This is a genomic window from Sulfitobacter sp. PR48, from assembly GCF_028807335.1.
In the GTDB taxonomy this organism is placed as follows: domain Bacteria; phylum Pseudomonadota; class Alphaproteobacteria; order Rhodobacterales; family Rhodobacteraceae; genus Sulfitobacter.
In genome coordinates this window covers 393,834-447,910 of record NZ_JARAMM010000001.1, presented here as the reverse complement: position 1 = coordinate 447,910, position 54,077 = coordinate 393,834, and the positions used below count along the sequence as shown (strand labels likewise).

General features: G+C 60.4%; 60 protein-coding genes (2 of these 60 cut by a window edge). 37 read left to right on the top strand and 23 right to left on the bottom strand.

Going from position 1 to position 54,077, the window contains the following annotated elements:
* Window positions 1-503, bottom strand: the 5' portion of a protein-coding gene (locus PVW51_RS02180) for an asparaginase (RefSeq protein WP_274573416.1). Its footprint begins 478 nt before the window's first position; only the first 503 of its 981 coding nucleotides appear in the window; the start codon lies at window positions 501-503; its stop codon lies beyond the left edge, outside the window.
* 176 nt (window positions 504-679) lie between these two features.
* On the opposite strand from PVW51_RS02180, the gene PVW51_RS02175 reads away from it, so the two are divergent.
* Window positions 680-1,210, top strand: coding sequence for an invasion associated locus B family protein (locus tag PVW51_RS02175; RefSeq protein ID WP_269366798.1), 531 nt, complete (start codon window positions 680-682; stop codon window positions 1,208-1,210).
* A 19-nt stretch (window positions 1,211-1,229) separates the two neighbouring features.
* On the opposite strand, the gene PVW51_RS02170 is transcribed toward PVW51_RS02175, so the two are convergent.
* Window positions 1,230-1,565, bottom strand: a complete 336-nt coding sequence (locus PVW51_RS02170; RefSeq protein ID WP_269366799.1) for an EamA family transporter — start codon at window positions 1,563-1,565, stop codon at window positions 1,230-1,232.
* Between the two features lie 211 nt (window positions 1,566-1,776).
* Here PVW51_RS02170 and rlmN point away from each other — a divergent pair, with 211 nt between their 5' ends.
* On the top strand, window positions 1,777-2,955 hold the full coding sequence (rlmN, locus tag PVW51_RS02165) for a 23S rRNA (adenine(2503)-C(2))-methyltransferase RlmN (protein WP_274573415.1): 1,179 nt from the start codon (window positions 1,777-1,779) through the stop codon (window positions 2,953-2,955).
* A 359-nt stretch (window positions 2,956-3,314) separates the two neighbouring features.
* Window positions 3,315-3,527, top strand: a complete 213-nt coding sequence (locus tag PVW51_RS02160; RefSeq protein WP_114274130.1) for a hypothetical protein — start codon at window positions 3,315-3,317, stop codon at window positions 3,525-3,527.
* Between the two features lie 85 nt (window positions 3,528-3,612).
* Here PVW51_RS02160 and PVW51_RS02155 read toward each other — a convergent pair whose 3' ends face one another.
* The gene (locus tag PVW51_RS02155; RefSeq protein WP_274573414.1) at window positions 3,613-4,458 is read right to left on the bottom strand and encodes a TIGR00730 family Rossman fold protein; all 846 of its coding nucleotides are present in this window, start codon (window positions 4,456-4,458) and stop codon (window positions 3,613-3,615) included.
* 170 nt (window positions 4,459-4,628) lie between these two features.
* Here PVW51_RS02155 and dapD point away from each other — a divergent pair, with 170 nt between their 5' ends.
* The 3 genes from dapD to PVW51_RS02140 all read left to right on the top strand — a co-directional run bounded on the left by dapD (window position 4,629) and on the right by PVW51_RS02140 (window position 6,167).
* Window positions 4,629-5,456: a 2,3,4,5-tetrahydropyridine-2,6-dicarboxylate N-succinyltransferase gene (dapD, locus tag PVW51_RS02150; protein ID WP_269366803.1), complete on the top strand. Its 828-nt coding sequence runs from the start codon at window positions 4,629-4,631 to the stop codon at window positions 5,454-5,456.
* 60 nt (window positions 5,457-5,516) lie between these two features.
* On the top strand, window positions 5,517-5,771 hold the full coding sequence (locus PVW51_RS02145; RefSeq protein ID WP_274573413.1) for a GlsB/YeaQ/YmgE family stress response membrane protein: 255 nt from the start codon (window positions 5,517-5,519) through the stop codon (window positions 5,769-5,771).
* Window positions 5,772-5,840: 69 nt separating this feature from the next.
* On the top strand, window positions 5,841-6,167 hold the full coding sequence (locus PVW51_RS02140; RefSeq protein ID WP_114274447.1) for a hypothetical protein: 327 nt from the start codon (window positions 5,841-5,843) through the stop codon (window positions 6,165-6,167).
* 45 nt (window positions 6,168-6,212) lie between these two features.
* Here the strand turns inward: PVW51_RS02140 and PVW51_RS02135 are convergent, their stop codons facing one another.
* Both PVW51_RS02135 and PVW51_RS02130 read right to left on the bottom strand, forming a co-directional pair.
* Window positions 6,213-7,304 carry a Hint domain-containing protein gene (locus PVW51_RS02135; RefSeq protein WP_274573412.1) on the bottom strand — a complete coding sequence of 364 codons (1,092 nt, stop codon included), beginning with the start codon at window positions 7,302-7,304 and terminating at the stop codon, window positions 6,213-6,215.
* A 1-nt stretch (window position 7,305) separates the two neighbouring features.
* A complete protein-coding gene (locus PVW51_RS02130; protein ID WP_443287335.1) occupies window positions 7,306-8,886 on the bottom strand; it encodes a Hint domain-containing protein in 1,581 nt (526 codons plus the stop codon).
* A gap of 278 nt (window positions 8,887-9,164) precedes the next feature.
* Between PVW51_RS02130 and dapE the strand changes: the two genes are divergently transcribed.
* From dapE to rnr, 4 genes are read left to right on the top strand one after another with little or no spacing between them, the layout of a single operon-like run.
* Window positions 9,165-10,310: a succinyl-diaminopimelate desuccinylase gene (gene dapE, locus PVW51_RS02125; RefSeq protein WP_274573411.1), complete on the top strand. Its 1,146-nt coding sequence runs from the start codon at window positions 9,165-9,167 to the stop codon at window positions 10,308-10,310.
* Window positions 10,307-10,723 (top strand): GNAT family N-acetyltransferase, encoded by a 417-nt coding sequence (locus PVW51_RS02120; protein ID WP_274573410.1) that lies wholly within the window; start codon window positions 10,307-10,309, stop codon window positions 10,721-10,723. The genes dapE and PVW51_RS02120 overlap by 4 nt, the downstream gene beginning before the upstream one ends.
* Window positions 10,720-11,319 (top strand): TIGR04282 family arsenosugar biosynthesis glycosyltransferase, encoded by a 600-nt coding sequence (locus PVW51_RS02115; protein WP_274573409.1) that lies wholly within the window; start codon window positions 10,720-10,722, stop codon window positions 11,317-11,319. The genes PVW51_RS02120 and PVW51_RS02115 overlap by 4 nt, the downstream gene beginning before the upstream one ends.
* A 5-nt stretch (window positions 11,320-11,324) precedes the next feature.
* Window positions 11,325-13,586, top strand: a complete 2,262-nt coding sequence (gene rnr, locus PVW51_RS02110; protein ID WP_274573408.1) for a ribonuclease R — start codon at window positions 11,325-11,327, stop codon at window positions 13,584-13,586.
* Here the strand turns inward: rnr and PVW51_RS02105 are convergent.
* Window positions 13,549-14,295: a glutathione S-transferase family protein gene (locus PVW51_RS02105; RefSeq protein WP_274573407.1), complete on the bottom strand. Its 747-nt coding sequence runs from the start codon at window positions 14,293-14,295 to the stop codon at window positions 13,549-13,551. The two genes, rnr and PVW51_RS02105, sit on opposite strands and share 38 nt — an antisense overlap.
* Before the next feature lie 76 nt (window positions 14,296-14,371).
* Between PVW51_RS02105 and PVW51_RS02100 the strand changes: the two genes are divergently transcribed.
* Both PVW51_RS02100 and PVW51_RS02095 read left to right on the top strand, forming a co-directional pair.
* Complete coding sequence (locus PVW51_RS02100) at window positions 14,372-15,082, top strand: helix-turn-helix transcriptional regulator (RefSeq protein WP_269366819.1); 711 nt, start codon at window positions 14,372-14,374, stop codon at window positions 15,080-15,082.
* 78 nt (window positions 15,083-15,160) lie between these two features.
* Window positions 15,161-16,417: a lytic murein transglycosylase gene (locus PVW51_RS02095; protein WP_443287331.1), complete on the top strand. Its 1,257-nt coding sequence runs from the start codon at window positions 15,161-15,163 to the stop codon at window positions 16,415-16,417.
* Window positions 16,418-16,474: 57 nt separating this feature from the next.
* Here the strand turns inward: PVW51_RS02095 and PVW51_RS02090 are convergent, their stop codons facing one another.
* Both PVW51_RS02090 and PVW51_RS02085 read right to left on the bottom strand, forming a co-directional pair.
* Complete coding sequence (locus PVW51_RS02090) at window positions 16,475-17,872, bottom strand: aspartate aminotransferase family protein (protein ID WP_274573405.1); 1,398 nt, start codon at window positions 17,870-17,872, stop codon at window positions 16,475-16,477.
* Window positions 17,873-17,956: 84 nt separating this feature from the next.
* A complete protein-coding gene (locus PVW51_RS02085) occupies window positions 17,957-18,646 on the bottom strand; it encodes a GntR family transcriptional regulator (RefSeq protein WP_269366825.1) in 690 nt (229 codons plus the stop codon).
* A 144-nt stretch (window positions 18,647-18,790) separates the two neighbouring features.
* Between PVW51_RS02085 and PVW51_RS02080 the strand changes: the two genes are divergently transcribed.
* The 5 genes from PVW51_RS02080 to PVW51_RS02060 all read left to right on the top strand — a co-directional run bounded on the left by PVW51_RS02080 (window position 18,791) and on the right by PVW51_RS02060 (window position 24,097).
* Window positions 18,791-19,876: a polyamine ABC transporter substrate-binding protein gene (locus PVW51_RS02080; protein ID WP_274573404.1), complete on the top strand. Its 1,086-nt coding sequence runs from the start codon at window positions 18,791-18,793 to the stop codon at window positions 19,874-19,876.
* 72 nt (window positions 19,877-19,948) lie between these two features.
* Window positions 19,949-21,076, top strand: a complete 1,128-nt coding sequence (locus PVW51_RS02075) for an ABC transporter ATP-binding protein (protein ID WP_269366829.1) — start codon at window positions 19,949-19,951, stop codon at window positions 21,074-21,076.
* A gap of 2 nt (window positions 21,077-21,078) precedes the next feature.
* The gene (locus PVW51_RS02070; protein WP_274573403.1) at window positions 21,079-21,954 is read left to right on the top strand and encodes an ABC transporter permease subunit; all 876 of its coding nucleotides are present in this window, start codon (window positions 21,079-21,081) and stop codon (window positions 21,952-21,954) included.
* On the top strand, window positions 21,951-22,772 hold the full coding sequence (locus PVW51_RS02065; RefSeq protein ID WP_274573402.1) for an ABC transporter permease: 822 nt from the start codon (window positions 21,951-21,953) through the stop codon (window positions 22,770-22,772). Before PVW51_RS02070 ends, PVW51_RS02065 begins: the two co-directional genes overlap by 4 nt.
* Complete coding sequence (locus tag PVW51_RS02060; RefSeq protein WP_274573401.1) at window positions 22,769-24,097, top strand: NAD(P)/FAD-dependent oxidoreductase; 1,329 nt, start codon at window positions 22,769-22,771, stop codon at window positions 24,095-24,097. The genes PVW51_RS02065 and PVW51_RS02060 overlap by 4 nt, the downstream gene beginning before the upstream one ends.
* Here PVW51_RS02060 and PVW51_RS02055 read toward each other — a convergent pair.
* A complete protein-coding gene (locus tag PVW51_RS02055; RefSeq protein WP_274573400.1) occupies window positions 24,078-24,812 on the bottom strand; it encodes a flagellar hook capping FlgD N-terminal domain-containing protein in 735 nt (244 codons plus the stop codon). The two genes, PVW51_RS02060 and PVW51_RS02055, sit on opposite strands and share 20 nt — an antisense overlap.
* A gap of 13 nt (window positions 24,813-24,825) precedes the next feature.
* A complete protein-coding gene (locus tag PVW51_RS02050; protein WP_274573399.1) occupies window positions 24,826-27,138 on the bottom strand; it encodes a flagellar hook-length control protein FliK in 2,313 nt (770 codons plus the stop codon).
* A gap of 116 nt (window positions 27,139-27,254) precedes the next feature.
* Here PVW51_RS02050 and PVW51_RS02045 point away from each other — a divergent pair, with 116 nt between their 5' ends.
* From PVW51_RS02045 to PVW51_RS02020, 6 genes are all read left to right on the top strand, one after another.
* Window positions 27,255-27,533 carry a rod-binding protein gene (locus tag PVW51_RS02045; RefSeq protein WP_114274150.1) on the top strand — a complete coding sequence of 93 codons (279 nt, stop codon included), beginning with the start codon at window positions 27,255-27,257 and terminating at the stop codon, window positions 27,531-27,533.
* Window positions 27,523-27,882: a flagellar biosynthesis protein FlgN gene (locus tag PVW51_RS02040; protein WP_274573398.1), complete on the top strand. Its 360-nt coding sequence runs from the start codon at window positions 27,523-27,525 to the stop codon at window positions 27,880-27,882. The genes PVW51_RS02045 and PVW51_RS02040 overlap by 11 nt, the downstream gene beginning before the upstream one ends.
* Window positions 27,883-28,115: 233 nt before the next feature.
* On the top strand, window positions 28,116-28,961 hold the full coding sequence (locus PVW51_RS02035) for a flagellin N-terminal helical domain-containing protein (protein WP_274573397.1): 846 nt from the start codon (window positions 28,116-28,118) through the stop codon (window positions 28,959-28,961).
* Window positions 28,962-29,036: 75 nt separating this feature from the next.
* The gene (flaF, locus tag PVW51_RS02030; protein ID WP_274573396.1) at window positions 29,037-29,408 is read left to right on the top strand and encodes a flagellar biosynthesis regulator FlaF; all 372 of its coding nucleotides are present in this window, start codon (window positions 29,037-29,039) and stop codon (window positions 29,406-29,408) included.
* Window positions 29,405-29,809 carry a flagellar biosynthesis repressor FlbT gene (gene flbT, locus PVW51_RS02025; protein ID WP_274573395.1) on the top strand — a complete coding sequence of 135 codons (405 nt, stop codon included), beginning with the start codon at window positions 29,405-29,407 and terminating at the stop codon, window positions 29,807-29,809. Before flaF ends, flbT begins: the two co-directional genes overlap by 4 nt.
* Window positions 29,809-30,597, top strand: a complete 789-nt coding sequence (locus PVW51_RS02020) for a DUF1217 domain-containing protein (RefSeq protein ID WP_274573394.1) — start codon at window positions 29,809-29,811, stop codon at window positions 30,595-30,597. Before flbT ends, PVW51_RS02020 begins: the two co-directional genes overlap by 1 nt.
* 36 nt (window positions 30,598-30,633) lie before the next feature.
* Here PVW51_RS02020 and PVW51_RS02015 read toward each other — a convergent pair whose 3' ends face one another.
* The gene (locus PVW51_RS02015) at window positions 30,634-31,983 is read right to left on the bottom strand and encodes a FliI/YscN family ATPase (protein ID WP_274573393.1); all 1,350 of its coding nucleotides are present in this window, start codon (window positions 31,981-31,983) and stop codon (window positions 30,634-30,636) included.
* An 81-nt stretch (window positions 31,984-32,064) separates the two neighbouring features.
* Between PVW51_RS02015 and PVW51_RS02010 the strand changes: the two genes are divergently transcribed.
* From PVW51_RS02010 to PVW51_RS01970, 9 genes are read left to right on the top strand one after another with little or no spacing between them, the layout of a single operon-like run.
* Window positions 32,065-32,451: a FlgB family protein gene (locus PVW51_RS02010; RefSeq protein ID WP_274573392.1), complete on the top strand. Its 387-nt coding sequence runs from the start codon at window positions 32,065-32,067 to the stop codon at window positions 32,449-32,451.
* 10 nt (window positions 32,452-32,461) lie between these two features.
* Window positions 32,462-32,854 (top strand): flagellar basal body rod protein FlgC, encoded by a 393-nt coding sequence (gene flgC / locus PVW51_RS02005; protein ID WP_114274207.1) that lies wholly within the window; start codon window positions 32,462-32,464, stop codon window positions 32,852-32,854.
* 39 nt (window positions 32,855-32,893) lie between these two features.
* Window positions 32,894-33,181: a flagellar hook-basal body complex protein FliE gene (gene fliE, locus PVW51_RS02000; RefSeq protein ID WP_274573391.1), complete on the top strand. Its 288-nt coding sequence runs from the start codon at window positions 32,894-32,896 to the stop codon at window positions 33,179-33,181.
* The gene (locus PVW51_RS01995) at window positions 33,181-33,450 is read left to right on the top strand and encodes a flagellar biosynthetic protein FliQ (protein ID WP_114274209.1); all 270 of its coding nucleotides are present in this window, start codon (window positions 33,181-33,183) and stop codon (window positions 33,448-33,450) included. The genes fliE and PVW51_RS01995 overlap by 1 nt, the downstream gene beginning before the upstream one ends.
* A gap of 1 nt (window position 33,451) precedes the next feature.
* Window positions 33,452-34,162: a flagellar hook-basal body complex protein gene (locus tag PVW51_RS01990; RefSeq protein ID WP_274573390.1), complete on the top strand. Its 711-nt coding sequence runs from the start codon at window positions 33,452-33,454 to the stop codon at window positions 34,160-34,162.
* 21 nt (window positions 34,163-34,183) lie between these two features.
* Window positions 34,184-34,969 carry a flagellar basal-body rod protein FlgG gene (gene flgG, locus PVW51_RS01985; RefSeq protein WP_114274211.1) on the top strand — a complete coding sequence of 262 codons (786 nt, stop codon included), beginning with the start codon at window positions 34,184-34,186 and terminating at the stop codon, window positions 34,967-34,969.
* Entirely contained in the window at window positions 34,969-35,385 is a 417-nt protein-coding gene (flgA, locus tag PVW51_RS01980) for a flagellar basal body P-ring formation chaperone FlgA (protein WP_274573389.1), read from the top strand. Before flgG ends, flgA begins: the two co-directional genes overlap by 1 nt.
* A gap of 10 nt (window positions 35,386-35,395) precedes the next feature.
* On the top strand, window positions 35,396-36,124 hold the full coding sequence (gene flgH / locus PVW51_RS01975) for a flagellar basal body L-ring protein FlgH (protein WP_274573388.1): 729 nt from the start codon (window positions 35,396-35,398) through the stop codon (window positions 36,122-36,124).
* A 9-nt stretch (window positions 36,125-36,133) separates the two neighbouring features.
* A complete protein-coding gene (locus tag PVW51_RS01970) occupies window positions 36,134-36,631 on the top strand; it encodes a flagellar basal body-associated protein FliL (protein ID WP_274573387.1) in 498 nt (165 codons plus the stop codon).
* A gap of 3 nt (window positions 36,632-36,634) precedes the next feature.
* Here PVW51_RS01970 and PVW51_RS01965 read toward each other — a convergent pair whose 3' ends face one another.
* The 9 genes from PVW51_RS01965 to PVW51_RS01925 form a co-directional block, all read right to left on the bottom strand.
* A complete protein-coding gene (locus tag PVW51_RS01965; RefSeq protein ID WP_274573386.1) occupies window positions 36,635-37,015 on the bottom strand; it encodes a hypothetical protein in 381 nt (126 codons plus the stop codon).
* An 11-nt stretch (window positions 37,016-37,026) separates the two neighbouring features.
* Window positions 37,027-38,112, bottom strand: a complete 1,086-nt coding sequence (gene flhB / locus PVW51_RS01960) for a flagellar type III secretion system protein FlhB (protein WP_274573385.1) — start codon at window positions 38,110-38,112, stop codon at window positions 37,027-37,029.
* Window positions 38,109-38,879 (bottom strand): flagellar biosynthetic protein FliR, encoded by a 771-nt coding sequence (locus PVW51_RS01955; protein ID WP_274573384.1) that lies wholly within the window; start codon window positions 38,877-38,879, stop codon window positions 38,109-38,111. Before PVW51_RS01955 ends, flhB begins: the two co-directional genes overlap by 4 nt.
* Window positions 38,879-40,963: a flagellar biosynthesis protein FlhA gene (gene flhA, locus PVW51_RS01950; protein WP_274573383.1), complete on the bottom strand. Its 2,085-nt coding sequence runs from the start codon at window positions 40,961-40,963 to the stop codon at window positions 38,879-38,881. The genes PVW51_RS01955 and flhA overlap by 1 nt, the downstream gene beginning before the upstream one ends.
* Window positions 40,964-41,117: 154 nt before the next feature.
* Window positions 41,118-43,406, bottom strand: coding sequence for a tetratricopeptide repeat protein (locus PVW51_RS01945; RefSeq protein ID WP_274573382.1), 2,289 nt, complete (start codon window positions 43,404-43,406; stop codon window positions 41,118-41,120).
* Window positions 43,407-43,408: 2 nt separating this feature from the next.
* Window positions 43,409-44,278 carry a flagellar motor stator protein MotA gene (gene motA / locus PVW51_RS01940; protein ID WP_274573381.1) on the bottom strand — a complete coding sequence of 290 codons (870 nt, stop codon included), beginning with the start codon at window positions 44,276-44,278 and terminating at the stop codon, window positions 43,409-43,411.
* Window positions 44,279-44,359: 81 nt separating this feature from the next.
* Window positions 44,360-44,980 (bottom strand): MotE family protein, encoded by a 621-nt coding sequence (locus tag PVW51_RS01935; protein ID WP_274573380.1) that lies wholly within the window; start codon window positions 44,978-44,980, stop codon window positions 44,360-44,362.
* Window positions 44,977-45,372 carry a hypothetical protein gene (locus PVW51_RS01930; protein ID WP_274573379.1) on the bottom strand — a complete coding sequence of 132 codons (396 nt, stop codon included), beginning with the start codon at window positions 45,370-45,372 and terminating at the stop codon, window positions 44,977-44,979. The genes PVW51_RS01935 and PVW51_RS01930 overlap by 4 nt, the downstream gene beginning before the upstream one ends.
* 10 nt (window positions 45,373-45,382) lie before the next feature.
* Window positions 45,383-45,868, bottom strand: a complete 486-nt coding sequence (locus tag PVW51_RS01925; protein ID WP_274573378.1) for a flagellar basal body-associated FliL family protein — start codon at window positions 45,866-45,868, stop codon at window positions 45,383-45,385.
* Window positions 45,869-45,966: 98 nt separating this feature from the next.
* Here PVW51_RS01925 and fliF point away from each other — a divergent pair, with 98 nt between their 5' ends.
* The 5 genes from fliF (at window position 45,967) to PVW51_RS01900 (ending at window position 50,584) form a co-directional block, all read left to right on the top strand.
* Window positions 45,967-47,622, top strand: coding sequence for a flagellar basal-body MS-ring/collar protein FliF (fliF, locus tag PVW51_RS01920; RefSeq protein WP_443287318.1), 1,656 nt, complete (start codon window positions 45,967-45,969; stop codon window positions 47,620-47,622).
* Window positions 47,622-48,224, top strand: a complete 603-nt coding sequence (locus tag PVW51_RS01915; RefSeq protein WP_274573376.1) for a hypothetical protein — start codon at window positions 47,622-47,624, stop codon at window positions 48,222-48,224. The genes fliF and PVW51_RS01915 overlap by 1 nt, the downstream gene beginning before the upstream one ends.
* A complete protein-coding gene (locus PVW51_RS01910) occupies window positions 48,217-48,504 on the top strand; it encodes a FliM/FliN family flagellar motor C-terminal domain-containing protein (protein ID WP_274573375.1) in 288 nt (95 codons plus the stop codon). Before PVW51_RS01915 ends, PVW51_RS01910 begins: the two co-directional genes overlap by 8 nt.
* A gap of 35 nt (window positions 48,505-48,539) precedes the next feature.
* Entirely contained in the window at window positions 48,540-49,238 is a 699-nt protein-coding gene (fliP, locus tag PVW51_RS01905; protein ID WP_274573520.1) for a flagellar type III secretion system pore protein FliP, read from the top strand.
* Between the two features lie 161 nt (window positions 49,239-49,399).
* Complete coding sequence (locus PVW51_RS01900) at window positions 49,400-50,584, top strand: hypothetical protein (RefSeq protein ID WP_274573374.1); 1,185 nt, start codon at window positions 49,400-49,402, stop codon at window positions 50,582-50,584.
* Here the strand turns inward: PVW51_RS01900 and PVW51_RS01895 are convergent.
* The 3 genes in view from PVW51_RS01895 to flgK are tightly spaced (at most 5 nt apart) and all read right to left on the bottom strand, a layout consistent with a single transcriptional unit that may run on beyond the window.
* Window positions 50,581-51,681: a flagellar basal body P-ring protein FlgI gene (locus PVW51_RS01895; RefSeq protein ID WP_443287315.1), complete on the bottom strand. Its 1,101-nt coding sequence runs from the start codon at window positions 51,679-51,681 to the stop codon at window positions 50,581-50,583. The two genes, PVW51_RS01900 and PVW51_RS01895, sit on opposite strands and share 4 nt — an antisense overlap.
* Complete coding sequence (locus PVW51_RS01890; protein WP_274573372.1) at window positions 51,681-52,685, bottom strand: flagellin; 1,005 nt, start codon at window positions 52,683-52,685, stop codon at window positions 51,681-51,683. Before PVW51_RS01890 ends, PVW51_RS01895 begins: the two co-directional genes overlap by 1 nt.
* Window positions 52,686-52,690: 5 nt before the next feature.
* Window positions 52,691-54,077, bottom strand: the 3' portion of a protein-coding gene (gene flgK, locus PVW51_RS01885) for a flagellar hook-associated protein FlgK (protein WP_274573371.1). It continues 68 nt past the right edge of the window; 1,387 of the gene's 1,455 nt are visible here — the last part of the coding sequence; the start codon falls outside the window, past its right edge; its stop codon occupies window positions 52,691-52,693.

The following is a 54,077-nucleotide window of genomic DNA, read 5'->3' as shown; positions in this document are numbered from 1 at the left end:
TCCAGGCAGGCCATTTGCACCGGATGTGCCGGATCGACATATTCCGAATTGCCGCCAAGATGCCTGTTCAGTGTCAGGAAACCCGCGTGTTTGCCCGAGCAGTTGTTGTGGACCTGGCAGGGGGCTTCATCTGCCCGGATCAGGTGGTTGCGGGCATCGCGGTCATCGGGTTCCTGCGGACCGCAGCGCAATGCGGCATCGTCCAGACCAAGGGTATCGAGCCATGAGTTGACCCTGTCGGTATGGATCGCCGCGCCATTGTGCGAGGCGCAGGCCAGCGCAAGCTGTTCGGTGGAAAGCCTCATCCTGTCGGCGGCGCCGGAGGTGACCAGCGGCAGGGCCTGGATCATCTTGGACGACGAACGGGGGAGGATCACGGCACTCGGATCACCCCATGATTGCGCGATCTGGCCGGTGTCGTCGCAGACCACAGCATGGCCTGAATGGACGCTTTCCAGAATGGGACCACGCCAGATTTCGGCAAAGGGGCTTGGCTGGGTCATGAATTCCTCCGATTCGTGCGCGAAAACCTGCCAATCAGGGTTTCGTCTGTCGCCTGTTTCGCGTTATTATGCTTGTTGTCGAAAAGATAACAGGCACTTGCAGGAGAGCGGCCAAACAACGCCGCCATCAAGGCTTGCGATTGAGTTGAGGTCAAGGACAGCTGGAGGCTGGACAGATGCGAATTATTAAGAATTTAGGGGTTGTGGCAGGGTTGGCCGCTTTTGCGGCGTCAGGCGCTGCCGCACAGGATCAGAGCACGAACCGCGTCGCTGCCAAGACGGACTGGAGTGTCTTCGTCGAGGACAATCCGACCGAATGCTGGGGTGTGTCCACACCAAAGGAAACCGTGAATTCGCGCGATGGCCGGGTTGTCGCGGTGAACCGCGGTCAGACCTTGTTGATGGTGTTCTACCGGCCCTCTGCCGGCGCCAAGGGGCAGGTTGCCTTTACCGGTGGCTACCCCTTCAAGTCGGGGTCGACCGTAAACATGGATATTTCCGGCAATACGTTTGAGCTGTTCACCGAGGGTGAATGGGCGTGGCCGGCAACCACCGAAGATGATGCCAAGATCATCACAGCGATGAAACGCGGTGCCGATGCGGTGCTCAGCGGTCAGTCAGGCCGGGGGACGAACACCAAGGACACGTTCTCCTTGCTGGGATTCACGGCAGCGGTGGAAGACGCGGCCAAGCGCTGCGGTGGCTGAACATTGGTGCGTGGTGCGTTCAGACGATGCGCACCATTAATACCATCGCCGCCAGAGCGCAGCCGATTCCGGCGAATTCCCTGAATTCCAGGGTTTCGCCGAACCGCAGCACACCCAGGGCGCAGAGCGCGATCAGCGTGATCATGGAAAACCCGACTCCGGCTTGCGAAAGTGTGATGTGCTGCAGGGCAAAGTACCAAAGCAGGGCCGAGCCCGCGTAAAGCGCGCAGCCGATGATGACCAGTGGCGATCCGGCTGACTGGCCCTCGACAACGGCGGTTTTGATCAGGTAGTCGCCGAAGATGACAATCAGGGCCGTACCGGATGTCAGGGCGAGGCCGTAGAATATCGACATACATCTATCCTTCAGAAAAAATGGTTCATGCCCCTGCAGGGTGGCTTGAAATGAAGCCAGGGGTGCGAAAGTCTGAATGGATTGAGGTTGGGCCGGATGCAAAGACCGCGCAAGTGGGGATAACCTTACCCCGGAGCCTGCGGTTCAAGACCCTTTTGCAATTCGCGGCACATTCTATATAGAGACGCATCCACCCAAGGAGAGTCGCCCCATGACCGCCACCGCGCCAATTACCCAGGACGTCCATACCATTCCGCGCAAGATGCCGGAGGGTCCTGTGAACCTTGTCGGGATGACCCGCGACAAGATGCGGGAGGTTCTGATTGCCAACGGCACGCCGGAAAAGCAGGCTAAGATGCGGGTCGGCCAGATCTGGCAGTGGATCTACCAGTGGGGCGTGCGTGATTTCGATGCGATGACCAATCTGGCCAAGGCCTACCGGGCCGAGCTGGCTGAGAAATTCGTGATCGAGGTGCCGGAGGTCGTGACCAGGCAGGTCAGCAGCGACGGCACGCGCAAGTATCTTGTCCGCATTGCCGGCGGTCATGAGGTCGAGGTGGTTTATATCCCGGAAGAGGGGCGCGGCACGCTTTGCGTATCGTCACAGGTAGGGTGCACGCTGACCTGTTCGTTCTGCCACACAGGCACACAAAAGCTGGTGCGCAACCTGACGGCGGCAGAGATCATCGGCCAGGTCATGGTGGCGCGGGACGATCTGGGCGAATGGCCGGTCCCGGGCGCGGTCAAGGATGAGACGCGGCTTTTGTCGAACATCGTGCTGATGGGCATGGGTGAACCGCTGTATAATTTCGAGAACGTGCGCGACGCGATGAAAATCGCGATGGACGCCGAAGGCATCCAGCTGTCGCGCCGTCGGATCACGCTGTCCACATCGGGCGTGGTGCCGGAGATCTGGCGCACCGCGCAGGAGATTGGCTGCCAGCTTGCGGTATCCTTCCATGCCACCACGGATGAGGTGCGTGACAAGCTGGTGCCGATCAACAAGCGCTGGAACATCGAGGAGTTGCTGGACGCCCTGCGCAGCTATCCCAAGGTCAGCAATTCAGAGCGGATCACCTTCGAATATGTCATGCTGCACGGCGTCAACGACAGCGACGAAGACGCGCGGCGGCTGGTCAAGCTGATTGACGGCATTCCGGCCAAGATCAACCTGATCCCGTTCAACGAATGGCCCGGTGCGCCATACAAGCGGTCCAGCAACAACCGCATCCGCGCCTTTGCCGATATCATCTATAAGGCCGGCTATGCCTCTCCGATCCGCACCCCGCGGGGCGAGGATATCATGGCGGCCTGCGGGCAGCTGAAATCGGCCACGGAACGCGCGCGCAAGTCGCGCAGGCAGATCGAGGCGGACGCGGGGATCAGTTGATCTGCCATCCGGCAAAGAGGTGCTGATGCTGCTCCCGAGGCAATGGAATCAGGCGGTTTGAGATCAATTTTGGTCCGGGGGTCAGGCGGCCTCCGGGGTTTATCTATCTGAATTAAAGCAATAAAGCGTTTCGGGATATACCTGAATCACTTGTTCGCTGCCTCTCCCTCCGGTCGAACGCGAAAAGTGACGCGGGATGTTTCAAGTTTATCCCGAAACGCTGTAAATCACAGATTTATGACATCACGGGTCGTTCGGTGCGACCTGAAATGACCTTTGTTCCGACGCATTCCCGAGCAATTGTTGCCATGGGCGACGTCAAGATTGTTTCCTGTAGAAACCCAATCAGGAGACAGAAAATGTCTGTCATGATCAACAAGGACCCCTTTATCACCGCTCAGGTCATGGACCTCGTGCTGCGGGAACGCGCCGTGGCGCTTTCCAGTCGCGAATGGAAACACCGGCTGGCCGGATATGGCTATGCGATCAAGTCGACGGATCACGGTGAAATCGTGGAAACGCTGCCACATCATGTGGAAGTTGGTGTGCTGCCCGACCAGGCGCGCGCCTGACCGGACCGATTGCGCCGACGGGCGAGGCCTTCGGCTGTTGATGTCCGGACGATCAACCAGGCGCAGAACGATCAACAGCAGGTGCTTACCGGCCGGGAATTTCCTTGCGCGCAGGTGACACTTTCCAGTTTTCGATCAGGTCCATCGCTTCGGCTGCTGTTTCGACAAATCGGAACAGGTCCAGGTCTTCGACCGAGATGGTGCCGGCATCTGCCAGCGCGTCCCAGTTGATGATCATTTCCCAGAATGCCCGCCCAAACAGCAGAAACGGAACCGGCTCCATCCGGCCCGTCTGGATCAGGGTCAGCGCCTCGAACATTTCGTCCATGGTGCCAAAGCCACCGGGAAAGACGCAGATCGCCTTGGCCCGCATCAGGAAGTGCATCTTGCGGATGGCGAAGTAGTGAAAATTAAAGCATAATTCCGGTGTGACATAGGCATTGGGTGCCTGCTCGAACGGCAACACGATGTTCAACCCGACAGAGCGCCCGCCGGCGTCCATCGCGCCGCGGTTGCCAGCCTCCATCACGCCCGGCCCGCCGCCGGTGACGATCACACCCTCGCGTCCGTTGCTCTGCATGGATTTCAGGGTCATCAGGCGGGCAAATTCGCGGGTTTCATCGTAAAAGCGGGACAGATCCGCCAGGGTCTCGGTCCGGGCGGTGTGTTTTTCCGCCGGTTCCGGAATGCGTGCGCCGCCAAAAAGGACGATGGTGCTTTCCACCCCTTCGGCATCCAGCATCAACTGGGGTTTCAGCAGTTCCAGTTGCAGCCGCACAGGGCGAAGTTCGTCGCGACACATGAAATCATCGTCGGAAAACGCCAGACGATACGCCGGGGCCCGCGTTTGTGCCGTGTCGGGTGCGGATTCCGCCGCCCTGCGATCGCTGGATGCATGGCGCAGGGGGTGGCGGCGGTCATCGTCTTTCATCAGTCTCTCCGGATTAGATGGCAGGTCAGGGTGGCGTGGTTGGGCCGAACTTGCAATGGGGTATCGGTCATGCAGGAACCGCCCTGCGGCCGACATCTTTACGGAAGTTGCGTGACATCCGGTCCGCAGGTATAGCGCGTCAAAGACTTTCTTCAGCAGGAGTGCGCCCAATGTCCAATTCCCAACTTGAAACCGCGATCGAAAAAGCGTGGGACACCCGTGATCAAATCAATTCATCGACCACAGGCGAAACCCGTGACGCGATCGAGGAGACGCTGAATGCATTGGATTCAGGCAAGCTGCGGGTTGCGGAAAAGCAGGAAGACGGCAATTGGCATGTGAACCAATGGGCCAAGAAGGCCGTGCTGCTGGGCTTCCGGATCAAGGATATGGAATATCACGATGGCGGCCCGCAGGGCGCCGGGTGGTGGGACAAGGTCGACAGCAAGTTCAAGGGCTGGGGCGACGCGGAATGGAAAGAGGCCGGTTTCCGTGCCGTGCCCAACTGCGTGGTGCGCCGCTCTGCCTATATCGCGCCGGGCGCGGTGCTGATGCCGTCTTTCGTGAACATCGGTGCCTATGTGGACAGCGGCGCAATGGTGGACACTTGGGTTACCGTCGGTTCCTGCGCGCAGATCGGCAAGAACGTGCACCTGTCCGGCGGCGTTGGCATCGGCGGCGTGTTGGAACCGATGCAGGCGGGCCCGACCATCATCGAGGACAATTGCTTTATCGGGGCGCGTTCGGAAGTGGTCGAAGGCTGCATCGTGCGGGAAGGTTCCGTTCTGGGCATGGGCGTTTTCATCGGCCAGTCGACCAAGATCGTGGACCGCGAAACCGGCGAGATCATGTATGGCGAAGTGCCCGCGGGGTCGGTCGTTGTGGCAGGCACGATGCCGTCCAAGAACAACGTCAGCCTGTATTGCGCTGTCATCGTGAAACGCGTGGACGAACGGACGCGGTCGAAAACCTCGATCAACGAGCTTCTTCGCTCCTGACCGGGAACCATTTCCCGACCTGCGGGTTTCTGTCCGATATCTCAGGGAAGGACGGATACCATGACAGGTTTGGGCTGGATCGCGGCAATTATCGTTGGCGGCATCGCCGGATGGCTGGCGGAAAAATTCATGAAGGGTGATCACGGGCTGTTGCTCAACATCTTCATGGGAATCGTCGGGGCGATGCTGCTCAACGCGATTCTGTTGTTCATATTCGGTTTCACCCTTGGCGGATGGATCGGCCAGCTTGTTGTCGGCTTTATCGGTGCGTGCCTGTTGATCGCGGCCATCCGCGCAATGCGGGGTCGCGGCTGATCTGGAGCCTGGCGCCGGGGGAGGCCGCAGCGGCTTGACAAACCCCCTGCCGCGCCGCCAATACCGCGCATGGCGAAAAAAGGTCCAAGCAGACAGCAAGTTTACACCCTTTTGGTCGAGATTGGCCGCAAGGAGGGTGACGGCCTGCCCGAAAAGGCGACTGGCGCCGCGCTGATGTGCTTTGCTTCCGGCATCGACGAGGCTGAGGCCGTGCGCGAAACTGTTGCGATTCTCAAGCAGGCGGATACCAATCCGCTTGATGTCACAGGCTACGGCACATTGGCCGAGCGCGAGGCCGAAGGCCACGAGATCGACGAGGAGGAGCGCGCGCTGATGGCCCGCGCGCTGGAAGAAAACGCGGTCATCGTCGCGCAGATGACGCCCTTCTTTGATTGACCCTCTGAGCGGCCATCGGGCCTGCGGGATGTCAGCTTTCTGACTTCAGGCCGCGCGCTGGCGGGCCAGGTGAATCGCATCGTACCATTGCAAGACGTGATGCGCAGGCTTGCCGTGTTCCGGCAGGCTGTTGCGATCAAGCCCGTGCAGCAGGCTGCCGTGCAGATGCTGCCCGTTCCGGCGAATACGTCCGATATAGAGACTTTCGAGCGCTGTGCCGGCAGCAAGAAGCGTTTCGTGGCTGGGCAAGAGCAATTGGGTATAGCAGATGGTCGGGCCGCAGGGCTCTGCCATCGCCGCAAAGCCGTTGACCAGATGCCGCGCGGGCACGAGGACGGCCTCTTGGCCGAACAGGTATTCCACTTCCGGGCCGTCGATGATCAGCCGCTGGTCCGGTGACACGACGATGTCCTGCTGCAATCCGAAATAGGGCGCGCGCAGGCGCACGGGATGATAGCTGCCCCGCGCGGGAACGGTCCGGCTGATGGTTTGCAGGACAGGGACCACCCCGGCGCGGGTCATCACCGTGTCGCCCCGCTGCAAGGTCTCGGCGGGTCTGTAGCCCCATGGCGTGGCCAGCGGTGTCCCCGGCAGAAGACTGGGCATCGGTCCGATCGGTTCGATCTGATCGGACAGGGCGGCAAAAATCATGTCCGGTGCAAAGGTGTGGTCGCCGCTGCCCAGCATCAGCTGACGCACGTCTTCCAGGGCCAGGGGGTGAGGATTTTCGACATAGACGCTGGTCAGCGTCGTGACTTCGGGTTGTTCCAGCGTCATCCGGCCCCATTTGGCGCAGCTGTCCCAGGAATAGGTGATCCGGACCACATCCGTCCGGCCCGCATCCTTGCGCTGGATCGCGGCGTGGTTGATGGATTTGCCCTGTACCTGCACCATGGCGATGCCGCCGCCCGGTATCGCCTGAAACGTCAGGCTGCGCTGCCAGGGAAAGGTTGTCTTGTACCCGAACAGCAGTTGCGGACGCCCATCCGCGGAAAGCCGGGTTTCAAACATGATCGAACCACGTGTCAACAGCGTGCGCGGATCGTCCTCGACCTGTGGCTGGTCATTCTTGTCGCTGCCCAGGCCCCGGACAGAGAGCCGCCGCCCATCGTGATCGCAAAGCGCCAGCCAGGTCACGTCACGCTGCCTTTGCGGCGCGCAGCAGGCCCGCTTCAAACCGTTTCAGGGTACGTCGTGCCGCGGGTGAATAGCCTGCACCGGTCTCCGGGTCGATTTCCGGGAACAGGGCGCAGATCTCGTTCACGATCTCCTGCTCAAAACTTTGCTTGGTCTGGGGCCCGGGCAGGAAGCTTTCGGTTTCCAGCCCTTCGGAAAAGACGACCTGATGGCGGTCGAAGAGCAGATGAACATAGGTGACATCGCCACCCGTGCGCCGGGTGACAGACCTGTCATTCACAAGGTCACGCGCCGCGATCAGCACTTCGGCCTCGCCGAAGAGCAGCTCTGCCAGATTGTCCCGGATCAGCACCCGGTGCAGCGGCGACACCAGCAGATCACGGTGCTTGCCAAAGGTGTTCGCACGGATGTGGATCGGGGCGAACTCTCCGGTGGCGGGAACGGTGCGGGTGCCGCTCCAGCGCAGTGGCTGCGGGCCGTCATCCTGGGTCAGCACCATGTCGCCGGGTTGCAGGTGCTCGGCCGGCCGTTCCCCATCGGGGGTCGCGATCAGGGTGCCAGCGACGAAACAGGGCACGCCCGTCGCGTTGACGAAGCCGACGTCGGTGTTGATGCCGTTGTCGATCGTATAGGTGAAGTTGAAGTTCTCGACGTCACCGTCACCCGTGACCGTAAATGTCCCGTTTGCATTCAGGCGCACCGTCTGGCCCGTCGGCAGCGTAATCGTGTCGCCCGCATTGACCGCCACGCCGTTGATATGCGTGATGGTCAGAGTGCCGCCGCCCTCGTTGATGTCATTGCCAAGGACGTCGATTTCACGTTCGCCGTCCGGAAACAGATCCACGTTGTCGGACATGGCGATGAGGTCGGTCTGAACCGAATTGCCGGCGATCAGCAGATTGGAATCGTAATTGCTGTCCGAGACGTCCGCGATGGCGATGCGCAGCGAATTCACGACACCGGGGTTCACGAACATGGTCAGGGTCAATGTGATCGTGAACCCGTCCATTTCCGTGTTGAACTGGTCGTTCTGGTTGTTCACGTACATGTTGATGTTGTTGGCGGTATTGACGTTGCCCGGGTCCACGTCGCCATTGCCCACGTCCATCGGTACAAGTGTGCCGTTGACCCAGACGCCGACAAAATCCTGATAGATCGAATTCTCGAACTCGGGATATTCCTCAGAGGAAAAGACGAACTGCATGGTCATCACGCTGCTGTCGGGAATAAAATCCACATCCAGCGTTGCCGCGTCATAGGTCCGCGCCCCTGCCACATCGTTGTAGGGTCGGTAGTTGTTCGTTCCCGATGTATTGGTGGAGGTATTGGTGTTCTGGTTCGACTGGCCGTTGGAATTGGTGAAATCCTGCGCATTGCCCGTCGACAGGATCACGCCGGTATCGCCCGGGGTCACACCGGGGGCAGTTGCGTCGCCACCCGAATAGATGCCGGCGCTGTCGTTGTCACCGTAATAGGTCGCGCCGACGACGGTCACGCCGTCGCCAAATATCGTTTCGGCCATATCCGTGGCGCTGGTGCCTTCTCGGACCGTTTCGATGGGAAGTTCTGATGCTGCTACCACGTCTCTGCCTCTTACCCTTGGTTCGAGGCGACATTGGTCAGCGGCACACGGATCAGCCCCGTGCTTTTCATTTGCCGAAGTGCAAGCATGGCCCTGTTTTCAGGTGTCCGGTCTTGCGTTTACTGCTGATGCCCTGCCTCGGGTCATATTATTGCCACAACCTTAACACCATCCGGACAAAACTGTTAAGCATTTCGTGAAATCCCCCCCTTGGCACCGCGCTTTTTTGGTCACAAAAGGTCAATGCCGACCAAAACACCTTAACCAAGGAGCCCGATATGCCCGCGATTGACCCTGTAGAGCTTACGGCAAGGCTGGTGCGCTGCGCCTCTGTCACCCCTGCAAACGAAGGGGCGCTGGAGATTGTCGAGGAGGTTCTGTCGCAGGCCGGTTTCAATTGTGTCCGGGTGGACCGGGGGGGCATCTGCAACCTTTTTGCCCGCTGGGGGGCCAGGGGCAACGGCAAGGCTTTCGGCTTTAACGGGCATACGGATGTGGTGCCCGTGGGCAATCCCGATGACTGGTCGATGCCGCCCTTCGGCGCCGAGATCAAGGATGGGGTGATGTATGGCCGTGGCACCACGGATATGAAATCCGGCGTTGCGGCATTTGTCGCCGCTGCCGTCGATTTCGTGCGTGACACACCGCCGGATGGGTCTGTTGTCCTGACCATCACAGGGGACGAGGAGGGCGATGGCGTGGACGGCACGGCGGCGCTGCTGGACTACATGGCGGAAAATGGCGAACGTATGGATGCCTGCCTGGTGGGAGAGCCGACCTGCCCCGAGAAGATGGGCGATATGATCAAGATCGGCCGCCGCGGGTCGATGTCCGCTTGGTTCAAGGTGATCGGGACGCAGGGGCATTCGGCCTATCCACATCGCGCCAACAACCCGCTGCCTGCCATGGTGCGGCTGATGGACCGGCTTGCCAGTCATGAGTTGGACCGGGGGACGGATCATTTCGACCCCTCCACGCTGGCCGTGGTGACCGTGGACACCGGCAACCCCGCCAGCAACGTGATCCCGCGCAGCTGCTCGGCCGCCGTGAACATCCGGTTTAATGACACACATTCCGGCGCCAGCCTGACCGCATGGCTGGAGCAGGAAGTGGCACAGATCCGAGATGCCTTTGGCGTCGAGGTCGAGATGAAGATAAAGATCTCGGGCGAAAGTTTCATCACGCCGCCGGGCGCGCTTTCGGCGCTGGTGGCAACCGCGGTTGCTGCTGAAACGGGGGTGACGCCTGAACTCTCCACCACCGGCGGCACATCCGATGCCCGTTTCGTCAAGGCGCATTGCCCGGTTGTGGAATTCGGGCTGGTGGGCCAGTCCATGCACCAGGTGGACGAACATGTCGTGGTTGAGCAGATACATCAGCTCAAGGCGATTTATGGGCGCATTCTGCGCGACTATTTTGCATGAGCGTGACGATTGAAACCACCGATGACCTGGCAAGCTGCCTGCGTCTGCGGCGGGTTGTCTTTATCGAAGAACAAGGCGTCAGCGAGGCGGATGAAATCGACGGGCTGGACAATTCCTGCCTGCATCTTCTGGCGCGGGACGGGGCCACACCGGTGGGGACCGCCCGGGTTCTGTTCGACGGCGAGGTCGCCAAGATTGGCAGGGTTTGCGTGCTGAGATCCCATCGGGGCACCGGGCTGGGCGCGGGTCTGATCCGTGCGGCGCTTGCGGCGGCAGAAGGGCGCGCGCGCAAGGCCAGGCTGGGCGCGCAGGTACATGCCCTGGGATTCTACGAGGCGCTTGGGTTCACGGCGGTCGGACCGGTCTTTGACGATGCGGGCATTCCCCATCGCGACATGGTGCAGGATCTTTGAACCGAACGCTGATCATCATGCTGAAAGAGCCGCATCCCGGACGGGTCAAAACCCGCCTTGGCCGCGACATCGGCATGACGGCAGCGGCATGGTGGTTCCGGCATCAGGCAGGGCGCCTGCTGCAAAGGCTGGACGATCCGCGCTGGCAGATCTTGCTGGCCGTTTCACCGGATGCCGAAGGGCTGCGCAGCCGCGTCTGGCCCGCCGGTCTGCCCCGTCTGGCGCAGGGACGCGGTGATTTGGGGGAGCGGATGGCGCGGATGCTGCGCCAGGTGCAGCACGGGCCCGCCTGCCTGATTGGCGCGGATATTCCAGCTGTGAACCGGGCGCATGTTGCCAGGGCATTCAGGCGGCTGGGCGATCATGATGCGGTCTTTGGCCCCGCCCCGGACGGGGGTTTCTGGCTGATCGGTCTGAAACACCCGCGCCGTCAGCCCCCCGGATTTTTCCGCAATGTGCGCTGGTCCACGTCCACGGCGCTGGCCGACAGCCGGGCGACGCTGCCGGACCACCGGATCGCGACATGCGATACCCTGAGCGACGTGGACAACGCTGACGATTTGAACATGACGTTGGCAGGGCCGCGTGCTAGCTGAGGGGGATGAGCAACATTCCGACCAAAGCCGAGATCCTTGACTGGATCGAACAGAACCCCACCCTGACCGCCAAGCGTGACATCGCCAAGGCGTTCGGAATCAAGGGGGCCGCGCGCATCGACCTCAAGCGTCAGCTCAAGGAGCTGGAGGCAGAAGGGCATCTGGAAAAGCGCAAGCGCAGCTATCAGGATCCTGACCGCCTGCCGCCGGTATCCGTTCTGGTCATCAGCCACGCGGACAAGGATGGCGATCTGTTTGCCAAGCCGGTGGAATGGCAGGGCGAGGGGGTGGAACCCGTTGTTCTGGTGATCCCACGCGCATCCGACCCCGCGCTGGGCGAAGGCGATCGCATCCTGGCGCGGCTGACCGTCGTGAAGGAAGAAGGTCACAATTACGAAGCCCGCCTGATCCGGCGGATCGGGACCAATCCCAAACGGGTCATGGGCATTTTCCGCAAGCGCAGCGAAGGCGGACGGATCGTGCCGATCGACAAAGGGGCCGACCGCGAATGGGTGGTGGCCGAGGGGGCGACCCATGGTGCCAGGGATGGCGAGCTGGTCGAGGCGGAACAGGCCGGGCCAAAGGGCCGTATGGGCCTGCCCAGGGCGCGCATTGTTGAACGGCTGGGCGACCCTTCGGCACCCAGGGCGGTGTCGCTGATTGCCATCCATCAGCACGGCATTCCGGATCACTTTCCCGACGATGTGATTGCCGAAGCGGATGCAAAGAAACCCGCCGGGCTGAAAGGCCGCGAGGACCTGCGCGATCTGCCGCTGATCACCATCGACCCCTCAGACGCGCGCGACCATGACGACGCCTGCTATGCCCATGCCGACGAGGACCCGAAGAACGAAGGCGGTCATGTGCTTTGGGTCGCGATTGCCGATGTTGCCCATTACGTCACCCCCGGCTCTGCCCTGGATCGCGAGGCGCGCAAGCGGGGGAATTCCACATATTTCCCGGATCGCGTCGTGCCGATGTTGCCTGACCGCCTGTCAGGCGATCTGTGTTCGCTGCACGAAGGCGTGCCGCGCGCCTGTATCGCAGTGCGCATGGTGCTGGATGCCAGGGGCAACAAGCTGAAGCATTCGTTTCATCGCGGGCTCATGCGCTCGCCGGCCTCATTGCATTACGAAGAAGTGCAGGACGCCATTGACGGCAATCCGAATGACAGGACCGGGCCGTTGCTGGACCCGGTGCTGAAACCGCTTTACGCGGCCTATGGCGCGCTGAAGCTGGCAAGAGCCGAGCGCCAGCCGCTTGACCTGGATTTGCCAGAGCGGCGGATCGAGCTGGCGGAGGACGGCAAGGTCAAGTCAGTGAACTTCAAGGACCGGCTGGATGCTCACCGGTTGATCGAGGAATTCATGGTGCTGGCGAATGTCGCTGCCGCCGAATCGCTGGCGGCAAAGAAGATACCGCTGCTTTACCGTATCCACGAGGAACCCTCGCAGGAGAAACTGGACGCCTTGCGCGAGACCGCAGCTGCTGCCGGATACACGCTGGCCAAGGGGCAGGTGCTGCAGACCGCACATCTGAACCGGTTGCTGAACGATGCGGCGGGCTCCGATGATGCGGAACTGATCAATCTCAGCACCCTGCGTTCGATGACCCAGGCCTATTACGGGCCGGAACACATCGGGCATTTTGGCCTGGCGCTGCGATCCTATGCGCATTTCACCTCGCCGATCCGGCGCTATGCCGATCTGATCGTGCACCGCGCGCTGGTCACCGCGCATGGCTGGGGCAAGGACGGGCTGACGCCCGAGGATATGGAGATGCTGGATCAGACCGGCGCGCATATTTCCGATACGGAACGCAGATCCATGACGGCGGAGCGGGACACGACAGACCGCTATCTGGCGTCCTATCTGTCTGAACGTGTGGGCAGCGAATTTACCGGCCGGATCAGCGGCATCGCCCGGTTCGGGGCCTTTGTGAAGCTGGATGAGACCGGGGCGGATGGATTGCTGCCCATGCGTGCGCTGGGCCGCGAGTATTTCCACTATGACCGCGAAGCGCAGACCCTGATGGGGTCGGACACCGGCAGGTTGATCAGCATCGGTCAACGCGTCACCGTCCGCCTGGCAGAGGCTGTGCCGGTCACCGGCGGCATTGCGTTGGAACTGCTTGAAATCGACGATCAGAAAGTCCCGCAGGGGCGGCAATCCCCGGCAGGGCGCCATCCCCGCCGGAGCGCGACCAAGGCCAAGCGCAAGAAGGACAAGATCAAGCGCAAAGTGGCTCGGACACGGCGGTCGAAGTGACATCGTACACCTTCGGCATGTCCAGCATGTTCTGGCAAAGGTCGATGTAGCGGCAAAGCATCCGGTCCCCGGCAATGCGCATCTTTGCCAGCCCGTTGCCCGGCGTGGCCCGCAATCCGGCCAGCATCGGTGCCACCGAAGCATCGGCGGCAGTGGGCCTGTCGCCGAACAGGAAAGGCCCCTGCCAGAGCCGCGTCGTGATCGCCTGCAGGTCCGGTTCCAGCCTTTCGAGCCGCTCCTGCGCGGAGAGGCGGCCAAGCCCCTGGGTTTTCATCCCCATCAACAGGTTCTTGCGCAACTTACCGGTGATGAAGCCGCGCAGGGGTTTGGGGATCTGGGCAAAATAAGTGTCCCGGATCACCGGCCAGACGTCATCGTCGCCCCAGCGGGCCAGCACGTTGTGAAAATAGATATGCTCCTCGGCCATGCGGATGAAGGCGCGCGAGGCGGCCTTTTCCATCTCGGATAACCCGCCGTCAAAATCCGCCCCACGCGATTCCAGAAAGGCGCGGATATTGTCACTGTCCGCGATTACCTGCCCATCGACCCGAATGGCAGGGAGTTTCTGTTTGGGCATGTTGCGCGGATCGGTGCTGTCTTCCCGTTGCCAGTCCTCGCCGGACATGTTCAGCAGCCAGATTGCCTTGACGCAAAAGGGGCTGGCGGCAATCTGCCCGAATGACGGGGCAAAGGTGATGAGAGTGATCATGTCGTGCTCCTGTTTTCCTGCCTCGTGATAACGGGTATTGCTGTCAATTCCTGTCAGGATGGGGTATGCCCTGCACATGACCCGAACCCATCGCCTTTTCCAGATGATGACAACGCTGCGACGGCTGCCTGCGCCGGTCCGGGCGCAGCAGCTTGCGGATGAAATGGATGTGTCGCTGCGGACCGTCTATCGCGATATTGATGCGCTTCGTGGGCTGGGCGCGGTGATCGATGGGGAGGCCGGATTTGGCTACACCCTGATCGAAGATGCCGCCATGCCGCCGCTGGCCTTCGAAGACGACGAATTGGAGGCTCTTGTGCTGGGTCTGCGCAATGTGTCCGTAATTGGTGATCCGGCCCTTGCTGGCGCTGCCAGAACCGCGCTGGCCAAATTGACCGCACGAGTCCCGCCTCGACAGGCGCGCCGGTTGCAACATGCGATTCTGGATGCGCGCCGGTTTGATCCACCGGCCCCGCCGCGTATCGACGTGGCCGTGTTGCGCGCTGCCACATGGGATGAGGAAACCATCGCCTTTTCATACGTGGATGCCAAAGGGGCGGCATCTGTTCGTCAGGTCGATCCCTTGGGCATCGTATACATGCAGCAAACAAACATGCTGCTGGCCTGGTGCCATCTGCGGCGGGATTTCCGGGCATTCCGGCTGGACCGGATGGATGACCTGGTCCGCACCGGCAAGAGCTTTCGACCCCGCCGCGTTCCGATGTTGCGCGACTATACCGCGCGCCTGCGTGAAGCGAACCGCGCACAGCCCGAAGGTCAGGATTGAACACCTGGCCACAAGCCCTTTTTCGCGGGGCCAAAGACGGGTAGGTTTGGCCAAAGTCCTTTTCAAAGAGACATGCAAATGCACAGGCGAGTTTTCGTTTTCTGCCTATTGATGGTTTTCGGCACGGCCAGCGGGGCACAGGCACCGGATGCATCCGCCCGCCCGCCGGAGCGTGTTGTCGAGGTTCAGGCGGCGCCGGAGGGCGGCTCCACAGCCGGGTTGCGCGCGTGGGTAGCGGCGTTTCGACCGCGCGCGCTGGAGCAGGGCATTGATGGTGCGGTTTATGACCGGGCGCTCAAGGATGTGACCTATGACCCGGAGGTTGTGCGCCGCGACCGCAACCAGGCGGAATTCACCAAGACGATATGGGATTATCTGGACACCGCAGTGTCCGATCTGCGCGTCGCCAACGGCAGGGCCGCTCTGGCGAAATGGGACAAGGCTTTGACCCAGATCGAAGAAACCTATGATGTGGACAAGGAGATCATCGTCGCAATCTGGGGGTTGGAGAGCGCCTATGGCACGTTCCGGGGCAGCGATTCCGTGCTGAATTCCATGGCCACGCTTGCCTATGATGCACGGCGGGCCGAGTTTTTTGAGGATCAGCTGCTGGCCGCCCTCAAGATCCTGCAAAGCGGCGATACCACAAAAGCGAAACTCAGCGGGTCATGGGCCGGTGCGATGGGGCATACGCAGTTCATGCCGACCTCGTTTCAGGACCATGCGGTCGACCACGATGCCGATGGCAAGCGGGACATCTGGGGCGATGATCCGGTGGACGCGCTGGCCTCGACGGCGGCCTACCTCAAGCATCACGGATGGACCCGGGGTCAGCCCTGGGGGGTCGAGGTCAAGATTCCCGAAGGATTCGATTATGAACTGGCGCGCCGGTCCCTGCGCAAGATGCCAAGCGAATGGGCAACGCTGGGTGTGACCCTGCCCAGCGGGACGGCGGTAAAGGACTATGGTCTGGCGTCTGTCCTGCTGCCCGGCGGGGCGGAAGGCGCGGCTTTCCTGATCTTTGGCAATTTTGCCGCATTGGAAAATTACAATACTGCGGATGCCTATGTCGTCGCGGTTGGTCACCTCGCCGACCGGATCAAAGGTGGTCCGGCTTTTGAACACGGCTGGCCCCGGCACCTGCGGGTTCTGACCTTTGACGAGAGAATCGAGTTGCAGAAAAGACTGACCAGCGCGGGCTACGACACGGAAAAGATAGATGCCAAGATGGGGCCCCTTACCGTGGATGCCATCCGCCGGTTTCAGGTGGATCGGGGAATTGTGCCCGATGGCTATCCATCATTGAGCGTTCTGGACCGCTTGCGGGCATTGTAAGGATGGCAGTTGGTTCGCGCCCCTTGGAGCGCGCGCCAACTGTCATCCCGCGTAATCTCAGGACTGAATCTTGAGCATGTCCTTGTCCTTGAGGTCCTTGTAGGTCGCATCCAGTGCCAGCTTGGCGCGCGCGGCAAAGACGTCGATCTCTTCCGGTGTGATCACCAGCGGCGGCGAGATGATCATCCGGTCGCCCACATGGCGCATCACCAGATTGTTGGCAAAGCAGTGCTCGCGGCACATGTAGCCCACGGTGCCGCCATCGCTTGCGAATTTCGCGCGGCTTTCCTTGTGCGGCGTCAGCGGCAGGGATGCCATCATGCCTGAAACGTTCACGGTGCCGACCAGCGGATGCTCGCCCAGCTTTTCAAGCGCAGCGTGCAAGGCCGGCATCGCGGTGTTGCGGATGTGGCCAAGCAGGTCTTCCTCTTCCATGATTCGCAGGTTTTCCAACGCGACAGCGGCGCAGACCGGGTGCCCGGAATACGTATAGCCATGGTTGAATTCACATGCGTTGATCACGGCTGCGATCTCGTCCGAAACGATGGAGCCGCCGATGGGGGCGTAGCCAGAGCTGAGCCCCTTGGCGATGGTCATGATGTCGGGGCTGATCCCGACGGTTTGCGAGCCAAACCAGTTCCCGGTCCTGCCGAACCCGCAGATCACCTCGTCCGCGATGAGCAGGACATCGTATTTTCTGCAGATGCGCTCGATTTCCGGCCAATAGGTGCTGGGCGGGATAACAACGCCGCCAGCGCCCTGGATCGGTTCACCGATGAAGGCTGCGACCTTCTCCGCTCCGAGTTCGAGGATTTTTTCCTCAAGCTCCTGCGCGCGGGCAAGGCCGAATGCCTCCGGGGTCTGGTCGCCGCCTTCTGACCACCAGTCGGGCTGTCCGATGTGGTGGATGCCGGGAATCGGCATGCCGCCCTGTTCGTGAATATAGGTCATGCCACCCAGGCTGCCGGACCCGACCGAAGAGCCGTGGTAGGCATTCTTGCGGCTGATGATGTGGCTTTTTTCCGGCTGGCCCTTCTGCGCCCAGTAGGTCCGCACCATCCGCAGGTTTGTGTCGTTCGCCTCTGATCCTGATCCGGCGAAGAAGACGTGGTTCAGGTTGCCTGGTGCGAGTTCGGCAAGTTTGCTGGCCAGGGCAATCGCGGGCACATGCGAGGTCTGGAAGAAGGTGTTGTAGTAGGGCAGTTCGTTCATCTGGCGCGCGGCAACCTGGCCCATTTCCGGCCGGCCATAGCCGAGGTTCACACACCACAGGCCGGCCATGGCATCCAGGATCTCATTGCCGTCGCTGTCCGTCAGGTAGACGCCGCTGGCCCGCGTAATGATCCGCGCGCCTTTTGCAGCCAGTTCGTCATTGGTTGTGAAAGGGTGCATGTGATGCGCTGCGTCCAACGCCTGAAGCTCGGCGGTTGGCAGATGATTGGTGATGGTTGACATGGCATGACCCTTTCGGACAGGCGTTTCGGAATGGGACGCAGAATATGATCAAATTCTGCGGTGTCAATCGAATCAGGGGTAAGTTCAGGCTTCGGCCAGCACGACCCTGATCTGGTGCATCCCCTGATCGACGTCTTCCGCCATGGCTTTCGCAGCGGCTTCGGTGTTGCCATCGGCCAGCGCCATGATCAGGTCCGAATGCTTGTCTGGCAGGCTGGAGGTGCCGAATCGCCCGCAGACGACACGAAGGGAGGGGCCGAATCGGAGCCACAGACGATCCACAGTGGCCGTCATGATAGGGGCTGCCGCCGCAGAGTAGACTTGCGAATGAAACCGGTAGTTATGGGTGAGGTAACCGCCGACATCGCCCACGTCTATCGCGGCATTCAGATCCGAATCGCAGGATCTCAGCCGGTCCAGGCACTCAGGGGTCATGCGCTGCGCCGCCCGCCGTGTCAGTTCCGGTTCCAGCGTTCTGCGCATGAAATGCAGTTGATCCAGGCAATCCGCCGTCAGGCCGGGGACCGTAACGCGGCGGTTTCCTTGATGGATCAGCGCCCCTTCCGCGATCAGGCGACGCAGTGCTTCGCGCACCGGCGTCATGCCGGCACCGAGCGTTTCAATCAAACCCTGGATTGTCACGGCCTGCCCGGGAACGAGGTCGCCGAACAGAATCATCACACGCAACTGCTCGTAAACCTGCTGATGTGCAGGGATTTTTGCCGCATCGTCGGCTCGAAACGGATTTCCGTGCGCGAACATCTCAGTTTTCATTCTCAGCGCCTTTTTTTTGTCCAGCGTCAGCACCTTGCACCAAGATGCAGTGCATGAAAGCATATCTTATATTGCCCGATGAGGCAAAACTTGATCAAATTCAATAGAAGCCGGGACCAACCCGGTATCAGATGGGAGAGCCAAATGAAGAAATCTATCATTGGCGGCATTGCTGCCGCCGCCGTCATGGCAACAAGTGCCTTTGCCGAGGAGGTCCGGGTTTATAACTGGTCCGACTACATTGATGAGAGCCTGCTGGAGAAATTCAGAACCGAGACCGGGATCGACCTGATCTACGACGTGTTCGACAGCAACGAAGTGCTGGAGACAAAAATGCTGGCGGGCGGGTCCGGGTATGATGTGGTTGTGCCGTCGGGTACTTTCCTGCAGCGGCAGATCACTGCGGGCGCGTTCCAGAAACTGGACATGGCCAAGCTGCCCAACAACGGCAACCTTTGGGATGTGATCGAAGACCGTCTGAAAAAATACGACCCCGAGAACGAATATGCCATCAACTACATGTGGGGCACCACCGGCATCGGCGTGAACGTGAACAAGGTCAAGGAAGTGCTGGGCGATGATGCGCCGGTGGATTCCCTCGCCTTGGTCTTCGATCCGGCGAATATGGAAAAGCTGGCCGCCTGTGGCGTGCATTTCCTTGATGCCCCGGCAGAGATGATCCCGGCGGCGCTGGCGTATCTGGGCGAAGACCCTGACGCGCAGGACGTCGAGACCATCGAAAAGGCAGAGCCTGTGCTGACGGCAATCGCACCCTACGTGCAGAAATTCCACAGTTCGGAATACATCAACGCGCTGGCCAACGGCGACATCTGTGTCGCTTTCGGCTGGTCCGGTGACATCCTGCAGGCGCGCGACCGTGCCGCAGAGGCCGACAATGGTGTCGAAATCGCCTATAACGCACCCTCCGAAGGGGCGCTGATGTGGTTCGACAACATGGCAATTCCGGTCGATGCGCCAAACCCGGATGCCGCACATAAGTTCATCAATTTCATCCTTGATGCGCAAAACATGGCCGCGGCATCGAACTATGTCTACTACGCCAACGGCAACAAGGCGTCTCAGGAGTTCCTGGAGGAAGACGTGATTGGCGATCCGGCGATCTATCCCAATGAGACGACGCTGGAAAAACTCTACACCACGTCGCCCTATGGGCCGAAGGTGCAGCGGACGGTGACCCGTATGTGGACCAAGATCAAGTCAGGGACCTGACCCGATCCTGCGGCGAGGCCTGATGGCCTCGCCCTTTTTTCATCGCCTGTGGCACCCCAAGGATGAACTAAATTGACCCAAACTGTATTTGCCCCCTGGGATGATCCCAATCAAAAGCCGTTGATCCGGTTCCAGAACGTGACCAAGCGATTTGGCGAATTCGTCGCGATTGACGACCTGACGCTGGATATCTTCGAGAAAGAGTTCTTTGCCCTTCTTGGACCTTCCGGATGCGGCAAGACGACGATGATGCGCATGCTTGCGGGGTTCGAAACCGTCAGCGAAGGCCGCATCGAATTGTCCGGCAAGGACATCGGCCATGTGCCGCCCAACAAACGCGCCGTGAACATGATGTTCCAGTCCTACGCGCTTTTTCCGCATCTGTCGGTTTGGGACAATATCGCCTTTGGCCTGCGCCGTGATCGCAAGAGCAAGTCAGAGATCGATGCGCGGGTCGATGAAATGCTGAAGCTGACGCGTCTGGAAAAGTTCGGCCGCCGCAAACCGCATCAGATTTCCGGCGGCCAGCGGCAGCGCGTGGCGCTGGCGCGGTCCCTGGCCAAGGCGCCGAAGCTGTTGTTGCTGGATGAACCCCTGGGCGCGCTGGACAAGAAGCTGCGACAGGATACCCAGTTCGAACTGATGGATATTCAGGAAAGCACCGGGACCACCTTTGTGATCGTGACCCACGATCAGGAAGAAGCGATGACCGTCGCATCCCGCGTCGCGGTCATGGACGAGGGGCGGATCATTCAGGTCGCGACCCCTGCCAACATCTATGAATACCCCAATTCGGTCTATGTGGCGGATTTCATCGGTGACGTGAACATCATCGACGCGACAGCGACGCCGACGGGTGAAAATACCTATGCCCTGAACTGGATCGACGGTCAGCCGCCGATCACCGCCGAAACCAAGACCACCTTCAGCGCGGGCCAACAGGCGCATCTGGCAATCCGGCCGGAGAAGATCCGCATTTCGACGGAAAGGCCCGATGATGCAGCCAATGCGCTGCAGGGAAAGGTGCTGGATATCGCCTATCTGGGCAACCTCAGCACCTATCACGTGCAACTGCCCGGTGGTCAGGTGATCAAGGCGCAGACGGCAAACACCCGCCGCATCGCGCGTCGTGACATCACCTGGGAAGACCCGGTTTGGATTTCATGGAGCGCCACCGCCGGCGTTCTGTTGGAGCATTGAACATGCGCCGCTTTGCCCTGATCGCTGTTCCCTACGTTTGGTTGCTGGCGCTCTTCCTCGTTCCGTTCATCATCGTCTTCAAGATTTCGCTGTCGGACCTCGCGCTTTCGATCCCGCCCTATACCCCCACCATGCGGGACGGGATCGGCGATATGTTCGCCGCTTTCGATTTCGAGAATTTCGTCTTTCTGACGGAAGATGATCTGTACTGGAAAGCCTACCTCAGCTCCCTGCGTATCGCGCTCATCTCAACCTTCATGACCTTGCTCGTGGGCTATCCCATTGCCTATGGCATGGCGAAGGCACCCGACGAATGGCGGGCGACACTGATGATGCTGGTGATCCTGCCATTCTGGACCTCTTTCCTGATCCGGGTCTACGCCTGGATGGGGATCCTCAGCAACGAAGGTCTGCTGAACCAGTTCCTGCTCTGGCTTGGGTTGATCAATGAACCGCTGGTGATCCTGAACACGAATATGGCCGTCTATATCGGTATCATCTACACCTATCTGCCCTTCATGATCCTGCCGATCTATGCGGCGCTCGACCGGTTGGACGAGTCCCTGAACGAGGCGGCAGAGGATCTGGGGTGCTCGCGGATGCAGGCATTCTGGCTGGTGACGATTCCATTGTCGAAAAACGGGATCATCGCGGGATCGTTTCTGGTGTTCATCCCGGCGCTGGGTGAATTCGTGATCCCGTCGCTGCTGGGCGGATCCGGCACACTGATGATCGGCAAGATCTTGTGGGAAGAGTTCTTCAACAACCGGGACTGGCCGGTCGCCTCTGCGGTTGCGGTTGTCCTGCTGTTGATCCTTGTCATCCCCATCGTGCTGTTTCAGCGCAACCAGCAGAAACAGGCGGAGGCAGAGCAATGAAGCGGATGTCGTGGTTCAATGTCACTTCGCTGACCCTGGGGTTCGCGTTTCTGTACCTGCCGATGATCATCCTCGTGATCTACAGCTTCAATGCCTCCAAGCTGGTGACGGTCTGGGCGGGGTTTTCAACCCGGTGGTATGGCGAGCTTGTCCAGAACGAGGCATTTCTGGATGCGGCATGGGTCACCATCAAGGTTGCCGTAATGTCCTCGACCCTTGCCACCGTGCTTGGCACCATGGCCGCCTATGTGCTGGTGCGTGGCGGGCGCTTTCTGGGACGCACCCTGTTCTCCGGTATGATCTATGCACCGCTGGTCATGCCCGAGGTCATCACCGGCCTGTCGCTGTTGCTGTTGTTCATCGGCATCGGGCTTGACCGCGGGGTTCTGACCATCGTGCTGGCGCATACGACGTTTTCGATGTGCTATGTCTCTGTTGTGGTCTCCTCACGGCTGGTCACCTTCGACCGGTCGCTGGAGGAAGCGGCGCTTGATCTGGGCTGCTCCGGCTGGGATGCCTTTCGTCTGGTCACCCTGCCGATCATCGCACCTGCCGTGATCTCTGGATGGTTGCTGGCCTTTACCCTGTCGCTTGATGACCTGGTTATTGCATCCTTCACCTCCGGGCCCTCTGCCACGACGCTGCCGATCAAGATCTTCTCGGCCGTGCGGCTTGGCGTTTCGCCCGAGATCAATGCCCTGTCCACGATCATGATCGCGATCGTTACGGTCGGCGTGATCACGGCGTCGCTTGTCACCAAACGCAATGCCACCCGGGCCGAGGCTGATACCCGTGCGGCGGAACGCGCCCAGGCATGAAACGCATTTACGGCGACTTCGCCTATTCCGATGCGCCACGGCAGGGATGTTGGTGGGATCAAACCTGCGACATCCCTGACCGACCCGCGCTGTCCGGCGAACACCGCTGCGACGTTGCGATTGTCGGCGGCGGCTTCACCGGCATCTCCGCAGCTTTGCATTTGGCCGAATCCGGTGTCAGCGCCACGGTACTGGAAGGCCGCTATGTCGGCTGGGGGGCCTCGGGGCGGAACGGCGGATTCTGCTGCCTTGGCGGGGGCATGCTGGACAACGCGGCGCTGGACAAACGCTTTGGCCGGGAGGGCCGCGTGGCCTGGCGCGAAACGGAAATGGCCGCGATCCATCTGGTCGAGGGGCTGTTGGAACGTCACGCGATAGATGTGGACCGCCATTCCAATGGTGAAACGCAATTGGCGCATCGGCCCAAAGACTTTGACTCGATGCAGGATGACGTCGCGTATTACGCAGAGAGCTATGGCGTGGAGGCGCGCCTGACCCAGCCAGAGGATCTTGCGGCCGAAGGCATGAATGCGGGTTTCCACGGGGCCATCACCGTGCCCATCGGTTTCGGCCTGAACCCGCGCAAATACATCACGGGCCTGGCCGCCGCCGCCGAAGCAGCGGGTGCGCATATCCATCACGACACGCCGGTCACCACAATTACGCGGCAAGGGTCGGGTTTTGCCCTGCAGACACCGGCGGGCCGGGTGCTTGCCGATCGTGTGATCATCGGCACAAACGGGTATTCTTCCGAAGATTTGCCGGATTGGTTGGCGGCACGCTACATGCCGACCCAATCCAGCGTCATCGTCACCCGCCCCCTCACGCAGAGCGAGCTGGACGCCCAGGGCTGGACCAGCGGGCAGGCTTCTTATGACACCCGCCACCTGCTGCATTATTTCCGCCTGATGCCGGACAACCGAATGCTGTTTGGCGTGCGCGGCGGCCTTTTGGCCAACGCCGGATCGGAAAAGCGGGCGCTGCAACGGGCGCGGGCGGATTTCGACCGCATGTTCCCGGCGTGGCGTGACGTGGAAACACCTTTCAACTGGTCGGGCATGGTATGCATCGCCCGGGACAGGATGCCCTTTGTTGGCCAGGTGCCCGATCAGCCGGGATTGTTTGCGAGCCTTTGCTACCACGGAAACGGTGTTGCGATGGCAAGCTATTCAGGGGCGGTGCTGGCCGACGTGGTTCAGGACAAGGTGTCGCAACACCCCTATCCCGAAGCCATGCAGCGCCCGCTGACAAAGTTCGAACTGGGCAGGTTCCGCCGCGCCATCATGCCCTTCGCCTACCTCGGTTTCAGCCTCTCCGACTTGTAGTTCCGGCCGATGACCCGCCTGCGCTTGAACCCGCCGAAGGGCTGCTGCCGGCCGGTTCCCGCAGACCGCTGACAGCGCTGGCCAGAACGGCGGCGCCCCCTTCCAGGATCAGGACGGTCTGGCCGTCCTGCACACGCGCCTCCGTGATCCGGCCATATGTCGCGACCGGATCGGTCAGGACCACTTCACCATCTGCGCGGCTTTCGATTTCGAAACTGTAAAGGCCCTGGGCGAATGGCGTGCCATCCTCCGCGACACCGGCCCATTCGACCGGTTCCGCCGAAACCGGAATTGACATGCGCTGCACCTCCGTCCCGGTTTCATCATAAACGACAAGAAACACTTCGTCAGAGATGGCGGCGGGGTTGGGATTGATCGTGATCGGGCTGCCGTCGAAATAGGCAGGCGCGGTGCTGAGCGCTTCCATCCCGATCCACCCTGCCATTTGCGCCATGCCGCCGGAGCCGAGTTGAGCGGTCAGCGCAGTCAGAAGATCGTTGGACAGCACCTGCTGCTCTACCATCGAGAATTGCGCAAGCTGGGCGGCATATTCGGACGAATCTATCGGTTCCAGAGGGTCCTGAAACCGGGCCTGGGCGGTCAGCATCTTCAGAAACGTCTCGAAATCGGAGGACAGGACGGCGTTGGACCCGGTCGGGCCACCAGTGCCAGCGCCGGCAGTGTGACCTGCAACATTTGATGTGGGTAAGATCATTGTTCTTCTCCTGTCACAATCTGATGTCGATGCCGGATTCGGGTGTGGCCGAAAGGACGATTTCAGCAGGGCTTTCCGTGCCTGCTTCGGCCTGCGTTTCGGGTGTGTGTGACGGGCGTGCCATCGCCCCGTCCTCTTGTCGGGTATCACCACCCGCAAAGGTGAAGCTGATTTCCGCATAGCCGAGCTGCCGGAACTCCTGTGCCAGTTCCGTGATATGCCGTCGCATCAGTTCGATCGTATCCGGACGCTCCGCCGTGATCTGGACCGCCATCCCGGCCTCCGTTGTGGAAAGGGCCAGGCGCAGGCGGCCCAGCTCTTCCGGATTGAGCGCGATATCAACCGGGCGTTGCCCGGCATTTTGCAATGCGTCGGCCAGTTGCCGCGCCACCTGAACCGGTAAATCGGCGCGATGCGGCGCCGCGGTTTGAGGGGCAGAGGTTGTCTGCATCACATCCATGCGCGGGCCGCCGTGCCCTTCGGGAACCAGCGGGCGGTTTGGCTCCGACGCAGGCTGGGTTGTGTCGGTCTTTGTGGCCTCCGGACCGGATGCAGCCAAAGGTGCGGCCATCGCAGCCCTTGTGGGGCTTGCGGCCCTGGGCATTTGCGGGAGGGCGACATCGCGTCCTGTGTGAAACTGTTCCGTTGGGCGGTCAGGGGTTGAGGCACGGGGCGCGGCGCGGTGCGTCACGGAAATGAGAAATTCCGGATCGCTGCCTGGCACCGCAGCATCGCGTGCAGAGCCAGAAACAGGCACAGCAACCCGCGCATTGAGGGAGGAACGATCCACTGTCTGCGGAAGCAATCTGGACGGGTTCGTTTCCCGCTTGTCGTCGAACGCCCGATCACTGCGCCGCAGGCCAATCTCCCCGGCGGTGGCAGGCAATCCATCTGGCAGCTTGCTGCTGGCGGCAGGACCAGAGGCAGGACGTGCAACAGGTGCGGAAACATCGGTTGGGCGGCTCACATGGGTGAGAGGCCGGTCAATGATTTGGCGAGTCGCCACAGGCTCTGTGCCGTTTGTTGCCTGATGCAACCCCGTTTCAATGTTGCGCACAGGCACGGGTTGTCGCGGCGTTTCGCGTTCTTGTACGGCCCCTGAAACCACATCACCTGCAGATGGCCGCTGTTGTGGCAACCTCATGTCAGTCGCCGCAGGCAGGTCGCCCTGCGTTCTCATGGGGCTCCCGCTCTCGTCCGTCATGGTGCGCGCGGCATTGCGAACCACCGGGATAACCGGTTGATCCAACTGTTGTTTGGCAGTGACCATCTGACGGTCTCCGGGGGCGGGTTGAGGTCTTGCTGGCGGGTCCTGACGGGACACGGGCCACAACGTTGCAGATCTGCCTGTTTCTGCGTCCCGCCAAACCATTTGGCCGGTCACCGCACGTTCCAGAGAGGTCTCGCGGCCTGCGCCAACCGCAGGATTCTGCAGTTCTGTTGTTATCGCGTGACGGTTGAGCTTCTCCTTCCCGGACTGCGGCAGCAGTCCGTTCGCATCAATTTGCTGCCCGTCGCTTCGCGTTAGCTGAGGCCGTTCGTCTGGTATCGCGTGACGGTCGAAGCCTTCCTTTCCGGACTTGGACGACGGTCCGCGCGCATCGGCTTGCGCCCTGCCGTTCCACGTTGCACGAGGCCGTTCGGCTGGGGTGATGACCGAGCCTTCGCCCGTGGCGAGGGCTGCGGATTTCGGCGGGTTTGTCCCCATTGCATGTTGCCGGGCCGTTTCGCCAACCAGCGCAGTTGCGGGCGCCCGAGCGTCTGGGCCTTCATGCGCAATGTCAGGAAGGCTTTCTTCCGGTTGATGCCGGAGCACAGAATGGTCCTGTCGCGGTGCAAGGGTGCGCTGAGATTGTGGATTCGTTTCGGGTGAGGTGCGGTTGTGAAACGCGGAAACCTCGTCACCTGTCGAATCATCAACCGCGATTTGATCGCGGGTAATTTCCGGAATGCGCTCCGCTTGCGGCTTCGGCATTGCCACACCGGTAACCGCCGGGCGTGACGCGCCTTCAGTTAGGTGTGGGCTGGATCTCTCCTCCGCGTCGTCATGCGGGCCGTCCATGAAAGAGGCATCAAGATCTTCCGGTTCTGCGCCCCCTGCATTCTTGGCGGGTCGCTGCCCTGTGCCTGTCATGCCAGTCTCGGGCTCCTGCGCCGGGGCGCTTCCAGGGAATGGTTCAGCCGATTTATCATAGGCGAGACCAAAGTCAGGCATGCCGGTGGCAATCGCCGGGCCATCACGCGCTGTGGCGGGTCGAACCAAGCTACCCGTCTTTCGGGCCTCGCCCGCCGATGGGGCGGTGATATTGGGAAGTGAAATGTTCAACAGCGCCTCCGGGAGTTCTTCTCCGACGGGGGGTGTATGCGGCAAAATCCTTACCGGTTGTTTACCGGTTCAGGCGCATCCTTCCAAAAATAGAACGCAATTTAAGGACCAGGTCGATGCAAATTACGCCTCCCACGCGGCACATTTCCTCCCCCGATGGCGCGGACCTGCGGCTGCGGCAGGCGGCGGAGCAGCTAGAAGCGACATTTCTTGCAGAAATGCTGAAATCTGCGGGGCTTGGACAATCCCGGGATCAGTACGGCGGTGGCGCGGGGGAGGATCAATTTTCCTCATTCCTGGTGCAAGAGCAAGCTGCGGCAATGGTCCGTGCCGGTGGCATCGGGCTGAGCGAATCTCTCTATGAAGCACTCAAGGAGAAAGAAGATGACCGATGAAACCGTGAAACATCAGATCGACGCCCTCAACGACCTGCTGGATTCCGAGCGTGAGGCCTTGCTGGAAGGGGACCTGGAGCGGCTGGCGGAGATGCTTGCACCGAAAGAAACACTGATCGGCGCGATCAACAGCGTGCCGCAGGATGATCTGCAGGGGCTTCGGGAACTCGACAACAAGGTAAAGCGAAACCAGCTGCTTCTTGGTGGCGCGCTTGACGGTATCCGCGCAGTCGCGGACCGAATGGCCCAGCTTCGCCAGGTCCGAAGCAGTCTGGACACCTACAGCGCGGATGGCAAAAAGCGCAGCATCGACCTGCGGGACAACACCACATTGGAACGGCGTGCGTGAAGTCCATGCCGATCCACGGCAGCTCCGGCAAAATCGGCTAAAAACCGCGATAGTCCGGCCTCAGGCATTCAGCAAACCTTAAGCCTCGAATGGGCATGTAAGCCATGCATCCGAAATCGGGTGGCGCATCGTTTTCCACAGAACGCATGCACAGGTCAGAACACCGCCAACGTATCCCCATGGGGGGTGACACTCCACGGGCGCAAAGCGTCCATGATTGAAGGAACTAGCTTATGTCGAGCATTCTTACCAACAACGGTGCAATGGTTGCGCTGCAAACACTGAAGTCCATCAACAAGGACCTTACCCAGACGCAGAACGCGATCTCAACCGGCAAGGACATCGGATCCGCCAAGGACAATTCTGCCATCTGGGCAATTTCAAAGGTGATGGAATCAGACGTTGCTGGTTTTGCCGCTGTTCAGGATTCGCTGGCGGTTGGCGAGTCGACGGTCGCGGTGGCATCTGCCGGTGCGGAACAGATCGTTGAAACGCTGAAAGAGATGAAGCAACTGGCGATCAATGGTCAGTCCGAGACGGCGGATTTTTCCAAGATCCAGGCAGACATGGCGGAGAAAGCCGAAGGTATCGCCGCCATCATCAGCGCGTCTCAGTTCAACGGTGTCAATCTGCTGGCAACGGATGTCGACGGGAACGGGGGTACCTCCCTGACCGTGGTTTCCTCACTTGACCGTGTAGGTTCCGCAGCTCCGACAGTATCCACCATCAGTGTTGATACTGTCGATTTCGAAGCGAATATCGACGCGGTCGGCAGCCTGACGGCCATCACCGACGCGGCAACCGCCGCGACGGCTTTTGATGAGCTTGAGGCCTTTCTGACGACAGCAATCGACGGCGCTGCAGCACTGGGGGCCTCGGCAAAACGGATTTCTGATCAAAACGACTTTGTCGGCAAGCTGAACGACGCGGTTAAATCCGGCATCGGGTCCCTGGTGGATGCGGACATGGAAGCGGCCTCTGCCCGCCTGCAGGCGCTGCAGACACAACAGCAACTGGGTGTTCAGGCTCTGTCGATCGCCAACCAGGCGCCGCAGACAATCCTGTCCCTGTTCCGGTAACAAAATGAGCGAAGGCGCCATGTCGCGCCTTCGCTCCCTTTCCAAATTCCGACCTTCAGCAGGTAAGGACACGCCGTGAACGCAACCGACAAGGCTCAGCGCGCCTATGCGCCTACCGCAGCGCCCATTAAATCAGAGCGCAGCGTCGAATTTGAAGTGATCGCGCGCATCACCGCACGGCTGAAAGCCGCGATTGAGGCCGCACAGTTTCCCGGGCTGCTCGAAGTGCTGCATGAGAACCGCCGGCTTTGGCGGACGCTTGCAACGGATGTTGCCAATGCCGAAAATCTGTTGCCGGACGAGTTGCGCGCACGGATTTTCTATCTGGCCGAATTCACCAATCATCACACGAGCAAAGTCATCGCCCGTCAGGATACCGCGGTGCCCCTGCTGGAAGTGAATACCGCCATTTTGCGTGGCCTCAAACAACGGAGGGCCCTGCCGTGAGCGGCCTTGTTCTGAAGTTGAGCCCCAAGGAGCGGGTCCTGATCAACGGCGCGGTGATTGAAAACGGCGACCGTCGCAGCAGGCTTTCGATCATGACGCCGGGTGCGAACATCCTGCGCCTGCGCGATGCGATCCACCCCGAAGATGCAAAAACACCCGTCAGGCGCGCCTGCTTTGCGGTGCAATTGGTCCTTTCCGGTGACACCGTCCCATCCGATGCGCATCACGGATTGCTGCGCCAGATTGAGGAGCTGAGCCAGGTCTTCAAGGATGGCGACAGCCGGACATTGCTGACTGAGGCCAGTGAGGCCCTGATCGCGAAGCAACACTACCGCGCATTGAAGTGCCTCCGCGGTTTGCTGGCGCGCGAAGACCGGTTGCTTGCGGTCAGGCCGAACTGATGTTCCAGCCGGTCATTCCCGTATCCGGCCTTGCAGGTTGGCGGTTTCTGCAACGCACCTATGACTCCCAGCTCGAGACGTTTTCGAAGGGGGCCGTATTGCAACGGGATGCTGAGTATTTTCGCGAAAACATCGGGCAGGTGCGCACAGCCGAGGATCTGACCTCTGATCGCCGGTTGCTGAACGTCGCGCTCAGCGCCTTTGGATTGCAGGATGACATCAACAATCGTTATTTCATTCGCAAAATCCTGGAGGAGGGCGTGATGCGTGATGACGCCCTTGCCAACCGTCTTTCCGACCCCCGCTATCGCGAATTGTCCGAGGCGTTCGGTTTCGGTCCGGGTGAGTTCGTGAAAACCGGCGAGGATGGTTTTGTCGGTGCTATTGTCGCCCGTCACCAGACCAACAGTTTTGAGGTTGCGGCGGGCGAACAGGATGGCGCCATGCGCGTGGCCCTCTATGCGCAGCGGGAACTGGCGCAGCTTGCGCATGATGATATGTCGAACGAGGCCAAGTGGTTCACAGTGATGGGTGACCCTCCGATGCGCCAATTGTTCGAAGCGGCGCTTAACTTGCCCGCGGCGCTGGCGCAGATTGATATTGATCAACAGCTTGAGGTGTTCAGGGATGCCGCCGTTTCGGTCCTGGGCAGTGATGATCTGGCGCTTTTCACCGAGACTGGCGCGCGCGAGAATCTGATCACGAAATTCGTCGTTCGAGACCAGATCCGTGATTTTTCCGCCGGAATGTCCAGCACTGCCGTCGCATTGACCTTGCTGAGCGGCTAAGGACCTGACCCTTCTGTTCAGAAGCCAAAGAGCACCCTATTGGCGTTTTCTGACGGGTGCGACCTTGGACCGGCGCAGAACAAGTTCGAGTTGCTGGAAGCTGTGCGCGCAACCGACAGCGTCGGGCTTCGCCAGGAAATCATCCAGATCGGACCAGACGGAAATTGCCTGATCAACCTCCGCATCGGACCCTTGCACATAGAGCCCCGCGCGGATCATCATGGCGTTCTGTTCGTAGAGCCCCAGCATTTTCCGGACCTGTGCCAGGGTCGCATTTTCACTGTCACTTGCTGCCATGGGCAGGCTGCGGGACACGGAACGCAAAACGTCGATGGCTGGGTAACGTCCACGTTCGGCAATCGCCCGGTCCATCACGATATGTCCGTCGAGCACCCCGCGCAGGATATCCGCAATCGGTTCGTCCATGTCTGAGCCGGCGACCAGAACGCTGAAGATCGCCGTGATGTCGCCCTGACCATCTGCACCGGGACCCGCCCTTTCGCACAAGGACATGATGAGATGGGAGGTCGACGGAGGATAGCCCCGCAGCACGGGTGCCTCCCCCGCAGCGATGGCCACTTCCCGATGGGCTTCCGCAAATCGCGTGATGGAATCGATCAACAGGAGGACCGATTTTCCCTGATCGCGAAAATGTTCTGCCACGGCCATCGCGCTCCAGGCACATCGGCGGCGTTGCAGGGGCGATTGATCCGAGGTTGCCGTAACGATTACCGAGCGTTTCAGCCCCTGGGCGCCAAGGGTTTCTTCGATGAAATGGCGCAATTCCCTGCCCCGCTCGCCCACAAGACCAATGACCACGATGTCCGTTTCCATCTGCTGGGCCAGGTGTCCCAGCAGGCTGCTCTTGCCAACGCCGGATCCGGCAAAAATCCCCACACGTTGCCCTTTGACGATCGGGAGCAGGGTATTTGTGACCGCCATGCCTGTGGCCAGCCTGCCCCCCATCGCCCGTCGCGCAGCCGCGCCCGGCGGGGCAGCACGCAGGCTGCGTTCCTGTGACCCACGCAGGAGTGGACGACCGTCCAGAGGGTGCCCGGAGGGATCAATCACCCGGCCTACCCAGGAATCGGAAGGCGCAAGCGTGGGCGCAGGCTGCAGAACGGCACGGTTATGCAGGGCAACACCATCCAAGGCTGCTTCGGGAAGGGCGATCAACACGTCGCCGCGCAGCTGAACGACCTCGGCCAACAGCGGGGTACTGTTCTGGCGGTGAATGGCGATCATGTCGCCAATCCGCGCGACGCCGGACAGGCCGGTGACATGCACCACGCCCCCTTCGACCCCGGCGACCCGCCCCACCGGCCGGACCGGCGTCAGCGTTTGGATCAATGCGGTCAATCCTTCAAATTGTGCCGAAGTTTCCATGGGAGCCCTCTGTAGCTGCTCACCCTTTCTAAAGGAATCGGGGTTAAGCCTTGATTTATATCTACCGAGGGAGAAGCCCCGATGTTCGAGAACCTGAATGTCTTCAGGATGTCCGCCGCGTTGGCCAGATATGCGGGCCAACAGCAGGCGCTTGTCGCTCAGAATGTTGCGAATGCGGATACGCCCGGCTACCGGGCGCGCGGTCTGCCAGATTTCAAATCCACCTATATGCCGACAGGTGACGCCGGATCACAAAAGGCAACCAGGGTCAGCCACCTGAACGGTATCCAGCCGGGCATCGCAACGCCTGCACCCGTGGAGACCGGGGGAGAGGCGTCACCCAATGGCAATCAGGTCTCCCTTGAAACAGAAATGCTGAAATCGGCTGATGCAAAGCGGGCGCATGACCGGGCGCTTGCCATATACAAAACCGCGCTGGGCATCCTGCGCAGCACCATCCGCACATGAGGATTCCGGGATGAGCGATTTTTCCAAGGCATTGACGGTCTCTTCCAGCGGCTTGCGGGCGCAGGCGACACGGTTGCGCCACCTGTCCGAGAATATTTCAAATGCGGATACGCCGGGGTATCGACGCAAGACAATTTCATTCGAAACAATGTTGAGCCCGCGCGACGGCATTGCAGAAGTGGTGCCGGGGCGGGTCCGGCTGGATCGGGCCGAACTGGAAAAGATCCACGATCCCAGCCACCCCCTGGCCGATGAAACGGGTCACTACGACGGCAGCAACGTCGATCTGCTGATTGAACTCGCCGACGCCCGCGAGGCGCAGCGCAGCTACGAGGCAAATCTGAAGATGTTTGAACAAACCCGGAAGATGTCATCGGGCTTGATGGAATTGCTGCGGCGGTGAACGACCGAGATTTCGGAAAATTGAAAAAGGAGATCCAGAATGGACATTGCAGGGCTTTCAGCCATCCAGAAATATGCTGCGGCAAAACCAGCGACCGAACCTGATGAGGGGGCCGGCGCGACCGGTTCAGCACGCGCTGCCTTTCAGGATTTTGCCAGCACATTGGCCCATGCGGAACAAAGTGCCAAAGCAGCCATGGTCGGCGATGCGGACCCCCATGCGCTGGTCACGGCACTGGCGCAGACCGAACTGGTGGTCGAAACCGCTGTCACCGTGCGCAACAAGGTTGTTGAGGCCTATCAGGAAATCCTGCGGATGCCGGTCTGATGGCCGATGAAATCGTTTTCTTCGACACGTTGCGACAGGGGCTTTGGGTGGCGTTGATCATTTCCATCCCGATCCTGACGGTGGCCTTGCTGGCCGGCGTCGCCATCGGTCTGGTTCAGGCATTGACATCGATCCAGGAAATGACCCTGACCTTCGTTCCGAAGCTGGCAGCGATCGCTGCGGTCTTCTGGGTGTCCATGGGTTTCATGACGCAGACACTGGTGTCGTTTTTTCATGACCGCATCATTCCGCTGATCATCGGAGGATAGAATGGAGAATGCTTCATACACCACGCTGACCCGTCAATCCGGCCTTGCGCGGGAAATGCAGATCATCGCGAACAACATTGCCAATGCGGCGACCACCGGCTTTCGGTCAGAGGGGCTGATTTTTTCCGAATACGTCAGGCCGGTGGAAAATGGCGCGTCCTATTCCATGGGCCAGGGCAATATTTCAAGCACATCCTTTGCGCAGGGTGCGTTGACACAAACGGGCAACCCCTTTGATTTCGCGATTGAAGGTGATGGATATTTTCTGGTCGAAACACCGCAAGGCGAACGGCTGACGCGCGGTGGGGCGTTTTCGCCTTCTGCCAACGGTGATCTGGTTACGGGCGACGGTTTGCGGGTGCTTGATGCAGGGGGTGCGCCGATATTCGTACCACCCGGCGTTGATGTGGCGGTTTCTGCTGACGGGACCCTCAGCGCCGGTGGCGCGCCGCTGGGGCAGCTTGGTATCGTCGGACCCATTGATCCGCAAGGAATGGTGCGTGAGGATGGTGTGATGTTTCGCGCCGATGCGGGTTTTGAACCCGGCGCGATGGCCCGGGTGCTGCAGGGGTTTGTGGAGAATTCCAACGTCAGCCCGATCACGCAACTGGCCCAGATGATTGAAGTGCAACGGGCCTACGAACTGGGCCAGAGCTTTCTCGACGCCGAGGATGAGCGCGTGCGCTCTGCGCTCAAATCCCTGATGACATGATACACAAGATGGAGACGGCCAATGCGCGCCCTGAAAATCGCAGCGACAGGCATGTCGGCCCAGCAGATGCGGGTCGAGACGATTTCGAACAACCTCGCGAACATGTCGACCACGGGGTACAACGCCCGCCGCGCCGAATTTGCCGATCTGCATTATCAGCAGATGGCCCGCGCCGGGGCCGTGAGTGCCTCTGACGGGACGGTCCTGCCAACCGGTGTACAACTGGGCCTTGGCGTGCGCCCTGCGGCTGTTTCCATCCACCTCGCACAGGGATCCCTTTCCGCAACGGGCGGCGATCTGGATGTTGCGATTGACGGCAGAGGATTCCTGGAGGTTACATTGCCCTCGGGGCAGGCCGCCTATACCCGCGACGGTGGGTTGAAACGGACAGGTGAGGGCGTGATCGTTACCTCCGACGGATATCCGGTCGCGCCGGAAATCGTGATACCGGCTGACGCCCGGCACCTGTCGATCAACGGCGAGGGCGAGGTTTACGCCTATTTTGCGGACAACGCCGAGGGGCAGCTTCTGGGACAATTCAGCTTGTCGGGGTTTACTAATCCCAAGGGGCTCGAGGCGCTGGGCGGCAATCTGTTTTCTGCGACCGAAGCATCGGGTCCGGCCATCGTCTCGACCCCCGGTCAGGACGGATTGGGCAGCCTTCGACAGGGCTATCTTGAGGACAGTTCCGTCGATGCGGTGCGCGAAGTCACCGAATTGATCGAGGCCCAGCGCGGGTACGAAATGAACGCCAAGGTGATCTCGGCGGCCGATCAGATGATGGGCGCAACCACGCAGGTTCGCTGATGAAACGCCTGCCTGCACTTCTTTTGCTGACCACACTCCCGGCCATGGCTGACACGGTTGTCCCGACCCGAACGATCCGCGCCCATTCGGTCATTACCCAGAGCGATGTCACGCTTTTGGCCGATCAGCAGCCCAACGGATACGCCCGGCTTGCCGATGTGGTGGGTCAGGAGGCCCGCGTGGTGCTCTACCCCGGTCGGACGATCCGCGTCGACGATATCGGCCCACCCGCGATCGTCTCGCGCAATCAGGTGGTTCAGCTCGAATTCAGCGGCAGGGGGCTTCGGATCAGCACCGAAGGACGCGCGTTGGAACGGGGTGCGGCAGGGGACCGGGTGCGCATCATGAACCTGTCTTCCCGTGCCACGCTTTTCGGGCAGGTCCGGCCAGACGGCACTATTCAGGTAACGCCATGAGGAACAACCGATGAAATCATCCATTCTGAGCCTGCTTGCGCTTGTCACAGTTGCGGCCTGCGGTCGGGGCGATCATATCGGCAAGGCCCCGTCATTTTCCGAACCGATGCAGTCGGAGGAGCATGCGGCGATGATTTCTCCGGGCCTGCCCCTGCGAATTGTCGAGGATCGTCCGGTTGACGCCGCTTCGCTGTGGTCCGGAACCCGCGCGTCGCTGTTGGGGGACAGGCGTGCGGTCCAGCGCGGTGACATCCTCACTGTCGTGATCGAGATCGACGAAAAGGCCGAAATTTCCAATGCGACGGATCGGTCCAGGTCCGGGGCTGAAACATTGGGTATCCCCGGGTTTTTTGGCCTGCCGCAGCGGCTGGATCAGAAGTTGCCGGAAGGGGCCTCCTCATCGGAGCTGGTCGGCATCAATTCGAACTCCTCTTCTTCCGGCGACGGATCGGTCAAGCGCAAGGAAAAGCTGACACTCAGGGTCGCGGCGACGGTGGTGGATGTTCTCCCGAATGGGGTCTTGTCGATTTCGGGGTCACAGGAACTGAGGGTGAATTTCGAGCTGCGCGAACTGCTGGTGACCGGATATGTCCGGCCTGCCGATATCTCTCGGCAGAACGAAATCACCTATGACAAGATCGCTTCCGCCCGTGTTTCCTATGGCGGCCGTGGGCAAATTACGGATGTCCAGCAACCCAGGGTTGGCCAGCAGGTTCTTGATGCCGTGTTGCCATTCTAGGGGGTTGATATGTTGAAAAAGATCTTGCCTGTTGTCTTGCTGCTGATCGGCTCAGGTGCCGGTGTCGGCGCTGGTATTTTTCTGCGCCCCGCCCCGGAACAGCCTGTTGTGACAGAACAGGAAGGCCCCGAAGCCAAAGCGGTGGAGAATGAAGCGCATGATCCCGACACCCCCCCGGCTGAAATGGAATATGTCAAACTCAACAACCAGTTTATTGTGCCCGTGGTCGAGAACAAGCAGGTGGTTGCGCTGGTTGTCATGTCGCTGAGCGTCGAGGTGCCGGAGGGCAAGAAGGACGCCGTTTTCCGCCGCGAACCGAAACTTCGGGATTCGTTCCTGCAGGTGCTGTTCGACCATGCAAACATCGGCGGCTTCAACGGCGCCTTCACGGATGGGAACAATCTGGCTGTCCTGCGCAGCGCCCTGCGCGAGGTGGCGCAAAAGGCGGTGGGCAAGGATATCGCCAAGGATGTCCTGATACTGGAAATTGCGCGGCAGGATTATTGAGCGTCAGAAGAGCGAACCGTCAATCGCCTGATGCAGCGCATGTTTTACCTGCCGCTGCCTTCTTTCCTGCTGAGCCTTCGCCCGCAATTCATCCGCAACCAGCACTTTTCCATAGGCCTTTCTGACAAGGTTCTGGTGATGCTCCTTCACGGCACGAAGGCGGGCAAGCTTCATGTTCAGAGCGGTTTTTGCCCGGCCAATCCAGGCCTGCCAGAGTACATCTGCGCCAATCGCCCTATGACTTTCGTCAATCTCCAGCCGGGCCCGGCTGTTCAACTCGTCCAGGCGCAACAACTCCGCGCGCAATGTGGCTTCTTCGGCGAGGATCTTTTGCAGTTTGTATTTTTCGCGGTCGTAACCGGCGCGGGTGATCTGCACCAACATGTTCAAATCCTTCATACGCGCCCCTTTGCCCGGCTGCGCATCGCCTCTGCAAAGCGGATGGCGGCGGCAACGGCGCGGTACAGGTCCGGTTCGATCTGATCACCGATCTTCGTTGTCGCATAAAGGCTGCGCGCGGTTGGTGGATCACTGTGAATCGGCACCGCATGTTCGGCCGCTTTCTCGCGGATGGTGCGCGCAATCTCATCGACTCCCTTGGCCACACATACCGGCGCCTCCCCGGGCAATCTGCTCCACTTCAGGGCGACCGCGTAGTGGGTCGGGTTCACGACAACCACGTCCGCCCCCGGGACATCGGCCATCATCTGGCTTTGCGCGATGGAGAGGGCGCGTTGGCGACGCTCTTGCTTCAGATGCGGATCACCTTCGGCATTTTTGGTCTCGTCCATGATCTCCTTGTGGGACATGCGGTTCTTTCGCAGGTGCTCAAAATGCTGCCAGATGGCATCAATGCCCCCGATGGTTCCGGAAATCAGAACCACGATGAACAGGAAGGCGACGCAAAGCTCGGCCAGAAGCGACAATACCAGCTGCGGCGTGGTTTGAACGGCGCCCAGCATCTCGGCCAGCCGGATCCGGATAAAAAGGGCAACGCAGATCGAATAGACGCAGAGCTTGGTGAAGCTCTTGGCAAACTCGAAGAGCCCGTTTCGTCCAAATTTGTTTTTTGCGTTCGAAATCAAGGAAATCCGGCTAAGTTTCGGGGCAAGTTTGCTGGGGGCAAAGGTCAATGCGCGCTGGGCCAGGATGGCCAGAATGACCGCCGTCGCAGGCAAGATAAAAACCGGGCTCAACCCCAGGACCACGGACCAGAACAATCCACCCATGAAAGGCGCAGGTGCCCCGCCAAAGACAAGTTGGGCTAGGTCGGCAGATTGGTCGAGCATGACCATCAGCGCGGTGCCGATACCCCGGATCGCACCAGGTCCGGCCAGCATCAGGGCCACCAACAACCCGGCGTAACCCGCCGCTGTCATCAGGTCGGTGGATTTGGCGATTTCACCTTTCTTGCGGGCATCCAGCAATTTCTGTGCCGTCGCCTCGAAGGATTTGTCGGTATCTTCTTCCTGCCCGCTCATGGCCGGAGCCCGAAGGGGGCGGACAGGAACCCATCCAGCGCGGCGATCCACATTTCCAGCATCAAGGGGGAGGCGATGGCCAGCAGAAACAACCCCCCCGCGGTGATGACCGGTGCGCCGACAAAGGCCACCATCAGCTGGGGCATCGCTTTGTTGATGGCGCCGAGGGCAATATTGTAGATCACCGAAAGAATGACAAAAGGCGCGGCCAGTGTGAAGGCAAGTGAAAATGCCTGGCTGACCTGGCCCAGCCCCCATTCCGATACCACGGATCCGGCAGGAAAGCGCGCCATCGGCAGCATGTCATAGGACAGGATAAGAAGCTGCGCGGCCTTGACATGCAAGCCGGTCAGCACGGCCAGCGCCAGCCCGGCGATTATCAGGATATACCCGATGGCCGGCAGCGGATCTGCTGCCGCGCCGCCCAGGATCTGTGAAAGAGAGGTCGATTGCGCGGCGATGGAACCTGCGGTCTGCAACGCCAGGACAAGCATCCTGATACCCATGCCCAGCAGCAGACCCGCCAGCGTTTCAGTGACGATCAAGACTGCCAGCCTGTCAAAGGTAGCCGCAGAGACCGGCAGCGGGACGGCAGGTGCCACGACAAGGACAAAGGCCAGAATGACCACCAGTTTCACACGCATCGGGACCGAGCGTTCACCAAACGCAGGCATCATTGCGACAAAGGCGCCAACCCGAAGGAAAACAGCAAACCCATGCCAAAGCCAGACTTGCGCAGATTCCAGAAGTGTTGCGAGTTCAGCCATCAGGCAGCAATGACGCCGACAAGCGAAGGCCGGGCATCCAGACCGATCTCCTCGAAAGACAGGACGGGGTTGGAAATGCCCCTGGCGCGCATGACGGTGCGCAGAAACCGGCGGCGGCGCGTGTTGGTCACCAATGCTGCGTGGATTCCGTTTGCGCTGGCGTCGCTCAGTTTCTGCGCGGCCCGCTCTGCCAGTTGATTGAACAGATCGGGGGGCAGGGCGATATCCAGCCCTCGCTCCCCATCGACTTGATAGGTTGCAAAGGTGTCTTCCCATTCCGGCGCGAGCTGAATCAGGGGCAGCGTACCGTCGGGGCGCCGCATTTCCGCAACCAGCTGGAATCCCAGGCGTTGGCGGACATGTTCGACGATGGCTTCGGGTTGGGCATTTTGCCCGCGTGCTTCGGCTGTCGCCTCAAGGATAAGCGGCAGATTCCGGATCGAAACCTGCTCATCCAGCAAGAGGCGCAAAACAGAATGCAGGACATCCACCGGGACCCTGTCGGGGATAAGCTCATCCAAGAGTTTTCGGTTGGCTTCCGACCTTGCCGGATCGGAGATGTTAACCATCTCTGACAAGGTGCGCCGCAGTGATTTCAGGGTCAGCAGCCTGCTGAAGTTCAGCTTGATCACTTCCAGCAGATGCGTGGCCAGAATTTCGGTCGGGGTCACCAGTGTCACGCCCGCAATTGCGGCCTCTTCCTGATCCTTGGCGTTGATCCAGCGGGCCGGCGCGCCATAGACCGGTTCAACGGTGTCGGTGCCGGGCGGTAGAATGCTGCGATCTTCCGGTGCAAGGGCAAGGATCTGATCGGGATTCAATTCGGCGCGCGCCTGTTCGACGCCCTGGATGCGCATGATATAAGTGCCCATGGGCAGCCCCGGGTGATCGGTGAGCCTGATTTCTGGCAGGATCAACCCGAACACGGAGGCCACATGGGTGCGCATCTTGGCAATACGCGCATCAAGTCCCGTGCCCGGGTCCAGCACCATGTTCACAAGGTCCGGTGCAAATTCCACATGAATGTCGTCCAGCTCCAGAATGTCGCCAAGCGATCTTTCACGCGGTGCAGCATCATCCGCTGTGACAGCCGGCTGCGCGTCGCGTTCCTGCCGGTGTTTCCGGTACATGAAATAGGCGGCAGCCGCGAGCGCGACACCCCCCAACATGAAGGGTACGAAAGGCAGGCCGGGAAACAGGCCGAAAGCGAACATGAGCACCGCCACCGTGGCCAGCGCGGAGGGATGTTTGCCAAGCTGGCTGAAAACGGCAAGGTCCGTGGCGCCCTGGGTTCCGCCCCGCGCCAGCAGGAGAGCGGAGGCGATGGAGATCACCACAGCCGGTATCTGGCTGACCAGCCCGTCACCGACGGTGAGGATCGCATATGTTTCAAAGGCGGCCCCCATCGGCATGCCGTGGACGACAATCCCCATGACCAATCCGGCGACCAGGTTAAGCAGGGTAATGAGGAGCCCTGCGATGGCATCGCCCTTCACAAATTTGGAGGCGCCGTCGAGCGACCCGAAAAAAGTTGTTTCCTGCTGTTCCCTTTCGCGGCGGTCGCGGGCTTCTTCATGGGTGATGGCCCCGGCCGACATGTCGCTGTCGATGGCCATCTGTTTGCCCGGCATCCCGTCCAGCGCGAAACGCGCGCCAACCTCGGCCATCCGCGTGGCGCCCTTGTTGATCACCATGAAATTGACGATCAGCAGCACGCTGAAGACAACCAGACCCAGAAAGACGGAGCCGCCCATCACAAACTGGGCAAAGCTTTCGATCACGTTACCGGCTGCATCGGTGCCGGTATGGCCTTGCCCGATGATCAGCTTGGTCGAAGAAACATTGAGCGAAAGGCGCAACATCAGCGAGGCAAGCAGGATGGTTGGAAAAGCCGAAAAATCCAGCGGCCTTTCGATGAAGAGGGTCACGGTGAAAATAAGGATCGCCAGGGCAAAGGAAGCGGCAAGCCCGGTATCCAGTACCCAGGAGGGCATCGGAAGGATCATCATCACGATCACCGCCATCAGAGCGATGGCAAGCAGGATGGTCGGGCTGAATGCGTTTTTCCAGGTCAGAGACTTCATGAGCCGGTCACACCTCTGCGGCAGGAAGCCGCGCGGCAATCGTCGGGCAGGGTGGCATGCAACATTCTGCGTCTCCTCTTGGTCCCTACTGAGACTGGAAACACGCTAGATCGGTCTGGTTTATTTTCCGTAACCGTCGCCGGACAGCGGCAGGCTATTCAGCCTGTTCCTGCAGGTCGATCTGCAATTCGGGGGCTTGCAGCATTTCCGAAAGCACCCGGCGTGCATTGACACTTTCCTGCAGCGCATCGGAGCTGCGCGCCAGCATCCCTTCATACTCCGGATCCGGCTCGGCCGGTTCGGCGGCCACCATGGCCACCGGACCGAATATTGGCGTCTCCTCCGGTGTGAGGGATTGCCAGTCATTTGCAAGCCAGGCTGTTTTCACCGCCTCTTGTGGACGTTCGGCAAGCATGAACAGGCGGTGCGCTTCTTCCAAAGCGCCGGACATGCGCTGAGCCTGCGCCCGCAAAAGATCCTCTTGCGCGCCTTTAATACCCAGCAGAGCAGCGCGTGCCATGGCAGGACGTTCAAGGCTCAATGAGATCCGCGCGGCAAGGATTTGCCGGGTTCTGTTCCGTGGGTCTTCGGGGATCATCTCGACGACGCTCTGGGCAGCATGCCCAAACCCCAGTGCAAGGTATCGTTCCGCGATCTTCAGCTTTGTTGTGAGGGGCACCATTGCAATATGTTCTTCGGTTTGCCTGAACATATGGTCCAGAAACACGAGATCATCAGCCGTTTCGGCCGTCTCTTTCAGCAGCAGGGCGCGCAGGCTGCCGGATGCGGTGTCCTCCTGATCGCCCCCCAATGCGCGGGTTGCGGCAAAGGCCCGGTCGAACTGGCCGGATTTGGCAAGCGCAAGCACATGGGCGCGCTGCAGCTCCGGCCCCAAATCAGTTTCCCGAAGTTCCTGTGCATAGGCTTCTATCAGTCCGGCGGTGTCATGGCTGATTGGTTGATTGTCCCGCAATTGCGCGTTGACCAGCGCAATCAGGGCCCGGGGCGATTGTGCGGAATTGTCGTCGATCACATCTTCCAACTGGGTTTTCGCCTGGTCGGTCTGCCCGGCGTCAAGATTGACTTCGGCCTGGGCAAAGCGCCCTGCCGTCGACAGGGGTTCGGGTAACCTTTCCACATTGCGCAGCGCCAGGGATGCGGCTTCCGAATCCCCGTATTCAAGCAGCCTCTTGCTCAGTTCCGGGGCGAGGAACCTGCGCAGATGCACGGGCAACCGGTTCAGCGCCAGCAATGCCGGCGCGGGATCAAGCGAACCGGCAAAATCGAGCCGTTCTTTCGCCAAAAACGACCAGAGTGCGATATCCGTCTCACAGGCAAGCATGGAACGGAAATATGCGGAGTCAGACGTGCGACCCTCTTCGAGGATCTCCGATATTCCGATCAGGATGCGGTTTTCCCGCGCCAGAGCCGGATCCAGCATGAGGATCTGGCGGGCCTCTGCCCCGAAGCCGTGATAAATGTAAGTCCGGGCAAGGCGCAAGGCGACCGCAGTATCCAGCCTGTCGAATTCTCCGAACAGCCGGGCGCGGGCGGTGCCGATTTCTGTGTTGAAATCTGTATCTCCGCCCCAGGTGCCGATGCCCACTTCATCCTCCTGCGGACATAATGCGCCCGTGGCGGACAGGCGGTTCCTGATTGTGTTTGCGCTGTCCGGACCGTCCATGCTGTTGCTGATCCGCATGTTCCGGACCGCATCGGGCAGATCCTCAGGCAGGATGGTTTGATTTTCCAGGTGATCATCCAGGCTGGATGTTTCCTTTTGCAGCGGCAGGGCTTTCCGAGGGTGGAACGGTCCCGCGCCCTGGAGAATGCCGCGAGTTGCGGCGCTGCCGATCTCTTGCGCCAGCTGTGTCTGGACCTCGCTCAGCAGTTCAAGCTCCTGGTCTGACGGGGCTTCACGCGCAAGAGGGGCATGGGGCCGCTGTGTCACGGGTGCCAAATCCGGCAGGGCCCCGGGAGCATCTGGAATCTTCCGGGGCTGCGACGCATTCGATGTCGCGACCTTAACTGCGTTTGCCTGCGTGTCATCCGTTTCGCGCAGCAAGGGCAGGGCGGTCTCGACATCCTTGTCCAGAATATCGATGGCGACGTATTGGGCGCCAACCGCAAAAGCAGCGACATTGCAATCGCAGCCAAGCGCCAGGGTCAGCGTATTTCCATCCTGCGAGAGACTGGCGATGCGGTCTCTGGTGATCCTGTTGTAAACGTCCGTGGTGTCAAACCCCTCATCATGCCCTTCCAGGGCGAGGATGACCTTGCCCCCGGTCTTTTCCGCCCGCCAGGTCACCCCTTCGGGGAAGCTGGCAACCAGGCGGGTGAACCTCCCGTGTTCCCCCGATTGCAGCACGGAAGGCGCCGTAGTTCCGACCTGGGGAAACAGCAGAAGACAAAGGGCAAGGCAAAACCCCCGCAGGAAGGTCATCGCTACGCGGCCTCCTGTTTCACGGCTTTCAATGCTTCTTCAAGGTCAGAGAAACTGGGCCGGCAATGCGACGGCGTATTCTGCCGTCCGACCTCGATACAGATGTTGGTGGCGTGATTGTGCAGGTTTGCAACCAGCACCTCGCGGATCAGTTGATAGAAATGCTGCTCGTCTTCGACGACGTCCTTGACCTTCGCTGCAAATGGCCCAACCAGACCATAGGCCAGGAAAACACCCAGAAAGGTGCCGACCAGCGCCCCGCCGATCAGTTTGCCCAGAATTTCAGGCGGCTGGTCGATCGAGGCCATCGTCTTGATCACACCCAGGACCGCCGCGACGATACCAAGGGCCGGCAGGCCGTCGGCAATTGTCTGCAGGGCATGACTCGAATGCAACGCGTGATGCGCATTCGCATCCATCCGCTTTTCCAGAACCTCCTCGACCTGGTGCGGATCATCGTAATTCATCGAGGCAGAGCGCATCGTGTCACAGATCAGGGCAATCGCCTCCTTGTCCGTCAAAATGCGGGGATATTTCGAGAAAATCGACGACTCTGCCGGCGCTTCGATATGTTCCTCGATGGCGACCGGGTTTTGTCGGGCAAGTCTGATCAGTTCAAACAGGAGGCACAGCAAGTCACGATAATCGCTGTGTTTCCACTTCGGTCCCTTGAAGACCTTTCCGATGTCCTTGATCGTATGTTTGACGGCGGCGCCGTCATTGCTGATCAAAAAGGCACCCACGGCGGCCCCGCCGATCATCGTCATCTCGAAAGGCAGCGATTTCAAGATGATCCCCATCTTGCCTCCCGCGGCAAGATATCCGCCAAAGACCATGACAAAGATCGTGATAATGCCGATGATACCTATCATGACGCGTCCCCCGGAACAGATTTCTCGTTAAGCCGATTTTCCGCAGCATCCCAAAGAGGGGTTAAGAATCCCTCATCCAGCTCAGGATTTGGGCGCAGTTGCATTTCGCCCCGCCAGAATGACGCTGATTGAATAGGCGGCTTCCGGCGACAGCCCGGCCAGAACCGATGCCGCCGCATCTGGGCGCATCCGCCCCAGGAAACCTGCGGCAAAATCGGGCTCCATGGCTTCAAACAGGGTCGCGGCATCCTTGGGCTTCATGTTTTCGTAAACCGCTGTCAGCCGCGAGAGATCTTTTTCGGCGGCCCCATCCGCAAGTGCCAGGGTCTGGCGCAGGTTTTCTTCCATCTGTGCCAGGGCTGCCATCCGCTTTTCGATTTCCGAATCCGCGACAGAAAGCGCCTTGCTGCGCATGGCGATTTTTTCTTCCCGTTGGGCAATGCGCGCTTCCCGGTCCCGCAGGGCGCTCAGCAAGCGGCCCATTTCCACGCGGTCTATCTGGCCCGGTTCGTCCACAGGCGGGTCCGCCAGCACCTCCTCTTCCACCGCACGGGCCGGGGCCGAGACTGCTTCGGCAACGGCCGATCCCGCCCCGGATCCCAGCCTGAGGATAGCCGAGGCGCTCAGGAGCGCGGCGATGATCATCACGGTGCCGCGTCCGTTCCGCTTCAAGTCCGGTTTTGCCTTGCGTTTCAATTTCATGCCGACCCCCCAAGACGATGCCGCGTGAACATGGGTTCAGTTGGTTTCGGCGGCATTTCGGCCTGTTTCGGGGATGCCTCATGCGTTTCCGCCCGGGGCTTCGGCGCGTCCGGGATATCATGTAGGGAGGCCATCTGAAGCTCCAGTTTCTGCGCGCTTTTTTCCGCCCGGCCCGTCAGCTCCGTGAGGGTTGCAGCAGATTGGTTTGCCGCCGCCTGCGCTGCTGTCAGCGTCCTGGTCAGGTCATCCACCTGGGCAGACAGGACAGCCACCGCACCGCCGACACCTTTTTCAAGATCGTTGAAGCGGTTCAACCGGCGCCCCAGAATGAAACAGTAAAATCCCGCCGCCAAAGCGCCGGATGCCAAAAGAATGTCGGCAATTATATCCATTTCATCCTCCTCAATTCAGTACGAATTCCATGATCAGCAGGTCGTTGACATGGCCTGCCCCCGTCACCACCTGCACCCGCCGCAGCATCTGCGCGCGCAATCGGGTCAAGGCTGACGGATCTTCGATATCGGCCACTTCGAGTGCCCGCAGATAGGAGTTGAGCACATCCATGACGCGCGGCAGCAGCTTTTCCACCTCAGCCTGCGAATCGGGCGTGGTTTCAAGTTGGGCGCGGAATTTCAGGTGCTGATTCTGGCTGGGTGGCCGCAGGGAAATGACAAGAGGGTCGATCGCAACATAAGCGACATCTGCCGATGATGCCTTTGGCGTTGCCTCGGCTGCATCGTGATGTGCGTCATCGCCGAGAATCATGCCTGACCAGGTTGCGTAAAATCCGCCCCCCGCACCGGTCAGGGCCATCACCAGACCCAGTATCAAAGGCATCTTTGATGCCTTTTTCGGAGGTGTTTCGGTTTCTTCCTCGGTCTCGGACATGACGTTTCCATTTTCTGGGTCAGTCACGTCTATAGCCCCGTTTGCACTAACCGATTGTTAAGCCCAATCGTTCATTGCTGTTTCCAGTGTCGGGCAGAATGCGTGACGGGACGGAGGCGAATGTGCAGCAAGTACTGAATGTCTGGACGGGGCTGAACCTGCGCCGTCAGATCATCGTGATCCTCGCCACGGTGGCGATGTTCTTTGCTGTATTGGCCATGTCGCGCATGGCATCGCAACCCAGCATGACGCTTCTTTATGCCGGGCTGGAAAGTGGTGCGGCGGGGGATGTCGTCCGGGCGCTGGAGCAGCGCGGCATCGCATTCGACGTGCGCGGCGGGTCCATTTTTGTCGATTCGGACGAACGGGATCAGTTGCGTCTGACCCTGGCGAGCGAAGGTCTGCCTGCCAATGGCAACCGCGGCTATGAACTGCTCGACAGTCTTACCGGTTTCGGGACCACCAGCCAGATGTTCGATGCCGCCTACTGGCGCGCGAAGGAAGGGGAGCTGGCCCGCACCATCGTAGCCAACCCCCAGATCGCAATGGCGCGGGTCCATATTGCGTCGACAGGCTCCAACCCGTTTCAGCGGGGCGTCACACCGAAAGCGTCGGTGTCGCTGACCCCGAATGGCGGGCCAATCACTGCCGCACAGGCCAAGGCGGTGCGCTATCTCGTGTCCTCGGCGGTTGCCGGACTTTCGCCGGACGATGTGGCGGTGATTGATGCCAATGGCGCCCTGCTGGGTCAGGCGGACGAAGTGGTTCCCGCCATTGGTGGCGATGACAAGGCGCAGGTCCTGCGGGACCGTGTCCAGCGCCTGCTAGAGGCGCGCGTCGGATTCGGAAACGCGGTTGTCGAGGTCAGCGTGGACACGGTGACGGAAAGTGAGGCGATCCGCGAACGGATCTTCGATCCGGAGCGCCGGGTCGCGATCAGCACCGACACGGAAGAACGCAACAACAGTTCCTCTGATGCGGGCGGCGGCGATGTCACCGTCGCCAGCAACCTGCCGGATCAGGAAGGTGGTGGCGGGGAAAATTCCAGCTCGCAAAACACCGAAACCCGCGAGCGGATCAATTACGAAGTTTCCGAGACCGAGCGCGAAGTTGTGCGGTCTCCGGGTGCGATCAAGCGGGTAACCGTGGCGGTTCTGGTCAATCATGCGACGGTCACAAATGAAGCGGGTGAACAGGTCACCTCGCCCCGCGATGACAGCGAAATTGAGGCGCTGCGCGAGCTGGTTTCCTCTGCCGTCGGCTATAACGAGGCGCGGGGAGATATCATTACCATCAAGTCCATGGCGCTCCAGTCCGTCCCGATCAATGGCACAACGGCAGAAAGCTCATTCCTGAGCAAACTGGATATTGATTTGATGTCGGCGATCCAGATGGCGATACTGGCCGTTGTCACCCTGATCCTGGGATTGTTCGTGGTGCGCCCGGTGCTGTCCCGGTCACGGATCGAAGCCGACGCGCCGGTTCCGGCATTGCCCGCTGCCAACCGGCAGGACGCCTCCGATGGTGCGACGGCCCTCTCCGGAGAGGTGACAGGGGATGATTTCGAACTGCCCGACCTTGAGGTTGGAAACGGCTTTGGCGGCGATCTGGCACCATTGCCGGACCTGCCGATGATGAGTGCCGAAACGTCGGACGACCCGGTCCAGCGCCTGCGACATATGATCGGGGAAAGGCAGGAGGAAACCGTCGAGATTCTGCGCAGCTGGCTTGAAGAGAAGGAGGAGCGCGCTTGATGTCGATCAACCATCTCTACAGTGATTTTGGCGCGTCGCGGAACGGCCGCGACCTGACGGACCACGGGGCGCATGACGAGCAGCAAGAAGAAGCCAATCTTGCCGCTTTCGAGAAAGGATATCAGGCGGGTTGGGAGGATGCGACCAGGGCGCATGAGGACAGCCGACAGGCGACACTATCTGAACTGTCCCAGACGTTTCAGGACATGTCCTTTACCTATCAAGAGGTCTTTTCCAAAGTTACCCTCGCCATGCAGCCCTTGTTGACCTCGATTGTTACCAAGCTGTTGCCGGAGACCGCCCGGCAATCAATGGGCGCGCATATCCTTGCGGAAGTATCTGGTCTTTTGAAATCGCAAGGTGACGGTATTTGCGAAATCGTTGTAACGCCGGATGCCCTTCCTGTTGTGGAAGATATCGCAAGAAGAGCGCCGCAACTGCCGTTCCAATTCTCCACCGATCCGGATCTGAGCGGTGGGCGGGCGTTCATCCGGAATGGCGGTTCCGAAAGGGAAATCGATCTGGAGTCGGTCCAGCGGAGCATCGCAGAGGCCGTCGAGGCATTTTTTGAGCAAACCGAAAGAGATCTGCAAAATGAATGATGCAACCCCGAACCCGGCAGCCGATCCTGCAAACCCCTTCACCGCCGTGCCGATCGAGGTGACCGTCTGCGTTGGCAAGGCCCGGCCCCTGATCCGCGATCTGGTCATGCTGGGCGAAAACGCGGTGCTCACACTGGACAGCAAGGTTGACGACCCCGTCGAGCTTTACGTCGGCGACCGTCTGATCGCGCGCGCGCTGCTAGAGGAAAAGGAAGGCGGCGCAGACGGGCAGCTTGTCGTGCGTCTGACCGAAATTGTGGATCTGAAGGGCGGTCTGTGACTTGCAGGCTGCTGCCCTGCCTGCTGGCCCTGGCCATGCTCACAATGCTTCCGGCTGCGGCCTCTGCGCAGGAATTGTCGATCTCTCTGGGCGATGATGGTTCCCTGTCAGCCCGGACCATCCAGCTTTTTGCGCTGATCACGGTCCTCAGTCTCGCTCCGGGACTGGCCATCATGGTGACCTGCTTTCCATTCCTGGTGACCGTCCTGTCCATCTTGCGACAGGCCATCGGGCTGCAGCAATCACCGCCAAATATGCTGATTGTCAGCCTTGCGCTGTTCCTGACCTATTTCGTGATGGAGCCTGTCTTTACCGCTGCCTGGGAAAACGGCATCCGGCCCCTCGTCAACGAAGAGATCGACGCGGAGACGGCGTTCGGACTGACGCTGGAACCATTTCGAAGCTTTATGGCGGCCCGCATGGACCCCGATACATTCTATGCCATGGCGGAATTGCGGCCCGACACAAGCGCCGCGACACCGACACCGGATGCGCCATTGTCGGTTCTGGTGCCGAGCTTTCTGCTGTCCGAAATTTCCCGTGCCTTCCAGATCGGCTTTCTTGTCTTCCTCCCATTCCTGATCATTGATCTGGTTGTCGCAGCGATCCTGATGTCCATGGGGATGATGATGGTGCCCCCGGCGATCGTTTCGCTGCCGTTCAAACTCGCCTTCTTTGTTGTTGCAGATGGCTGGAGCCTGATCGCGGGCAGCCTGGTGCGCAGCTATTTTTGAACATTCTGTGAAAGCTTGACCCAAATTCTGCCAAGGTCCTGCTGGCCGGATTAACGTCGCTGAAACTGGCACCGCCCAAAATGCCGGGTGGGTGTTTCAGGTGCGAGGGTCATCGTCGTGTCAGGTTTTTCAGTTGGCCGATCAATCGGTCCGGGTGCGGGATGATCCGTTTCAGCCTGCAAGCAGCTGGTTGGGTGTCGCTCTATCTCGTGCTCGCCCGACAGATGGAAACAGATATGCTGGGTCAAACATTGGGCGGGCTTTGCCTGGCGGAAGCGCTGGCCGTTATCATGGTCGCGGGGTTTTCGCAGGCCGACGAAATCGCACCGTTCAATTGGCAGGACGCGCTCGAACAGATGCTGGTTCGCTGGGTATCGGCTTGCGTGTTCTTTCTCGGGGCGCTGATCGCCGGTCTGCTTCCGCTGTTGGCCGCAGATCCGGCACTTCTGATTGGTATCCTGGGTCTCGCACTCTGTCTCGGCGCATTGAATCTGGTTTGCGCCAGCCGGCGGTCCGCTACGGGCAAGACATCCAAGCTGGCCGAGCTTCGATGGGGCATTCTGGCATTCATTGTTTTTTGGTCAGCTGATCTGGCAAAGTCCGATGCGCAGCTAACGGTCTGGCTGTGTATTCTGATCGTATTGGTCACAACAGCACTGCAATGCCGGGGGCTGCGGGCAATGATTTCGCTGTCACATAATCTTCCTGCCCGGCCCCTGGCAGAAACGATATTGACCCTCGTCGCCGCAGGTGTTCGGGTGCCCGACATCCTGATTATGCCCATCCTGTTGCCACCTTCCGCGGCCGGCACCTATCTGGCCGCAAGGGGTGTCGCCATGGTGATCGAATGGCTTCTTAAACAACTCTGCCGCAGATCAAGGCGGGAAATCAGACTGGCATTGGTCAGGGGCGGGGGTGCGGGCTTCACGAAATTGGCGGCACGGTTGAACCTTGGCATGCTGCTGATCGGTGGGGGTGCAGCAATGGGCGCAATCAGCGTATCCCCTTACCTGGCGGGGGTGATGGGGTGGTCGGCGCATGAATTCCACCAACTCCTGTTCTGGCTTGTCCTGGTTCAGGTTGCGCCAGCAATTTTTGGTGCGGCTGACCTTCTGTTGGAAATCGCAGGGTACCGTCGCGATGTTTTCCTGATTCGTCTGGTCGGCATTCTGGGTTTTGGCGCGGCGGCGGCATTGCTGCGCCCCGATGGTGCGGTCTTGCTGGCACAACAATCTGCCCTCTTGCATCTGGGGCTTGGCTTTACGATGGCGGGCCTTCTGGCTTGGCGAGCAGGAATATGGCCCGGATTGACAGGGGTATTCTTTGGGAAGATCAGGTTGCTCTAACGAACGACAAATTCCGCATGGAGCGCCCCGGCGGCCTTGATGCTTTTCAGGATGTCGATCATGTCGCGCGGGGATACGCCAAGGGCGTTGAGCCCGGCGATCACTTCGGACAGGGATGCGCCCTCTTGCACCTCTGCCAATCCAACCCCCGGTTCTTCCTGAATGGCAGCGTTGGTCCGAGGGACAACAATTGTTTCGCCTTGTGAAAAGGGATTGGGTTGCACCACGATGGGTGTCTCCTGGATGCGCAGGGTCAGGTTGCCCTGGCTGACTGCAACGCGGCTGATGCGCACATCTTCTCCCATGACAATCGTGCCGGATCGCTGATCGACCACGACCCGCGCCTTGCGTTCCGGTTCGACTTCGATGTTCTCGATCCTGCCAAGGGCGTGCGCCACGGACCGCATCCGGGTTGCCGGCACGTCCAGTTGAACCGTCCCGCTGTCTAGCATGAGCGCGACGCGGCGCCCGAAATCACGGTTGATGGCCTGTTCGATCCGTCCCGCAGTCGTAAAATCAGCTTCCCGCAGCGCCAGCCGTAGGTCGGAAAGCGCATTCAGCTGAAATGTGATCTCCCGCTCAACCCGGCCACCCGACGGGATGACGCCCGAGGTGGGCACGCCCTGCGTCACCCGTCCGGCGTCGCCCTCGGCGGTTGCTCCGCCTGCAATGATCGTGCCTTGCGCCACTGCATAAATCTGGCCGTCTGCCGCGTTCATCGGTGTCATGATCAGCGTGCCGCCCATCAGGCTCTTGGCGTCGCCGATCGCTGACACCGTGACATCGACCTGACCGCCAGCCCGCGCAAAGGGCGGCAGGGTTGCTGTCACAAGAACCGCTGCCACATTTTTTGGCCGGAATTGTTCTCCTGTGACATTCACCCCCAGTCTTTCGAGGATATTCGTCATGATGTCTTCGGTAAAAGGGGCGTTGCGCAATCCGTCGCCGCTGCCATCCAGCCCGACCACCAGCCCATAGCCGACCAGGTCATTTCCCCTGACACCGTCGAAATCCACCAGATCCTTGATCCGGACCGGTCCGGCCTGCGCGATGGAAACGCACAGCAAACCGGCAAGCATTGTAATCAGCAGCCGCATCACAGGAAATTCACGATACTGAGCTGCGACATTCGCACCGTGACCGAATAGAGGCTTTGCAGTTGAAACTGCGCCTCTTCAAGCCGGGTTGCCGCATCGAAAGGATCCACCGCCAGCAATCCCGCTTTCGTATATTCGAGGCTCGTCAGCTCGGCGGCATTGCGGGCCGTGATCGCATCGATACGCCCTTCGACAAATCCGACGCGGGCCTGCAGGGAAATCAGGCCATCCTGGGCCAGCAACATTGCCTGGCCTGCTTTTCCGAACAGTTCCGTCTGCGCGGGTACCGTCAACGCGAATGCCGGATCATCGGCGAGCGCGGCAACCGCAGCGAGGCGCAATGCGGCGCGCAATTCCGGCGCGGTGGCGCGGACGTCCAGTGAAATCTTCTCTGTCCGTGACAGATCGAACGGAGACAGACCATCGGGCGAACCGGTGTAGGCTATGGCGGCGAAGCCAGCCGGATCGTCGAACCAGGCTTCCGCGGCGGCCAGCATGTCATCCGGTGTCGTTGCGCCTGCCATGACACTGCCAAGCGCTGCCAAAAGCGTATCGACATCGACAATCGGCGGACGATCCGTGGCGGTGCCGGAAAACATGTGCCGCCCCGCGATCTGTGCATTGAGCCGCCCGATGATGCCGCCAAGGGCATTTTTTGCCTCTGACGCGATCGTCGCGGCAGAGGCTCCAGTGGCATTGGTGCCTGAGGTAAACAGGCTGGCAGAGAGGTCCTGCGTGATCTCGCCGATCTGGTCCAGACTGGTCTGCATGGCACTTGCAAAATGCGCGGCCTCTGCTGTCGCGACGCCGTAGCCCGACAGGGCCGTCATCTTGCGTTCGATATCGGTCAGATAGCTGTAATTCCCGTCAAGGACCTGGCGGACATCCGACACCTGTCCGCTGGCAAGCTCTGCTGTCAGCCGGTTGATGTCCTGCTTAATGCCGACATTCCGCAGCCTCTGCGCGTAGTTGGAGGCCATGTCCCCATTGGAAGAATTCATCATCTGGTTCACATCCTCAGAAGGGTTTGCATCATTTCATCGACGGTTTCGATGACACGGGCATTGGCAGCATATGCCTGTTCGATCAGCATCAGGCGCTGTATCTCCGCGTCTGAATCGACACCATCTGCCAACTGCCGTTCCGTCAGTTCGGTCAATCTGGAGGTGGCAAAGCTGAGCACCTGCTCCGCGCTGGTCCGCTCCACCCCGATGTCGGAGGCGAGGGTCGCGGCAAGCGACATCGCGCCAAAGGCCTGTCCACCGAACCCGCCGCCTGCCACCGGGCGGGGATCGTTCAGCACCTGCGAGAGGTTCTGCAAGAGCGTTGCATCCCCGACATTGCCCTGAGTGGCTGCATTGATCCCATCGCGCAGGCGCCATGCCTCACCACCCTGTTGCGGATCGACTGCCGCGTTGAGCGACAATCGCGATGCAAGGCCAAGCTGGTCCAGCGGATCGAGGGCGGCACCGTTATCGGTGAACAATCCGGCGTCACCTGCGGTCAGCGTCGGATCGACTGCCGGGTCCTCGAAACGCTCGATCAGGTCGCGGGCCAATGTGTCCAGCTGTGCCTGCGCCGCCACGCCGTGTTCGTCGCGCACCGCGAACTGACCGCCCAGCGCGCCGCCGCGCAGGGCGCCGCGCGCGCTGTCCGTGCGCACCGACTGCCCGTTGATTGTCAGCCCCGACAGGGTGCTGTCGGCCAGGGACAAGTAAGGGGTGACGAGGTTGACGGGTTCAAATCCGATGACCGCGGCGGTGCCGTCGATCAGCACGGCCCCTCCCGTTGAATAGAGGGCAATCTGACCATTGTCGCGGGGCACTTCGCGGACCGGCACCAGGGCCGCGATGCGGTCCACGACCTGTTGCCGCTGATCCTGCAGGGTTGCGATGCTGCCACCCTGCACCTGCAATGAGGTGATCTGTGCATTGAGCGTGGCGAGTTGCTCCAACGCGAGATTCAGCTCATCCACCATTCCGGCGATATTCTGGTCTGCCTGGCCCCGCGCAGCCTGCACACCTGCGGAGGCTTCCCGGATGCTGGCAGCAAGATCGCGCGCAGCACCCACACTGGTTGTCAGGCGTTCGGGCGCATCTGGTCTGCTGGCTGCGGAAATCAGGCTGCTTTCAAATCCGGCAAGGCGTGCTGACAAGGACGCCGGATCATCCGGCGTCCCGATCAGACTTTCAAACCGGGTGTAGAACTGCGCGCGGCTGTTTGCATTGACCTGTTCGGCCTCGGCATTGCGCCGGTCAGATGCGAGACCGGCATCGACGATGCGCAGGATCCCGTTGATCTGGACCCCGCCCACGCCGCCTGTCGATTGTGCGGACAATGACAATATCCGGCGCGCATATCCGGGCGTCAGCGCGTTGGAGATGTTGCTGGATACA

What these genes read in the sequence shown, in the direction of transcription:
- PVW51_RS02175 (WP_269366798.1), top strand. Translation starts at nt 680, where the DNA reads ATGCGAATTATTAAGAATTTAGGGGTTGTGGCAGGGTTGGCCGCTTTT.
- PVW51_RS02170 (WP_269366799.1), bottom strand. Translation starts at nt 1,565, where the DNA reads ATGTCGATATTCTACGGCCTCGCCCTGACATCCGGTACGGCCCTGATT.
- rlmN (WP_274573415.1), top strand. Translation starts at nt 1,777, where the DNA reads ATGACCGCCACCGCGCCAATTACCCAGGACGTCCATACCATTCCGCGC.
- PVW51_RS02160 (WP_114274130.1), top strand. Translation starts at nt 3,315, where the DNA reads ATGTCTGTCATGATCAACAAGGACCCCTTTATCACCGCTCAGGTCATG.
- PVW51_RS02155 (WP_274573414.1), bottom strand. Translation starts at nt 4,458, where the DNA reads ATGAAAGACGATGACCGCCGCCACCCCCTGCGCCATGCATCCAGCGAT.
- dapD (WP_269366803.1), top strand. Translation starts at nt 4,629, where the DNA reads ATGTCCAATTCCCAACTTGAAACCGCGATCGAAAAAGCGTGGGACACC.
- PVW51_RS02145 (WP_274573413.1), top strand. Translation starts at nt 5,517, where the DNA reads ATGACAGGTTTGGGCTGGATCGCGGCAATTATCGTTGGCGGCATCGCC.
- PVW51_RS02140 (WP_114274447.1), top strand. Translation starts at nt 5,841, where the DNA reads ATGGCGAAAAAAGGTCCAAGCAGACAGCAAGTTTACACCCTTTTGGTC.
- dapE (WP_274573411.1), top strand. Translation starts at nt 9,165, where the DNA reads ATGCCCGCGATTGACCCTGTAGAGCTTACGGCAAGGCTGGTGCGCTGC.
- PVW51_RS02120 (WP_274573410.1), top strand. Translation starts at nt 10,307, where the DNA reads ATGAGCGTGACGATTGAAACCACCGATGACCTGGCAAGCTGCCTGCGT.
- rnr (WP_274573408.1), top strand. Translation starts at nt 11,325, where the DNA reads ATGAGCAACATTCCGACCAAAGCCGAGATCCTTGACTGGATCGAACAG.
- PVW51_RS02105 (WP_274573407.1), bottom strand. Translation starts at nt 14,295, where the DNA reads ATGATCACTCTCATCACCTTTGCCCCGTCATTCGGGCAGATTGCCGCC.
- PVW51_RS02100 (WP_269366819.1), top strand. Translation starts at nt 14,372, where the DNA reads ATGACCCGAACCCATCGCCTTTTCCAGATGATGACAACGCTGCGACGG.
- PVW51_RS02095 (WP_443287331.1), top strand. Translation starts at nt 15,161, where the DNA reads ATGCACAGGCGAGTTTTCGTTTTCTGCCTATTGATGGTTTTCGGCACG.
- PVW51_RS02090 (WP_274573405.1), bottom strand. Translation starts at nt 17,872, where the DNA reads ATGTCAACCATCACCAATCATCTGCCAACCGCCGAGCTTCAGGCGTTG.
- PVW51_RS02085 (WP_269366825.1), bottom strand. Translation starts at nt 18,646, where the DNA reads ATGAAAACTGAGATGTTCGCGCACGGAAATCCGTTTCGAGCCGACGAT.
- PVW51_RS02080 (WP_274573404.1), top strand. Translation starts at nt 18,791, where the DNA reads ATGAAGAAATCTATCATTGGCGGCATTGCTGCCGCCGCCGTCATGGCA.
- PVW51_RS02070 (WP_274573403.1), top strand. Translation starts at nt 21,079, where the DNA reads ATGCGCCGCTTTGCCCTGATCGCTGTTCCCTACGTTTGGTTGCTGGCG.
- PVW51_RS02065 (WP_274573402.1), top strand. Translation starts at nt 21,951, where the DNA reads ATGAAGCGGATGTCGTGGTTCAATGTCACTTCGCTGACCCTGGGGTTC.
- PVW51_RS02060 (WP_274573401.1), top strand. Translation starts at nt 22,769, where the DNA reads ATGAAACGCATTTACGGCGACTTCGCCTATTCCGATGCGCCACGGCAG.
- PVW51_RS02055 (WP_274573400.1), bottom strand. Translation starts at nt 24,812, where the DNA reads ATGATCTTACCCACATCAAATGTTGCAGGTCACACTGCCGGCGCTGGC.
- PVW51_RS02045 (WP_114274150.1), top strand. Translation starts at nt 27,255, where the DNA reads ATGCAAATTACGCCTCCCACGCGGCACATTTCCTCCCCCGATGGCGCG.
- PVW51_RS02040 (WP_274573398.1), top strand. Translation starts at nt 27,523, where the DNA reads ATGACCGATGAAACCGTGAAACATCAGATCGACGCCCTCAACGACCTG.
- PVW51_RS02035 (WP_274573397.1), top strand. Translation starts at nt 28,116, where the DNA reads ATGTCGAGCATTCTTACCAACAACGGTGCAATGGTTGCGCTGCAAACA.
- PVW51_RS02020 (WP_274573394.1), top strand. Translation starts at nt 29,809, where the DNA reads ATGTTCCAGCCGGTCATTCCCGTATCCGGCCTTGCAGGTTGGCGGTTT.
- PVW51_RS02015 (WP_274573393.1), bottom strand. Translation starts at nt 31,983, where the DNA reads ATGGAAACTTCGGCACAATTTGAAGGATTGACCGCATTGATCCAAACG.
- PVW51_RS02010 (WP_274573392.1), top strand. Translation starts at nt 32,065, where the DNA reads ATGTTCGAGAACCTGAATGTCTTCAGGATGTCCGCCGCGTTGGCCAGA.
- flgC (WP_114274207.1), top strand. Translation starts at nt 32,462, where the DNA reads ATGAGCGATTTTTCCAAGGCATTGACGGTCTCTTCCAGCGGCTTGCGG.
- fliE (WP_274573391.1), top strand. Translation starts at nt 32,894, where the DNA reads ATGGACATTGCAGGGCTTTCAGCCATCCAGAAATATGCTGCGGCAAAA.
- PVW51_RS01995 (WP_114274209.1), top strand. Translation starts at nt 33,181, where the DNA reads ATGGCCGATGAAATCGTTTTCTTCGACACGTTGCGACAGGGGCTTTGG.
- PVW51_RS01990 (WP_274573390.1), top strand. Translation starts at nt 33,452, where the DNA reads ATGGAGAATGCTTCATACACCACGCTGACCCGTCAATCCGGCCTTGCG.
- flgG (WP_114274211.1), top strand. Translation starts at nt 34,184, where the DNA reads ATGCGCGCCCTGAAAATCGCAGCGACAGGCATGTCGGCCCAGCAGATG.
- flgA (WP_274573389.1), top strand. Translation starts at nt 34,969, where the DNA reads ATGAAACGCCTGCCTGCACTTCTTTTGCTGACCACACTCCCGGCCATG.
- flgH (WP_274573388.1), top strand. Translation starts at nt 35,396, where the DNA reads ATGAAATCATCCATTCTGAGCCTGCTTGCGCTTGTCACAGTTGCGGCC.
- PVW51_RS01970 (WP_274573387.1), top strand. Translation starts at nt 36,134, where the DNA reads ATGTTGAAAAAGATCTTGCCTGTTGTCTTGCTGCTGATCGGCTCAGGT.
- PVW51_RS01965 (WP_274573386.1), bottom strand. Translation starts at nt 37,015, where the DNA reads ATGTTGGTGCAGATCACCCGCGCCGGTTACGACCGCGAAAAATACAAA.
- flhB (WP_274573385.1), bottom strand. Translation starts at nt 38,112, where the DNA reads ATGAGCGGGCAGGAAGAAGATACCGACAAATCCTTCGAGGCGACGGCA.
- PVW51_RS01955 (WP_274573384.1), bottom strand. Translation starts at nt 38,879, where the DNA reads ATGGCTGAACTCGCAACACTTCTGGAATCTGCGCAAGTCTGGCTTTGG.
- flhA (WP_274573383.1), bottom strand. Translation starts at nt 40,963, where the DNA reads ATGAAGTCTCTGACCTGGAAAAACGCATTCAGCCCGACCATCCTGCTT.
- PVW51_RS01945 (WP_274573382.1), bottom strand. Translation starts at nt 43,406, where the DNA reads ATGACCTTCCTGCGGGGGTTTTGCCTTGCCCTTTGTCTTCTGCTGTTT.
- motA (WP_274573381.1), bottom strand. Translation starts at nt 44,278, where the DNA reads ATGATAGGTATCATCGGCATTATCACGATCTTTGTCATGGTCTTTGGC.
- PVW51_RS01935 (WP_274573380.1), bottom strand. Translation starts at nt 44,980, where the DNA reads ATGAAATTGAAACGCAAGGCAAAACCGGACTTGAAGCGGAACGGACGC.
- PVW51_RS01930 (WP_274573379.1), bottom strand. Translation starts at nt 45,372, where the DNA reads ATGGATATAATTGCCGACATTCTTTTGGCATCCGGCGCTTTGGCGGCG.
- PVW51_RS01925 (WP_274573378.1), bottom strand. Translation starts at nt 45,868, where the DNA reads ATGTCCGAGACCGAGGAAGAAACCGAAACACCTCCGAAAAAGGCATCA.
- fliF (WP_443287318.1), top strand. Translation starts at nt 45,967, where the DNA reads ATGCGTGACGGGACGGAGGCGAATGTGCAGCAAGTACTGAATGTCTGG.
- PVW51_RS01915 (WP_274573376.1), top strand. Translation starts at nt 47,622, where the DNA reads ATGTCGATCAACCATCTCTACAGTGATTTTGGCGCGTCGCGGAACGGC.
- PVW51_RS01910 (WP_274573375.1), top strand. Translation starts at nt 48,217, where the DNA reads ATGAATGATGCAACCCCGAACCCGGCAGCCGATCCTGCAAACCCCTTC.
- fliP (WP_274573520.1), top strand. Translation starts at nt 48,540, where the DNA reads ATGCTCACAATGCTTCCGGCTGCGGCCTCTGCGCAGGAATTGTCGATC.
- PVW51_RS01900 (WP_274573374.1), top strand. Translation starts at nt 49,400, where the DNA reads ATGATCCGTTTCAGCCTGCAAGCAGCTGGTTGGGTGTCGCTCTATCTC.
- PVW51_RS01895 (WP_443287315.1), bottom strand. Translation starts at nt 51,681, where the DNA reads ATGCGGCTGCTGATTACAATGCTTGCCGGTTTGCTGTGCGTTTCCATC.
- PVW51_RS01890 (WP_274573372.1), bottom strand. Translation starts at nt 52,685, where the DNA reads ATGATGAATTCTTCCAATGGGGACATGGCCTCCAACTACGCGCAGAGG.